Below are 42,404 nucleotides of genomic sequence, written 5' to 3'. Positions count from 1 at the left end.
GTTGCTGATCAGGTCCGTGACGGCGCTGATCGAGATCGGGGTTTCGACGCCGTCGATCCAGCCGACGCCGCGGCCCTGACCGAAGTCCGCGTTCAGGTCCTGTTCCCGCACACTGACCAGAACCGTGGCCGGGGCGCCGCCGATGGTCGGGGCCTCCCCGGGCCGGGAGGCGACGTCGAGGATCACGGCGAGCACGTCGTGGCGCCGCTGGTCGGGCGTGCGGTCGTCCCGCTCGAGCGGCGCCTGCTCCCGTTCTGCCTCTCGGTCGGCTGCTTCTTCCTCGTGGAAGGCGACCGGGGCGCTCTTCGGCGACAGGTACGCGTCGAAGAGGCGGCGCAGCTTGCCCGCGATCTCCGGCATCAACGCCCCCGAGACCGGCACGATGCCGTCGCGTTCGCGGCCGAGCCGGATCCCACGCGCCACCATGGCGTGGTCGTCGGGCCGGGACCCGTCGGGCGCGAGCACGGCCCTCCAGACCGCACCCTGCAACCGGATCTCATCCGCCGACGCCGGCACCGACGCCGGCACCGACGCCGGCACCGACGCCGGCACCGGGGTCTCGGAGCTGGTGCCGGTGGCCGAGGCGACCAGCTCGCTCTCGGCTGCCTGCACCGAGCCCAGGTCGGTGCACCGCAGCGTCGGCGTCAACGCGGTGAGGATCGCGTCGGCCGTGTCGATGCCGATCGCCCCGGCGGCCAGGCCGATGGCCGTGGCGGGGAAGGTGGGCGGCAGCGGTTCGCCACCCAGGGAGCGGCCGATGCGCAGTTGCGTGCCCAGCCGCATCCGTCGCCCCGCGGTCGGCCCGGAGACGAGCGTCAGGCGCTCGAGTAGTTCTCCGGCGGTGCGGCAGCCCCGCTTCGCCGAGAGCTGCCCGGTGCCGAGCTCGGGCCGGGACCGGTCGGCGACCTCCGCCGCGGCCGCCACCCGCAGCGCGTCGACCCGCCGGCCGAGGACCTCGACCGCCGTGGTCACCTGCAGGAGGCCGTCGTCGTCGAGACCGCGCACCGCCGAGCACCGCAGGGATTCCCCGAGCCCCGCCGCGAGAGCATGCAGCTCCGCGACCGCCCGAGCCGCCGCGGACAGGCCGTGCGCGGCATCCGCTTCGGGGTGTTCCAGGAGGTTGGTCACGGGATAATTCTACCCTGACTAGAACCTGAAGTCGAGAGTAGCTCATAAATATTGAATACTAGTTTCGTAGATATAAACGAATGAATCAGCGCCTTTCCACCGCCCGCGTGGCGACGGGGCGGCCATCTCAGGCCCTACGCACGCTCCAGTTCGTGGGCCAGCGCCTCAAGTTCGGCCCCTCCCGCCATCAGCGCGGTCATCTCTTCGATCGTGATCTCACTCTTGGCGAAATCGCCCATACTGGTGCCGCGCTGCAGCAGCAGGAAACGGTCGCCGACCGGATAGGCGTGGTGCGGATTGTGCGTGATGAAGACGACGCCGAGCCCGCGGTCCCTGGCCCGGGCGATGTACGAGAGCACCACCCCGGCCTGCTTGACCCCCAGGGCCGACGTGGGCTCGTCGAGAATGACGACCTTCGCCCCGAAATGCACGGCGCGTGCGATGGCGACGGATTGCCGTTCCCCGCCGGAAAGCGTTCCGATCGGCTGGTCCACGTCGCGCAGGTTGATGCCCATCCGGGCGAGCTCGTGATTGGTCGTGGCCCGCATGCCGGTGACATCGAGGCGCCGCAGCGGGCCTCGGCCTCGGGTGAGCTCGGAACCGAGGAAGAAGTTGCGCCACACCGGCATCAACGGCACCACGGCCAGGTCCTGGTAGACGGTGGCGATGCCGAGGGAGAGCGCCTCCCGCGGATGCGCGAATCGGCGCTCCACCCCGAAGACGCGCAGGGTGCCCTCCGAGTGCTGGTGGGCACCGGAGAGGATCTTGATGAACGTTGACTTGCCCGCGCCGTTGTCGCCCAGCACGCAGAGCACTTCCCCGGCGCCGACGGATGCCGACACGCCCGCCAACGCCCGCACCGAACCGTAGGACTTCCCGATGTTGCGCACCTCGAGGATCGGCTCCGGACGGATCGGGGCCGGCGTCATGCGCGCACCCCGGACTGGCGGCGAACGAGCAGGTTGACCAGCACGGCGAGCAGCAGCATCCCGCCGAGAAATGCCTTGAGCCAATTGTTGTCCCACTGGGCGAACACGATGCCCTGCAGGGTCATCCCGTAGATCAGGGCTCCGAGGGCCGCGCCGATCGCCGATCCGTAACCGCCGGTGAGCAGGCATCCGCCCACGACGGCACAGATGATGTAGATGAATTCCTGGCCGACCCCGGTCGTGGCCTGCACGGTCGACACGTCGAAGAGCTGAAGCATGCCGACGAGCCAGCCGGCACCGGCCGTGGTCATGAACAGCCCGAGCTTGATCTTGAACACGGGAACGCCGACCTGCCGGGAGCTCGTGACCTGGCCGCCGACGGCGAAGATCCAGTTGCCGGGCCGGGTGCGCAGCAGCACCCAGGTGGCCAGCGCGGTGAGCGCGATCCACCAGACGATCGAGATCTTGACGTCCATGCCCAGGAACGGGAACGAGGAGCCGAAGAAGACCTTGACCTGGTCGAACCCGGGCACCGCCCCCATCCCCTGAATGGCGACGCTGCCCGTGAAGAGTTTCGTCAACGCCAGGTTGCAGCCCTGCAGGATGAAGAAGGCCGCGAGGGTCACGATGAAACTCGGCAGGCCGGTCTTCATGACGACCCAGGCGTTGCCGGCGCCGATCAAGAGCGCCACCGCGAGGGCCAGCACGAGGGCGAGCCAGATGTTCAGCTCCCACTGAGTGGTGACCACGCCGACGATGAGCCCCGTGGTGCCCGTCATCGCGCCCGCCGAGAGGTCGAACTCCCCGCCGATCATGAGCAGGGCGACGGCCACGGCCATGATGCCGAACAGGGAGGCCGAGTAGAGCCAGGTGGAGATGCCCGCGGGGGTCAGGAACGCCTGCGTGGAGAGCGAGAAGAAGAGGAAGATCGCCACGGCCGCCACGAGCGCGCCGACCTCGGGCCTGCGCAGCAGGGTGAGCAGCGGATGCGCCCTCGTCGGCCGTTCATCGATCCCCGCGCCCACAGCGACGGTCATCTCGTGCCGTTCTCCGCGAACTTCGCGACCTGGGCCGCGTTGTCCTTCGTCACGAAGCCCGGGCCTGAATAGACCGGCAGCCCGCCGCCGACGACGTCGCCGTTGCGCTTCTGCAGAGTGAGGAAGGTCACGGGCAGGTAGCCCTGGGAGTAGGGCTGCTGGTCGACCGCGAACAGCATCTTGCCGCCCTGGATGAGCCGGGTCACGTCGGCGGACACGTCGAACGTGGCCAGCGTGGCTGGGCTTTTCGCCTCGTCGATGGCCTGGCTCGCGGCCACGGCGACCCCGGTCTGCAGGGTGAGGACGGCGTCGATGGACGGGTCGGCCAGGAGTTTGCTCTTGATGGTGTTCTGGGCATCCGCGAGGTTGGCGACGTCGACCTGCACGTTGCTGACGTCCGCGCCGACCGTGTCGGCGGCACCCGTGCAGCGTTCTTCGAGCCCCGAGTTGCCGGCCTCGTGGATGATGCAGATCACGTTGGTCACGTTGGCGGCGGCCAGCTGTTCGCCGGCTCCCTGGCCCGCGATGAACTCGCTCTGGCCGACGTGGGTCTGGGCGCCGAATTCGACGGACTTCTCCAGGCCCGAGTTGATGGTGATCACTGGGATGCCGGCGGCAACGGCTTTCTCGACGGCGCTCTTCACTCCGTCGGGGTTCGCCATCGAGATGATGAGCCCGTCGGGCTGGGACGCGATGGCCGCTTCGATCAGCTGGCTCTGCTTGACCGGGTCGCCGTCGCCCTGATACGTGACCGTGGCTCCGAGGTCGGTGCCTGCCTGCTCGGCGCCGCTCTTGACGACGTCCCAGAAGGAATCGCCCGCGGTGCCGTGGGTCACCACGGCGATGGTGACCGGCTCCCCTGCCGCTCCCCCGTCGGCATCCGTTTCCGTGGCGGTGCACCCCGTCAGCGCCAGCGACGCGACACCGAAAACGGCCAGCAGGCTGATCTTGAGCTTCATGTCTGAACTGTTCCCGACTGTCGTGCGGCGGCCTGAAACAGCGAGGGTTCGCCGGTGACCTGATGCATATCGAACTTACTGGACTGGGGGCCCGCTCGATTCAGATCGATTCGAACCAGTGGCATGAGTGACTCCTTCGTGACGATTTGTTCGGCGCACAGCCACGTGTGCCAGACACAAAAAAGCCCCCGGAACCGTGTGGTTCCGGGGGCTGATGGTTGCGGGGGCAGGATTTGAACCTACGACCTCTGGGTTATGAGCCCAGCGAGCTACCGAACTGCTCCACCCCGCGTTGCAAGAACAAACTTACCACAGCCTCGGGTTGTGAAACGCATGGTCAGACCTCGGAGGTGGTGGCCACGCTCTGGGTACTCCTGAAACCGCTTTCGATAGAGAGAGATTCACCCGTGACCGTTCTCACAGAAGTCCTGTCCGACACCGCCGCTTATGCCGAAGGCTTCGGCGACAAGTCCGGAAACTGATTCCGGACTTCCTGGGCGACCGCGCGCGACGCTGTGCCGGGGATGTCGACGTTCGTCGAATTGCTCTCCCCACACCCTTCCATTGACGGTGGATCTGGGGTTCTATCAGCAGTGCCTGCACCTTCCCCCAGTACCCAACGAGGTATTCCGCATGCGCCGCAACCCGACTGCTGCCCGGCTTCTCGCCGTCATGTTCACTGTGATCATCGCTGGTGCGCTCTTGCTCACCGGCTACACCGGTGCATCCGCCCCGGCCGACGCTCACTCAAAGATGAATGTCGAGACGGCTCTGGCTCCGGCCGCCCTCTCGTCCACTCCGCTGCCGCGCACAGGGTGGACCGTGACCGCGAGTGACCAGGAAACCACCGGTGAGAACGGCGCAGCCGCCAACGTGCTCGACGGCAACGCCTCGACCTACTGGCACAGTAAGTGGAGCGGAACCGCGGTGCCGCTGCCCCATTCGATCACCATCGACATGCACAAAACCGACACCGTCGCAGCCCTGAAGTACCTGCCGCGCACAAGCAGTTCGAATGGACGAATCGGCCGTTTCGAGATCCATGCCAGCCCGGATGGCACGAACTGGGGTGCCGCCGTCGCAACAGGAACCTGGGCCGACAACGCGTTGGAGAAGACGACGGGATTCACCCCTGTGGCGACACGTTTCATCCGGCTGACCGCGATCACGGAGGCAGGTAACCGCGGCCCCTGGACCAGCGCCGCCGAACTCCATCTGATCGCAGAAACAGGCACCACCCAGCCGCCCCCATCCGCGCCAGCGCCGGCGGCGCTCGCCCGGACCGGCTGGATAGTGACGGCGAGCGACCAGGAGACAACCCGCGAAAGCGGCGGCGCCGCGAACGTGCTCGACGGCAACCTCACCACGATCTGGCACTCCCAGTACTCCCCCACGTTGATCCCGTTGCCGCACAGCATTGTTCTCGACATGCGGGCGATCAACGAGGTCTCCGGCTTCACCTACACCCCGAGGTCCGGCACGTCCCGGAACGGCACCATCGGCCAATACGCCATCGCAGTGAGCTCCGACGGAACGAGCTGGAGTGCACCGGTCGCCAGCGGAACCTGGGCTGACAACAGCCAGGCGAAGACCCTCACGTTCCCGGCTGTTCAGGCGCGATACGTTCGCCTGACCGCGACGACCGAGGCCGGCAATCGCGGACAGTGGACCACGGCGGCGGAGCTGAACGTGATCGGTCGCTCCCTCTCAGCGCCGCCGCCCGCTTCGACCCCCACGGGGTCGACAGGAAGCTGGGGTGCGACGATCGGTTTCCCGCTGGTTCCCGCGGCGGCAGCCCTCTTGCCCGGCAACAAAGTGCTCACCTGGTCCTCGTACTCCAACACGACCTTCGGCGGGGCCAACGGCAAGACCCAGACCGCCATCCTCGATCTGAACACCGGCGTGGTCACCCCGCTTACTGTCGCTAATACGGGGCACGACATGTTCTGCCCCGGGGTGTCCATCCTCCCGGACGGCAGGATCCTGATCAGCGGGGGGAGCAACGCCGCCTCGTCGACGATCTACGACCCGGCGAACAACACGTGGTCAGCCGCCACACCCATGAACATTCCGCGCGCCTATCAGTCGAACGTCACGCTCTCCAATGGGCAGGTGTTCCTTCTCGGCGGTTCCTGGGCGGGCGGCCAGGGCGGTAAGAACGGTGAAATCTGGTCGACTAGCGCCGGGTGGCGCGGGCTGGCCAACGCGCCTGTCGCACCGATCTTGACGAACGACCCGCAAGGGGTGTTCCGATCCGACAACCACGCGTGGCTGTTCGCGGTGGCCGACGGGAAGGTGTTCCATGCCGGCCCGAGCCGTCGGATGAACATGTACACGACCAGCAGCACCAGCGCTGTTCAGGATCTTGGTCTCCGGGCCGACAGTGGCGACGCGATGAACGGAAATGCGGTCATGTACGACGTCGGCAAGATACTCACCCTCGGTGGCTCGCCCGCGTACCAGGACAGTGACGCGACCGCGCGGGCCTATGCAATCGACATCAACAATGGTGTCAAGGTGACGCGAACCGGCGACATGGCGGCGCGACGGGCTTTCTTGAACTCCGTCGTGCTGCCCGACGGACAGGTTCTGGCATTGGGCGGTCAGGCGTACGCGAAGCCGTTCTCGGACGCAACGGCCGCCATGGCGCCTGAGGTTTGGAACCCGGCGACAGGCAAGTTCACCGCGCTCGCGCCGATGACTGCGCCGCGCACATATCACAGCGTGGGGCTACTGCTGCCTGATGCCCGGGTCTTCGTCGGCGGTGGCGGCCTCTGCGGCACCTGCACGACCAACCACCCGGACGGGCAGATATTCACCCCGCCCTACCTGCTCAACGCCGACGGCACCGCCCGCCCTCGTCCATCGATCACCACGGCGCCTACCGCTGCAGTGCGGGGTTCCACCATCCAGGTAACGACGTCCGGGCCCACACCAGCGTTCTCCCTCATCCGCATGAGCACGGTCACCCACTCGATCAACACTGACCAGCGTCGCATCCCACTCACGCCCACCGGTGTAACCGGCAATACCGCATCCCTGACGATTTCGTCCGATCCGGGAGTCGTGGTCCCCGGGCATTATCTCCTGTTCGCCATGGACGCTAACGGGGTGCCGAGCGTCGCCCAGACGATCCGGATCGGGTAGTCGAACTATGGCCCTGATGAATGTGGAGTGAGGGTGATGGCCTCCCCGACACTTTCTCTGAAAAGTCCGGACATTTACTGGCCCCTCTGAGTTAAAGCAGAAAGACCGGTGCAGCATTTCTGCTGAACCGGCCCTTCTGTGTATGTGATGAAAATCACGGTGGCATTGCCTGAAACGCCCTTGGTTGCGGGGGCAGGATTTGAACCTACGACCTCTGGGTTATGAGCCCAGCGAGCTACCGAACTGCTCCACCCCGCGCTACAACATCAAATTTACCACAGCCTCCGGCGCGGTCCGACCACACGGGCTGCGGAACCACCGTCCCGGCCCGCGGAACGCGGATGCCGCGCCGTTCCGCGGGAGGCGTGCCCCCGGGCGAAACGGCGCAGCACCCGCGCAGCGGATGAAGCGGCGAACGACTCGCTACTGGTCGAGCAGCATCAGCATTTCGGCGATCGCATCGTTCAGCTTCTTGTCGGCTACCCCATAGGCGGTGAAGTCACCGGTCGTCAGGGCCGCCTGCTTCTCGGTGACGGCCAGCTTGGCCACGGCGAGGAGCGACTTCAGCTGAGCATCCGTCGCGGGGTCACCGGTCGAGGTCGACGGGGTGGTTTCGCCTTCGGCAGGGGCCTCGCCCTCCACGGGCGTCACGGACGGCGGCACATCGGTGTCTCCGGCGCTGGCGCCGGAGTCGCCGCCGAAGAGCACGTCAAGCGCCTTGTCCAGCGTGTCCTCGAACGCGATCTGGTCTCCGAAGGCAACGAGCACCTTCTGCAGCAGCGGGTAGCTGGTCTCACCCGTGGACTGCACGTAGACCGGCTGCACGTAAAGCAGGCCGCCACCCACAGGCACGGTGAGCAGGTTACCGTTGAGCACCTTCGACTGGCCCTGCTTGAGCAGGTTCAACTGGGTGGACACGGTCGGGTCGGCGTTGAACTTCGCCTGCACCTGGCCGGGGCCGGGCACGGTCACGTCCTTCGGCAGGTTAAGCAGGCGGAGCTTGCCGTAGCCTTCAGCCCGCTTCCCGTCGGTCGATCCGGCATCCGCGTCTACCGCGAGGTAGCCGGTCAGAACGTTTCGGCTCGTCGCGCCGCTCGCGTCCGGGATGAACGTGGTGTACAGCGAGAAGGCCGGCTTCTCCTGGCCCGGAACCTGCATGGTCAGGTAGTAGGGCGGCTGTAGGGTCGTGTTCGTCGACGGCGACACCGGGTCGTTCGGCGTCGTCCAGGCGTCGTCGACCGAGTAGAAGGAACCAGGGTCGGTGACGTGGTACTTGCCCAGAACCCGGCGCTGCACCTTGAACATGTCCGCCGGGTAGCGAACGTGGCTCATCAGGTCGCCGCTCATCTCGGACATCGGCTTGACGGTCGTCGGGAAGATCTTCTGCCAGGTCTTGAGCAACGGATCCTCGTCGTCCCAGGCGTAGAGGGTGACCTTGCCGTCGTAGGCGTCGACCGTGGCCTTGACCGAGTTTCGCATGTAGTTGATGTTGTCGAGCGCGAATGGCTGCGGGGGCGTTTCCGTGTCAGCGATCGCGTCGCTCAGGCCCACGGAGGTGGAGTACGGGTAGTCGGCCGAGGTGGTGTAGCCGTCGACGATCCACTTGACCTTGCCGTCGACGATCGACGGATAGGCGTCGGAGTCGAGGGTGAGGTACGGAGCCACCTTCTGCACCCGGGTGACCGGGTCGCGGTCGTAGAGGATCTGAGACTTCTCGTTCACGGCGTTGGCCAGGAAGATCTGCTCCGACTGGAACTTGAGCGCGTAGATCAACTTGCTGAATGCGCTGTCGAGCTTCGGCCCGCCGTCGCCGTCGAAGGTCGTATAGGTCTGCTGCGCGCCATCCGTTCCCGACGGGTAGTCGAGCTCGACCGGCTTGCTGTCCTTGGGCGCACCCACGATGGAATACGGCGCCGATGTCTCGCCGAAGTAAATCCGCGGCTCATAGTCGGGCAATGACCCGGTGGTCGGGATGCCGGACTCGAGGAACACGGGCTGGCCGTCGGCCGAGCGCTGGTTGCCGTAGGCCGCCACGACGCCGTAGCCGTGCGTGTAGACCACGGTCGAGTTAACCCAGGTGTTGCCGGCGTTCAAGCCGGCCAGGTTGAGGTCGCGCACGGTGACCACTGTGTCCTGGGACTTGCCGTCAATCGTGTACCGGTCGACGTCGAGGTTCTTCGGGAACTGGTAATACTGCTTGAACTGCTCGAGCTGGGAGAACGCGTCGCTGACCAGAGCAGGGTCGAGAATGCGGATGTTAGCGGTAGTCTCAGCGTCGGCGCGCAGGGCGCCGGGCTCAGCCGTCGTGCTCGCGTTGTACGGAATCTCTTCCACATCCGCCAGGTCGTAGGCGTCGCGGGTGAGGTCGATGTTGCGTTGAATATAGGGTTCTTCGAGCGTCTTGGCGCTCGGCACCACCTGGAAGCGCTGCACGACCCACGGGTACAGCGAGCCGAGCAGGAGGCTGCTCACGATCAACAGCGCGGTGCCGACAATGGGCAGGCGCCAGCGGCCGATGAAGGCCGTGAGGAGAAACAGGATAGAGACGACGGCGGCGATTCCGGCCAGGATGGCGCGGCCCGGAATCGTGGCGTTCACGTCGGTGTAGCCGGCGCCGGTAATGATGTCGTTGGTGTTGGTCAGCGTGGAGTACTGGTCGAGCCAGATGCTCACGGCCTGCAGCATAAGGTAGAGGGCTGCCGTGATGGCAATCTGGATGCGGGCGGCCTTGGAAACGAGGACCTCGCGCCCGCTCACCCTGATCGAGCCATACAGGTAGCTCGTAGCCGCGGCGACGAGGGCCGAGATGAGCACCACGGCCGACGCGAAGCCGAGCACGGAGTGGAGGAAGGGGAGATCGAACAGATAGAACGAGATGTCCAGTTTGAACTGGGGGTCAACTCGGCCGGTGTCCGTGCGGTTCAGCCACATCAGAACGACCTGCCAGCGGGTGGCCGCGGCAACGCCGGCGAACAGACCCAGCAGAGCCGGGATGCCGTACATGGCGAGGCGGCGCAGCGGCTCGATGACCTGCTGGTAGCGGTCGAGCTGCGAGTTGAGCTTCGCATAGACCGGCCGCAAGCGGTAAGCGATCTGGATGCTCGCCCAGACGGGGACCGCCATCGCTACGAACCCGATCAGAAACAGCACGGCACCGGCGAACCACTGCGTGGTCAGCACGGTGAGGAAACCCAGCTGGTCGAACCAGAGAACGTCGGCATAGAGCCCGGCGAAAACGAAGAAGATGATCACCAGCCCCGCGATAATCGCTGCCGTAATGGCAAGGGGAGCACGGCTGCGCTGTGGCGCGGGAGCACTACGGGCTTGTTGTGACGTCACGAATTGGCCTCTTGATCTCGAAATCGGCGGTCAACGTTCATTCTAGACAGCCGCCCCGAACGAAAGCCGCACTTTCGCTGGGCAGCGACCCGGGGTTAGCCGAGTGCGCACTGCTCCAGTGCGTCGGTGTCCGAACCGGTGCGGATGGCGTCCAGCGCGGCCAGCGCGTCGTCGAGGGTGTCAACGGAGAAGACCGTCATCCCGTCGGGCACGTGCCCGGTGACCTCGTCGCAGTTGTCGGCGGGCGCGAGAAACCAATCGGCGCCGCTCTGGTCGGCACCGATCAGCTTCTGTCGGATACCGCCGATCTGACCCACCTCGCCGGCCTGGTTTATCGTGCCGGTACCGGCGACATCCGCACCGCCCTGAATAAAGCCGGAGGTGAGCGTGTCGATGATGCCGAGGGCGAACATCATGCCCGCGCTCGGCCCGCCGACCGAGTCGAGCTCGATCGTGACGTCGAAGGGGAAGTCGTAGTCGCTCGTCACATTGATGCCCACCACGACGGCGTCGCCCGATTCAACCGGGGTGACCTGCACCGTCGCGCTGGCGCCGTCCCGGAAGATTCCGATGGAGGCGGCGTCGTCGACACCGTTTCGCGTCAGCGCGTCCCGCAGGGCCGTGATGTCGGCGACTTCTTCACCGTTCACCGAGACCACCTCGTCGCCGGCTTCGATGGCTCCCTCGGCGGGCGAGTCGCCCGGCAGGGAGACGACCGAGAGGATCGTCGGGTAGTCATAGTCGAGGCTGGTCAGAGCGGCGGCGATCGCATCCTGCTGCGAATTCACCATCTGCGCCTGGGTCTGCTCCTCGCGCTGCTTCGTGCTCACGTCGGGCGGGAACGCCGACTCGATCGGGATCACGGCCTGGTTCGGGTCGAGCCAGGCGGCGGCGACCGTCAGCCAGCTCGGCCGGTTGTCGGGGTTGCCCACCAGTGACACGGTCAGCAGGTCGAGGCTGCCCTCGGTCGGGTAAATGGGTTCGCCGGAGATGGAGATGAGCGGCACCTGCTTGCCGTCCTGTTCGGCCGTGCCGATGGTGTTGTAGACCGGTCCTGGCTTCTCGATCACATACGGTGACGGCGTCACGGCGAGGATGAGGCCGATGACCATCGCGATCCCGAGCACCACCCAGCCTGCCCCGACGGCGCGCGCGGATCGGTCGGGCGGCTGTACTGGGTGATCGGTGAAGAGGGCCACCGGTCTCCTTCCAGGGATTGTGCTGGCTGTTCGCGGCCGGCGGACACCGGTTTACCAGCGTAGGTCATTTCCCAGTCCGCGCCGGGGATCTCCGGCTAGCGTAGGAGGACGCGACTGAGAGGTGCCTGAAGTGGCCGACGACGACTCCCGACCCGACGAGGGTCACAATCCCGAAGATGAGTTTCGGGACATGCTGCGCGACATCCTGAGTGGGAAGTCGTCCATCGACCCGAGCCAGCTGGCCGGCGCGGCGGGGCTTCCCAGCGACCCGGCGAGCATATCCGCGCTGATGAATCAGTTGCAGGGTGCTCTGCGCGGCGGCGGCGACGGATCCATCAATTGGGATGCCGCCCTCAACCAGGGCCAGGAGCGCGCGGCTCAGAGTCAGCTCGACGTGACCTCGGCCGAACGCGCCGCCCTCGACCAGGCATTCCACATCGCCTCCCTCTGGCTGGACGAGGTGATCTCGGTCGCCGAGCTCACCACCCCTCCGCGCCTGATGACCCGTAGGGAATGGGTCTCCGCGACCATGCCGCTCTGGACCCAGCTCGCCGAGCCCGTCGCGACCAGCATCTCCGACTCCCTGACCCGGGTGCTCACCGATCAGGCCCCGGAAGAGCTCAAGGGCATGATGGCCGGTGCCGGCCAGGTGATGCGCAGCATCGGCGGCACCCTGTTCGCCATGCAGCTCGGCCAGGTCGTGGGTCAGCTGTCCAGCGAAGTCGTCTCCGGTGGAGACGTCGGAATCCCTCTGCTGAGCGACCAGCAGGCCGCTTTGCTCCCCCAGAACGTGGCCGCGTTCGGGGAAGGCCTCGACGTTCCCGCCGACCAGGTGCAGATCTACCTCGCGGTGCGCGAAATCGCCCACGCGCGCCTCTTCCGCCACTCCCGCTGGCTGCGCCTGCACCTGATCAGCTCGATCACCGACTTCGCCCGCGGCATCCACATCGACTCAAGCCGCCTCGAGCAGCTGGCCGACGGCTTCGACCCGGCCAACCCGGAAGAACTGCGCGCCGCCATGGTCGACGGCTCGCTGATCCCGCCGAAGAGCGAGGCCCAGCTGGCCGCGCTCTCCCGGCTCGAAACGATGCTCGCCCTGATCGAGGGCTGGGTCGATGTCGTCACCCTCGAGGCCACGAGCCGGCTGCCCCGCGCGGACGCGATCGCCGAGACGGTGAAGCGGCGCCGGGCATCCGGTGGGCCCGCCGAGTCGGCGTTCGCCACCCTGGTCGGGCTCGAGCTGCGCCCCCGGCGCCTGCGCGAGGCCGCCGCCCTGTGGCAGGCCGTGACGGATGCCGTGGGCAACGAGAAGCGCGACGAGCTGTGGGCCCACCCGGACCTTCTGCCCTCGTCAGCGGACCTCGACGACCCACAGGCCCTCGTGGCCCGCCTGACCAGCTCGGCAGCCGGGGTTGAGCCGGTCCTCGACGAGGTGGACCAGGCCCTGGAAGACCTGTTGCGCGACGACGACACCGAGCGGCCGCACGAGGCGTAGCCCGGCTGGCGCGGGCTAGATCAGGCCCTTCGTGTGCCAGATCGTCTTCGTTTCGGTAAACGCCAGGACGCGCGCCAGGGAGGGACTCGCGGCATCCGGACCGTTCTCGGGCTGCAGCACCCGGGTGAGGGTCTCGGCCGCGTCGATCTCGAGGTGGATCCAGTCGAGATCGCCGGCGCCAACCAGGTCGAGGGCGTTGACGTCGGCGTGGCTGGCCAGCCACGGCGCCATCTCGGCGGGAGACCCGGTGAGAATGTTGACTACGCCGCCGGGCACGTCACTAGTGGCGAGCACCTCGCCCAGGCTGATCGCCGAGAGCGGCATGGCCTCGTTCGCGACGACGACCACGGTGTTGCCTGAGACCAGCGCCGGGGCGACCGCGCTGACGAGACCGAGGAGGGAACCCCCGGTCTGCGGCGCGATGATGGCGACGACGCCCGTGGGCTCCGGCACCGAGAGGTTGAAGTAGGGTCCCGAAACCGGGTTGGCGTTGCCGGCCACCTGCAGGTACTTGTCGGCCCAGCCGGCGTACCAGACCCAGCGGTCGATGGCCTCGTCGACCTGGGCGGATGCTGCCGCGGTGCTCACGCCTTCCGACTGCACGATTTCGGCGACGAACTGGGCCCGGCGCCCCTCGAGCAACTCCGCGATGCGGTAAAGCACCTGGCCGCGGTTGTAGGCCGTGGCGCCGGCCCAGCCGCCGAGGGCCGAGCGGGCGGCGACGACGGCGTCCCGGGCATCCTTGCGGCTGGCCTTCGCGGCGTTGGCGAGGAATTCCCCGTCGTGGGAACGGATCTCGTAGACCCGGCCCGACTCACTGCGCGGGAACTTGCCGCCGAGGTAGAGCTTGTAGGTCTTGGGAACGGCGAGGCGGGTCACTTGGCTGCCTTCTTTCGGGAAACGGGGGTCTTCTCCGCGGCCGGCGAAGCAACGGCCGGTGCGATGGATGCCGCGGGCGCGGCCGTCACGGTGCGCGCGGCCGCGCGACCGGCGGCGGGCTTGAGGTATGCGGCAAGCCCGTGGCGGCCGCCCTCGCGCCCGTAGCCGGACTCCTTGTAGCCGCCGAATGGGCTGGCCGGGTCGAAGCGGTTGAACGTGTTCGCCCAGATCACGCCGGCACGCAACTTGTCGGCGACGGCCAGCATCCGGCTGCCCTTCTCGGTCCAGATTCCGGCGGACAGTCCGTACGGCGTGTTGTTCGCCTTGGCGATGGCCTCGGCCGGGGTGCGGAAAGTCAGCACGGAGAGCACCGGGCCGAATACCTCGTCACGGGCGATGCGGTGGCTGGTGGAGACGTTGGTGAAGATGGTCGGCCTGAACCAGAAGCCGGCCTCGGGCAGCACGCAGTCCGGGCTCCAGCGCTCGGCGCCTTCCTGCTCGCCGATGTCGGTGAGCTCCCGGATGCGCGCCAGCTGCTCGGCGCTGTTGATGGCGCCGATGTCGGTGTTCTTGTCCATCGGGTCGCCGAGGCGCAGCGTGGACAGGCGCGCCTTGAGGCGGTCGATGACATCGTCGTGGATCGACTCCTGCACGAGCAGGCGGCTGCCCGCGCAGCAGACGTGGCCCTGGTTGAAGAAGATGCCGTTGACGATGCCCTCGATCGCCTGGTCAATGGGCGCGTCGTCGAAGACGATGTTCGCGGCCTTGCCGCCGAGCTCGAGGATGACCTTCTTGTCGGTTCCGGCGACCGAGCGGGCGATGGCCCGGCCGGCGCCGGTGGAGCCGGTGAACGCGACGAGGTTGACGCCGGGGTGCCCGACGAGGGCCTTGCCGGTGTCGCGGCCGCCCGTGACGATGTTGACAACGCCGGCGGGCAGGTCGGCCTGCTGCAGGATCTCGGCGAACAGCAGCGCGGTCAGGGAGGTGGTCTCAGCCGGCTTGAGCACGACCGTGTTGCCGGCGGCGAGGGCCGGGGCGATCTTCCAAGCCAGCATCAGCAGGGGGAAGTTCCACGGGATCACCTGGGCGGCGACGCCCCGCGCGGACGGCGTGGGGCCGACCCCGGCGTGGTCGAGCTTGTCGGCCCAGCCGGCGTAGTAGAAAAACCAGGCGGCAACCAGAGGCACGTCGACGTCGCGGCTCTCCTTGATCGGCTTGCCGTTGTCGAGGGTCTCGGCGACGGCAAGCTCACGGGCCCGCTCCTGCACAAGGCGGGCGATGCGGAACAGGTACTTGCCGCGATCGCTGCCGGAGAGCTTCGACCAGGTCTTGTCGTAGGCGCGACGGGCGGCGGCCACCGCCGCGTCGACATCCGCCGCGTCGGCGTGGGCGATCATTGCGATCTGCTTCTCGGTGGCCGGGTTGATGCTCTGGAACGGCTCACCCCGACCGGCGACGAACTCCCCGTCGATGAAGAGTCCGTAGTCCCCCCGAAGGTTCAGCACGGCCTGGGACTCCGGGGCCGGAGCGTAGTCAAGAAAGCTCATGGTTATTCCAATCAAGGTTGATCGAGTTGTCGGTGATCGAGCTTGTCGAGATTCAATCGATCGTCACGTAGTCAAGGCCGGAGTAGTGTCCGGAGGTCATCTTCTGGCGCTGCATCAGCACGTCGTTCAGCAGGCTCGACGCCCCGAACCGGAACAGGCTCGGCGTGAGCCATTCCTCGCCCACGGTTTCGGCGACGGTCACGATGTATTTGGTGGCGTCTTTAGACGTACGAATGCCGCCGGCCGGCTTCACACCGACCTTCGCCCCGGTGAGGCGATGCCAGTCGCGCACGACCTCGAGCATGGAGAGGGTCACGGGCAGGGTGGCCGCGACGGGCACCTTGCCGGTGGAGGTCTTGATGAAGTCGCCGCCGGCCAGGATGGCCAGCCACGACGCGCGGCGCACGTTGTCGTAGGTAGTGAGCTCCCCGGTCTCGAGGATCACCTTGAGGTGGGCGAAACTGCCGTCGGGACGGCGGCAGCTCTGCTTGACCGCCACGATCTCGTCGTAGACCTGGCCGAACCTGCCGGACAGGAACGCACCACGGTCGATGACCATGTCGATCTCGTCGGCGCCGGCCGCGACGGCGTCGTGCACGTCGGCCAGCTTGATCGCGAGGGACGCGCGCCCACTCGGGAACGCGGTCGCGACGGCGGCGACGTTCACGCCGGCATCCGTGCCCGCGGAGTGCGCGGAGCCGAGAGCGGCGACGGCGTGCGGCACCATGTCGCCGTAGACGCAGACCGCGGCCACGCGAGGGCAGCTGAGGTCGCCGGCGTCGGGCGTGAGGGCTTTGCCGACCAGGGACTTCACCTTGCCGGGGGTATCGGCCCCCTCGAGGGTGGTGAGGTCGATCAGGCTGATGATCTTGTCGATCGCCCACTTCTTCGAGCTGGTCTTGATCGAGCGGGTGCCGAGGTCGGAGGCACGCTGCTCCAAGCCGACGGCGTCGATGCCGGGGATGCCGTGCAGGTAACGCCGCAGATTCGCATCCGTGGCTTCGCCGCCGATGAGCGCCAGGGCGCGTTCCCCGGTGTTCAGCTGGGCCATGGCCGTTTGGCTGGTAGTCATGAATTGTCCTTGCGGTCGGGGTGCGGTCATGCGTTTTCGCCGAGGATGGCGAGTGCGGTGTCTTCGTCGGTGACGAGCACTGTGCACAGGCCGCTGCCGACGACGGCGCGGGCGATGGAGTGTTTGGAGCCTCCGGTGATCACGGCGATGGCGGTCTTCGCGTGACGCAGCGCTTCGAGCTGGATGCCGACGGTCCGGCCGTTGAGTTCCGGGTCGACGATGTTGCCGTTGCTGTCGATGTACCGGCCGACGATGTCGCCGACCGCGCCCTTGCGTACGAGCTCGGCGACCTGTTCCGCGGTGAGGTAGCCGCTGTCGACGAGAGCCGAGTTTTGGTCGGCCTGGCCGGCGCTGAACAGGTAGGCGGATGCCGCGGCGCCGAGGTTCAGCACGGCGGCGACGGAGCGGTCGGCTTCGATCGCGGTCTTGGTGTCGAGGCGCTCGAGGATGGCGGGGCTCGGCAGCAGCGTCGCCGCCCCCGAGGCCTTGTGAGCGATGGTGACGGCCGTCGCGGCTGCGGTGCCGGCGCGCCGGTTGAGGCTGACTCCGCCGTTGATCTGCACGACGTTGACGCCGCTGGCCCAGCCCTGGGTCAGGTGCAGCGACACCTCGTGCAGGGTGCGGCCCCAGCTGATGCCGAACGTTCGCGGCACCGGGCGGAGGCCCGTGAGGTAGTCGGCGGCAGCTTGGGCGGTGCGGGACTGGAGTTCCTCGTCAGTGGAGACGCCGGCGGAGGAGACGACGATGGCATCCGTCAGCTGCGTGGTCTCGCGCAGCCGGCGTTCGATGGAGAGGCGACGGGCGCGCGGGTGCACGATTTCGATGCGAATGAAGCCACTGGCCTTGGCCTGAGCGAGGAGCCGGCCCACCTTCCAGCGGGTGAGGCGGAGAACGGTGCCGATTTCGTCCTGCGTCTTGTTTTCCTCATAGTAGAGCTCGGCCGCGCGAATGGATAAGAGTTCGTCGGTGTCCGTCATGGTGCTCCGTTCCGTTCGGGTCCAGCCTAAGTCGCCGGTCTCCCCCGATCAACGCCTGTTGGTCATGTTGCTCATCTGCGCATTCGAGCATCGACCCTGCAACTCTGCACGCCCTAGGCTGATGTCATGCCCACCAGCTACGCTCTCGCCGTCGACCTCGGCGGCACCAAGGTTGAAGCCGCACTCGTCGACGAGCAGGGGGTCGTGCTCGCCACCAGCCGGCACCGCGCCCCCACCGGCCCGGTGAAAACCGCCGAGGAACTCGCGGACAGTGTACGGACCGTCGTCACCCGCGCCCGAGCGAGCCTGCCGGCCGGAGACGCCCTCCTCGGCGTCGGCATCGGCACCGCCGGACCGATCACCGTGGACACGGGCACAGTCTCTCCGTTGAATCTGCCGGCCTGGCGGGATTACCCCTTACGGGACTGTGTCGCGGCCCTCGTCCCCGAGGCGCCCGTGCGCCTGCGCCTGGACGGCCTCTGCATCACGCTCGCCGAGCACTGGCTCGGCGCCGGGAGGGGCGCCGACAGCCTGATGGGCATGGTCGTGTCCACCGGCGTCGGCGGCGGCCTGATCCTGGGTGGGTCCACCGTTTCCGGGCCCACCGGCAACGCCGGGCACATCGGGCACATCGAAGTCGGCGGGTTCGACGACGCCTGCGCCTGCGGCGGCACCGGATGCCTCGAGGCCGTCGCATCCGGACCGCGCACCGTGGCCTGGGCGCGCGCCGAGGGCTGGTCGGGCCTCACCGGCGAAGACCTCTCGGGCGCGTACGCCGCGGGAGACCCGATCGCGATCAGTGCGGTCAAGCGCTGCGGCCAGGCCATCGGCCAGGCGATCGCCTCCGCGACGAACCTCGTGGACCTCGACGTGGTGGCGATCGGCGGCGGCTTCTCACACGTCACGCCGGACCTGTTCGACTACGTGCGAGCGGCCGTCGCCGAGCGCACGGTGTTCTCCTTCGCGACCCGGGTGCGCGTCGTCGCATCCGCTCTCTCCGGTGACGGCCCACTGATCGGCGCCGCGGCGCTCATCCACCGCGCCGATCTGGTCGCCTGAGGCACCCGCGCCCGCCCGCGCGCCCGCCCGCCCGCCCCTGAACCAATTCGACGGAGATTTTGCTCTCGACCGGCATTGAGACCGGTCTCACCCGTTTTTTCGCCAGAATCTCCGTCGAATTCGGCAGGCCGCGCGGGGCACTGGGCGGGCAGCGGGGCACTGAGCGGGCAGGACAGCACGGCGCCGGCGAGCGTAGCGGCCAGGGCGGCGCCGATCAGGAAGGCGAGCGGCCAGGTCCAGCCGCCGGTCAGCTGGTGCAGCAGCCCGAAAAGCAGCGGCCCGACCAAGTAGCCGACTCTCAACGGCGAGATGCCCGGTCAGGCCAGGATGCCCGCGTCAGGCCAGGATGCCGCGGACCTTTTCCACGTCGTCGTGCATCTGCACGATCAACGGTTCGATTCCGGTGAACGCGACCATGCCGCGGATACGTTCGACGAAGGACACCTCCACCACATGGTCGTACAGGTCGATGTCCTGGTCGAGCACAAAGGCCTCGACCTGCTTCTGCGCCACACCGTCGAAGGTGGGGTTGTTGCCCACCGAGATGGCCGCCGGGTAGCGGATACCGGCATCCGTCAGCCAGCCCGCGTAGACCCCGTCCGCGGGGATGAGCCCCTCGGACGCCGGTGACAGGTTGGCCGTGGGAAAGCCGAGTTCGCGTCCTCGCTTCGCGCCGTGCACGACCTCGCCGCGCACGGTCGGGTTGTGCCCGAGCAGGGTGGTGGCTGCGCCGACCTCGCCGCGGGAGAGCAGCTCGCGGATCCAGGTCGACGAGACCCGGCGCATCCGGTCTGGTTTCACGTCGTCGATCAGGCGCACGGTGAACCCGAACCGGTCCCCCAGCTCCTGCAGTAGGTGCACATCGCCGGCGCCGCGAGCGCCGAACCGGAAGTCGCGGCCGACCAGCACGGTGCGCGCGTGAAGCCCCTGCACCAGGATGCTCTCAATGAAGTCCTCGGGCGAAAGAGCGGCCAACGCCGAGGTGAACTCGAGCAGGAGGGTGGCGCGCACGCCGGTCTCGGCGAGCAAGGCAAGCTTCTGTTCGGTGCTGATCAGGGTCTGTGGGCACTCCTGGGGGGCAAGCACGGCGAGCGGATGCCGGTCGAAGGTCACCACCACGGAGGCCAGTCCGTCGCTGTCGGCGAGTGCCTGCAACTCGGCGATGACCGCGCGGTGCCCCGCGTGCACGCCATCGAACTTGCCGATGCTGACCGCGGAGGCCGGCCAGTCGGCCGGGATGTCGGCGACGCCGCGCAGCACCTTCACTCGCGCACCTTCCCGCTCCGGGACAGCCACCACATGCCCAGGACCGGCAGCACGAGCGGGATGAAGAGGTAGCCGCGGCCGTACAACGACCAGACCGAGTCGTGCGGAAACAGGGCCGGGTCGACGAGGCTGAGGGTGCCGACCACCAGCACGCCGGCGAACTCGAAGCCGATCGTGATCCAGGCCACGCGGCGCCAGCGTCCGCCGCTCCTGATCAGGGCCACCGTGGCGACGATGTAGACGACCGCGGCCAGCGCGGACAGTGAGTAGGACAACGGTGCCTCGGCGAATTTGGAGGCGATCTGCACGAAGGAGCGGCCCGTGGCGGCGAGCGCGAGGAGGCCGTAGACGGCGATCAGCACGCGCCCGATGCCGGTCACCGGGGCCGGCCGAGCGGTCTCGGCGGGCGTCCTTGCGGCGTTGCTCTGCTGTGCGGTCATGGCTTCCTAATTATCGCAGCATCCGTGGATCTGATTTCACGGGCGCCGGACTTCTCGGCCCTGAATCTCACAGGCCCTGGACGGTCCAGATCTGCCACATGCGGTAGACCATCACGGCGACGCCCAGCCCGGCGACGCCCAAGATGACCGTGCTCCAGCGGCTACGTTCGATCAGCGCCCAGGCTGCGGCGGCCACGGGCACAAGAATTGCGCTGATCAGGTAGGTGTAGAACTCGAGCAGGCTGCCGGTCGCGGTGTTGCCCGTGAGCGGGGCGACGATCGCGACGACGAGTTGCACGATCAGCAGCAGCTCCACGAGCGCGGTGGCACCCATGGTGAGGTCGCTGGGTTTGCGCCCGGCCAGGCCGAGAGCGATGCAGAGCAGGCCGGCGAGGGTGGCCATGGCCAACTGGAGCCACATGAACCACTCGATCATGCGGTGGCCTTCGGGGCTGCCGCGGTTTGCGGGGCATCGGCGACCTGATCGGGCGGGAAGTTGAGCAGGGATTTGGCGTGGTCGCCGCGGTACTCGACCAGGCCGACCAGCCGGCCGTCCGGCGCGACCGCGGCCACCGGGCCGACCGGCACCGCCGTGCCGGCTTCGGCGTCGATGCCGACTGCGCCGTCCACCGCGATGCGCTTGCCGTGTCCGAGGTCGATGGCCTGCTGCTCTGTCAGGTCGAGGCGTCCCAGGATGCGCGTGGCGGCATCCGTCGGGCCGATCAGTCCGGCAGCGACGTCGAGCTCGGCGAGCGGCTGGGCCATGTCGATGCCGAACGGGCCGATCCGGGTTCGGCGCAAGCTGGTGAGGTGGCCGCCGACATCGAGGGCGGCGCCGAGGTCGCGGGCCAGCGCCCGGATGTACGTGCCGGAGGAGCACTCCACCCGCACCTCGAGGTCGAGGAAGCCGTCGGCCGGGGTCAGGGAGAGCATCTCGAACGCGCTCACGGTGACGGGGCGGGCCGGCAAGTCCACTTCCTCGCCGGCGCGCACCCGGGCGTAGGCGCGCTTGCCGTCGATCTTGATGGCGCTGACGGAGCTGGGCTGCTGCGCGATGGCGCCGGTGAGGGCGCCGATTCCGGCCGCGACAGCTTCCGGCGTGACGGCGGCCACGGCGTCGACGGATGCCCGCGCCAGCTCTTCACCCTCGGCGTCGTCGGTCGTCGTCGACGCACCCAGTCGAATTGTCGCCAGGTATTCCTTGTCGAGGCCGACGACGTACGTCAGCAGGCGGGTGGAACTGTTGATGCCGAGGATCAGCAGGCCGGTGGCCATCGGGTCCAGCGTGCCGGCATGGCCGACCTTGCGGGTGCCGGCCAGGCGGCGGGTGCGGGCGACGGCGTCGTGGCTGGTCCAGCCTTGGGGCTTGTCGACCAGGAGGAGTCCGCTGACGGTGGCGCCGACCTTCATCGACCGCTGCCCGGGCGTCCGTTCGACTGTCGGTTCGCTGGCTGGCCCGCCGGATGCTTCGTTCATTCTTGACATGGTATCCGGCCCCGGCCCGGCGCTGACCCATCGGGCGCGACCTAGGCTGGGGGGATGAATATTGCGGTGATCGGAGCCGGTGCCCTCGGCGGCACGTTCGCGACCCTGCTCGCCCGGGCCGGTCATACGGTGACCGTGACGGCGCGCGGACCGGCGCTGGCGGCCATCCGGGCCGAGGGGATTTCACTGACCGGGGCCTTCGGAACCGTACGCCAGCATCCGCTCGTGCTCGAACGTCTGGCCCGGACCCCGCAGCTGACGCTCGTCTGCACCAAGGCCCAGAATGCGGCTGCGGCCATCGGCGAGAACGCCCGGGTGATCGATGGCTCCCCCGTGATCGTCGTGCAGAACGGCCTCGACGGGGTGATCACCGCGGGCTCTCTGCTGCCCCGCTCGGACTGCTTCGGCGCCCTGTCGATCATCGCGGCGAATTACGCGGCACCCGGCCAGGTGACGATCACAACCGCCGCGCCCACCTATCTGGGCCGGGGAACCGGCGCCGCGGATGCCGCCACGCTCGCCTGGCGAGACGTGCTCGCCGGCGCCGTGCCCACCGTCGCCCTCGACAACTTCGTCGGCGCCCAGTGGACCAAACTCGTCGTCAACATGCTCAACGCACTACCCGCGATCACCGGGATGAGCGTTCAGAATGTCATCGACCACGCCGGGCTGCGCCGCGTGATGACCGAGAGCATGCGCGAGACCGTGGGGGTGGGGATGAAGCGCGGGGTGCGTTTCGGCAGCCTGCAGGGGCTCGGCGACCGGCCGTTGAGAGCCTTCTCGCGGCTGCCGCCGGCCCTCGGCCAGGTGCTGCCGCTGAGGCTGAAGGCCCGCATGGGCGACGTGCCGAACCTGGGTTCGACGCAGCAGAGCCTGAAGCGCGGGCAGCTCACCGAGGTCGACTTTCTCAACGGCGCGGTGGTGCGGGAAGCCGCCCTGGCCGGCGTGCGGGCGCCCGTGAACGAGCTGCTGACCACTCTCGTGCACGAGGTCGAGGCACGCGGGGTGCCGCTGGCCCCGTACGACGTGCTCGAGCGGTTCGCGGCGCTCCGCCACTGACCGTCGCGACCCGTGACCCGAGACCCCGATCAGCAGCTGTCGAGGAACACACGGCGCGGGTCGGCCGGGTTGCTCACGTCGACGATGGCCGTGGCCCGGCTGCGCGGACGCACCTCGCCGCGATACAGCCGGTCGGCGACCTCGTGTTCGGTGACCGTGCCGGTATCCTCGGCACCGCCTGGTCCGAAGCGCACCGCGTCCGCCTCCGTCTCCACCAGAACGCTGTACGACCACACGTCGCGCAACTCCTTGCGGTTCAGGTACTCGCCGTCGAGAATCAGCGTGGCGTCGGACGGCCCGGTCAGCCAGGTGGGCTGGATCCAGGCATCCCGGTCGGCGTCGAACGCCCGGGTGACGAAACCGGTGCTGCTACCCAGCCGGAACGGGTCGAGCAACACGCGCCGCAGCAGCGAGAAGTCGTACAGGTGGCGCAGCAGCCGCTCGGGAGATTCCGGGCCGAAGCGCTCCTGCTCCGCGCGCGACCGCCGGAAATCGCGCAGGGAGGCTGAGAACACCGGATGCTCCCGCTCATCGAACACGGCGGCCAGGTCGTCGGCGAAAGCGGCGCGCTCCGCGGCATCCGTGCCGTCGATGGCGACGACCGTGCGACCGAGACCGTAGACGCCAAGGATTTCGGTCGCGAGTTCCCGCAGGAACTCGATCCGGGGAGTGGAGGCAAGCTTCATCTTTCGAGCCTAGATTAGAACGGTGAATGCCACGCTCACGCTCACGCTTGCTCCTGCAGCCGGCTCCCCTGCCCTCAGCCTCGCCATCAACGCCTGGTTCCGGGACAATGCTCGCGACCTGCCCTGGCGCCGGCACGGCTTCGGCGCCTGGGGCGTGCTGGTGAGCGAGTTCATGCTGCAGCAGACCCCGGTGAACCGGGTGATTCCCCGGCTCGCGGAGTGGCTCGAGCGCTGGCCGACCCCGGGTGACCTCGCGGCGGTCCCGCCCGGCGAGGCGCTGCGGGCCTGGGCAAACCTGGGCTACCCTCGCCGCGCTCTGTGGCTCCACGCGGCCGCGGTGGAGATCACCGAGCGGCACGATGGGGTGGTCCCCGCCGACGTCGAGGCCTTGCTGGCCCTCAGCGGGATCGGCGACTACACGGCCAGGGCGGTCGCCGCGTTCGCCTACGGCCTGCGGCATCCGGTCGTCGACACCAACACCCGGCGCGTCATCGCGCGCGCCGTGGCCGGCCAGGCCGAACCGGCCCCACCCAACCGCACCCGCGACCTTGACGCCATGAGCGCGCTGCTCCCACTTCCCGTGAGCGACGCCGCCGTATTCAACGCCGGCATGATGGAGCTGGGCGCCGTGGTCTGCACCGCCAGGATCCCCCGGTGCGATGACTGCCCCATCCGCGCCGCCTGCGCCTGGCGCCTGGCGGACTACCCGCCCTATTCCGGCCCGCGCAAAGCCGTGCAGAAGAAGTTCGAGGGCAGCGACCGAAAGGTGCGCGGCTTGATCATGGCCGAGCTTCGCGCCACCCGGCACCCGGTGACGGATGCCGAGATCACCGACCTGTGGGCCGACTCACCCCAGCGTGACCGGGCTTTGGCGGGCTTGCTGTCCGACGGCCTCGCCATTGCCACCGCGCCCGGCGAGTACACCCTGCCGCAGGAATAAGCCCCTTCGCGCGCGAAAAAAGCCGAACCGGCCCGCACACCGCTGACGGATGATGCGGGCCGGCACGGCCGACCGGTCACTGACCGGCAGGTGTTGCTTCCTTACTTCTGCAAATGCGACCCGGCGGGAACTTCGGCGGAAACTTCGGCGTGTTGGCCGCCCCCGGGCTGCGCCTCGTCGTCTTCCTCGTCGTCTTCCTCGTCGTCTTCCTCGTCGTCTTCCTCGTCGTCGCCTTCGTCTTCGCCTTCGTCTTCGTCTTCGGCGTATTCGCGCGGCTTGACGTAGGGGTCCTCGTCGCCGGCATACTTCGCCGTGCGAGCCTGCTCCTCAACCTGCGTGTCGCGCTCGCGCGCCTCACGCAGCAGGTCGTCGATCAGGGCCGCATTCTCCGGGATGGCGTCCGCGATGAATTCGAGCGACGGCGTCAGCCGGGCGGTGATGTTCTTACCGACCTCGCTCCTCAGCATGCCGGTGGCCGCCTTGAGCGCTGTCGCGCTGTCGGCTCGTTCCTCCGCCGAACCGTAGACCGTGTAGAACACCGAGGCGTGCTGCAGGTCACCGGTCACCTTCACGTCGGTGATGGTCACGAAACCGAGCCTGGGATCGCGGAGTCCGCGTTCGATGCGCTTGGCCACGATGACCTTGATGCGGTCGGCCATTTTCCTGGCGCGTGCCGGATCTGCCATGGTCTAACTCCTATTGTCGAAAAATTACCGAAGGTGCGGGCCCCGCCGCGTCCGAGTTCAGGAACCCCGGCGAAACCCACACCCATCATCCGTACGTCCTTAGACCCGCGGCTTTTCCTTCATTTCGATCGTCTCGATTTCGTCACCGATCTGGATGTCGTTGAACTTGCCCAGGCCGATACCACACTCGAAGTCCGTACGGACCTCGGTGACATCGTCCTTGAACCGGCGCAGTGACTCGATGCCCAGGTTGTCTCCCACGACGACACCGTTGCGGATTACCCGCGCCTTGGCGTTTCTCGTGATGACGCCCGACCGTACGATGACGCCGGCGACGTTTCCGAACTTGGAGGAGCTGAACACCTCGCGGATCTCGGCAACACCACTCTGCACCTCTTCGAACTCGGGCTTGAGCATTCCCTTGAGGGAGTTCTCGATGTCCTCGAGTGCGTTGTAGATGACCGAGTAAAAGCGCACATCCACGCCTTCACGGGCTGCGCGTTCGCGTGCCTTCGTGTCGGGGCGCACGTTGAAGCCGATGATGATGGCGTTGTCGACGGTGGCGAGGTTGACGTCGCTTTCCGTGACCGCACCGACTCCGCGGTGGATGATGCGCAGCTGGACCGAATCGTCGACCTCGATCTTGAGCAGCGACTCTTCCAGGGCTTCAACAGCACCGGAAACGTCACCCTTGATGATGAGGTTGAGTGATTCGACCTTGCCCTCTTCGAGTGCACGGGTGAAGTCTTCGAGGCTGATCCGCTTGCGGGCCTTGGCCAGCAGGGCGTTGCGCTCGGCGGCTTCGCGCTTCTCGGCGATCTGACGAGCCGTGCGGTCTTCCTGAATCACCAGGAAGGTGTCGCCTGCACGCGGCACGCTGGAGAGGCCCTGAACCTGGACGGCACGGGACGGGGTTGCGGCGAGCACGGGCACGCCGTTCTCGTCTGCCATCGCACGAACGCGGCCGTAGGCCGTGCCCGCCACGATGGAGTCCCCGACGTTCAGAGTTCCCGACTGGATGAGCACGGTCGCGACGGCGCCACGACCCTTGTCGAGGCGAGCCTCGATGGCCACGCCGCGAGCGTCCTTGTCCGGGTTGGCCCGCATGTCGAGACCGGCGTCAGCGGTGAGGAGCACGGCGTTCAGGACTTCCTGGATGCCGGTGCCCTGCTTCGCCGACACGTCGACGAACATGACGTCTCCACCGTATTCTTCGGCGACGAGACCGAACTCGGTGAGCTGCTGGCGCACCTTCTGCGGGTTGGCGCCGGGCTTGTCGATCTTGTTGACTGCAACCACGATCGGCACGTTGGCGGCCTGGGCGTGGTTGAGCGCCTCAATCGTCTGCGGCATGATGCCGTCGTCCGCCGCGACCACGAGGATCGCAATGTCCGTCACCTGGGCACCACGGGCACGCATGGCGGTGAACGCCTCATGGCCCGGTGTGTCGATGAAGGTGATGGCGCGTTCAATGCTTTCGTGTTCGGTGATGACCTGGTAGGCACCGATGTGCTGCGTGATTCCGCCGGCTTCGCCCGCGGCCACCTTCGCGTTGCGAATGGCGTCCAGGAGCGCGGTCTTGCCGTGGTCGACGTGACCCATGACGGTGACGACGGGGGGACGGGCGACAAGCTCGTCATCCGTCTCGTCTTCCAGCTCCTGGTCGATGTCGATGTCGAAGGCGAGCAGCAGCTCGCGGTCTTCGTCGTCCGGAGAGACCATCTGGATCTTGTAACCGAGCTCGGAGCCGAGAACGTCGAACGTGGCCTCGTCGAGCGACTCGGTTGCCGTGGCCATCTCACCGAGGTGGAACAGAACCGTGACCAGGTTTCCGGGGCTCGCGTCGATCTTGTCGGCGAAGTCCGTGATGGACGCACCGCGGCGCAGACGCACCACGGTTCCGCCATCGCCGCGGGGTACGCTCACGCCACCCAGCGACGGAGCCTCGCGCAGCTCAAACTCTGCTCTCTTCGTCCGCTTGGACTTGCGGGCCTTGTTCTTGCCGCCACCGCGACCGAACGCGCCAGCGGTTCCGCCGCCGGGGCCGCGACCGCGACCTCCGGCGCCGCCACCACCGGCAGGACGGGGCGGGCCGAAGCCGGGGGCTCCGGCCGGGGCGCCACCAGGACGCTGGAAGCCGGGGCGTGCGCCGCCGGCACCACCCGGAGCGCCACCGGGACGCTGGAACGCACCCGGACGCTGACCGAAACCAGTCGGGCGCGGGGCCTGCCCGGGTCCACCCGGACGAGGTGCACCGGGGCGCGGGGCCGCGGGGCGCGGAATGTTACTGGGCGAAGACGTGGACGGCGGGCGCTGGCCCATGCCCTGCGCGCTCGCAAACGGGTTGTTGCCGGGACGCGGACTCGGGGTCTTGCCCATGCCTTGGTTGCTGGCGAACGGATTGTTGCCCGGACGAGCCGCCGGCGGCTTCGGCACGGACGCACCGGGCTTGGCTGCGCCCGAAGCGCCACCCGCGGTCTTGGCGACCGGGGCATCCGTCGCGGTCACGGTCTCGGTGACGATCGCGGCAGCCGCAGCCTTCGCGGCAGCCGCAGCCTTCTCGGCAGCCTGAGCCTGACGCTCGGCGACTGTGAGCGGGGCAGTCGGCATCGGCGGGGCGTCCGCGGCGGGAGCAACCGCTGCGGGGACCTCGACGACGGGACGTACGCCCGGCTTGACGGCCAACTTGGCCGGGGACGGACGTGCGCCGCCCGGCTTCGCGGGGGTTGTCGCGGCGACGGGGGTGGCGCCGGCTGGGGCTGTAGCAGTGGCGGCGGGAGCCGCGGTGCTGGAGCCATCGGCCGCCAGGGCGGCGCGCAGACGGCGCGCTACCGGGGGTTCAACGCTACTGGACGGGCCCTTGACGAACTCGCCCATCTCTTTCAATTTAGCAAGGGCAACCTTGCTGTCGACGCCGAGCTCGCTAGCGATCTCGTGTACGCGTGGTTTCGCAGCCACAATTCTCCTGTTCCGGGTCTGCACCCGGAAAGGGGCAGACCGTTAGTAACGGACGGGTCTCATTTCGAGCCGCTCATTAGTTATCCATAAGCCTGTTCAGCCTGTTCTCTAGTTGATTCGCGTCCATTGAACTGGTCACGCGAAGGGCACGCCCGAAAGCGTGTCGCCGCAGTGCGTCCTGGAAGCACGCGGTAGTGGGATGCAGCCACGCACCTCGCCCAGGCAGAGTGGCGGTTTCATCCACCACGAGTTCCGATTCTCGGGCTACAACCCTCAGAAGTGAGGATCGCGGAGCGCGCAAACGGCATCCAATGCACGTTCTAACGGGATTCATCGTACCCCCTATTCCGTGTCCTCCAGAATGCTGTCCGGCTGAATGTCGATTTTCGCACCCGTGAGCTTGGCCGCGAGGCGCGCATTCTGACCTTCCTTGCCGATCGCCAGCGACAGCTGGTAGTCGGGAACGAGGGCTCGAACGGCCTTGATCGATTCGTCGATCACGTAGGAACTGGTGACCTTGGCCGGCGACAGTGCGCTGGCGACGAAGGTGGCCAGGTCTGGCGAGTAGTCGACGATGTCGATCTTCTCGTTGTTGAGCTCCACGGTGACGGCGCGCACGCGCTGGCCGAGTTCGCCGATGCAGGCGCCCTTGGCATTGACGCCGGGCTCCGTGGCGCGAACGGCCATTTTGGTGCGGTGACCAGCCTCACGGGCAAGCGAGACGATTTCGACGACGCCGCTGGCGATCTCCGGCACCTCGAGGGCGAAGAGGCGACGCACCAGCGAAGGGTGCGTGCGGGACACCGTGATCTGCGGGCCTTTGAGGCCCTTGCCGACGGCAGTGACATAGACGCGAATGCGCTGTCCGTGCACGTAGCTCTCGCTCGGCACCTGCTCTTCGGGCGGCAGGATCGCCTCGATCGTGCCCAAGTCGACGTGGATCATGCGCGGGTTCGGACCCTGCTGGATGATCCCGGCGACGATCTCACCCTCGCGGCCCTTGAATTCACCGAGCACAGCGTCATCGGCCAGGTCGCGCAGACGCTGGTTGATGACCTGCTTGGCCGCGAAGGCCGCGATGCGACCGAAGTCGGTGGGGTTGCCGACGGCTTCGCCGACGACGTTGCCCTCTTCGTCGTGTTCGGGCACAAAAATGTCGACGTGGCCGGTCTTGCGGTCGAGGACGACGCGCGCTTCCGGCTCTTCCTCGACGACCTGCTTCGTGGAGACTTCACCCTGGTGGGTGTGCTTCACGTAGGCCGTCAGAATTGCTTGCTCAATGATCCGCACGAGTTCCTCGAAGGGAATCTCTTTCTCGCGCTCCAACTGCCGCAACACGCTGAGGTCGATGTCCATGGCCGGCCTCCTCTATTCAGATCTTGCCGCCGCGAAACTGCGCAGCGGGCTCGTCCTAGATTAGCCGAATCCCAGGACGCCCGTCACCCGACCCAGGCCCGTCCCGCGCCGAAACTGCCTTCCCCTCGGCCCGAGCGCGGCGCTACGCTGGGCGGATGGCCGCCGATTCCGTATCCGACAACGCTCACCACGCTGCACGCACCGTCGAGGGCAGCCGCACCTTCCAACTTCTGGCCCGCGCCGGTTATGCGGTGAACGGCCTGCTTCACGTCATGATCGGCGCCATCGCAATCAGCGTGGCAACGGGCGCCGGTGGCGAGTCGGCAGACCAGTCTGGCGCGCTCGGGCAGCTGGCCCAAACCCCCGGCGGCGTGTTCGTGCTCTGGACGGTGGTTCTCGGCCTGGCCTCGCTCGGCCTCTGGTATCTGGTACAGGTGTTCCTTGAACCCGCCCAAGATCCGAAACGCAAGTGGGCCCACCGCGCCGTCCTGATCGGCAAGGGTGTCGTCTTCCTGTTCATCGCGTGGACGGCGTTCACGTTCGCCCGCGGAGCCTCGGCAAGCTCGTCGGAAACAGCCAGCGACTCGACCGCGAGACTGCTGTCGATTCCCGGGGGCGTCGTGCTGCTCTTCGTCGCCGGCCTGGCCGTGGTCGTGATCGGCGGCGTCTTCATTCACCGCGGCGCCAGCCATGGCTTCACCGACAGCATCACGGTGCCCGGCGGCCCGGCCGGCACGGTGGTCGTCATCCTCGGAACCGTGGGCTACATAGCGGAGGGCATCGCGCTGGCCGCCGTGGGCATCCTCTTCACCGTGGCGGCTTTCACGCTCGACCCGGAGAAGGCCACCGGCATGGACGGTGCGCTGAAGTCACTCGTGGCGCTGCCGTTCGGGGTGGCGATCCTGGTGCTGGTCGGCGCCGGGGTGATCGCTTATGGCGTGTACTGCTTCGCCCAGGCGCGGCTCGCCCGCCTCTGAACCTTCAGCCGGGCCGGGCGCTCAGGCGAAGCTGGCGGCCAGTTCGGCAATGGCCACCTGGGTGCGCTCACCGGTGCGACGGTCCCAGAGTTCCACGATGCCGTCGGCGGCGCCACGGCCCACGATGACGATGACGGGGATGCCGATCAGTTCCGCGTCGCCGAACTTGACGCCCGGCGACACCTTGCGGCGGTCGTCGTAGAGCACGTCGCGCTGGGTGCCCTCCAGCATGGCGACAACGGTTTCGGCAGTCTCGAAGACCACATCGTCCCGGCCGGTGGCGATCACGTGCACGTCGAACGGCGCGACCGTCTCGGGCCAGATCAGGCCCTTCGGGTCGTTGTTGAGTTCGGCGATGGTGGCGAGGATGCGGGTGACGCCGATGCCGTAGGAACCCATCGTGACCGTGACGAGCTTGCCGTTCTCGTCGAGAACCTTCAGGCCGAGCGCCTCAGCGTACTTTCGGCCGAGTTGGAAAACGTGGCCGATCTCCATGCCGCGGGCCAGCTCCACCGGGCCGGAGCCGTCGGGCGCGGGATCGCCGACGCGAACCTCGGCGGCCTCGATGGTGCCGCCCAGCGCGAAATCCCGGCCGGCGACGAGACCGAAGACGTGGCGGCCGGGCTCGTTCGCGCCCGTGATCCACTCGGTGCCCTCCACCACGCGCGGGTCAACCAGAAAACGGATGCCGGTGGTCGACTTCTCACCGAACACCGCTCCGTTCGCGCTCCAGGGTCCGATATAGCCCTTGACCAGCCCGGGGAACTTGGCAAAGTCCGTTTCGTTCGCGGCCTCGACCTCGGCGGGGGTGACGGCCACCTCGAAGCGCTTGAGGTCCACCTCGCGGTCGCCGGGGAGGCCGATCACGAGGAGTTCACGGGTGCCGTCGGGTTGGATGAGCGCGAGGACGACGTTCTTGAGGGTGTCCGCGGCGGTCCAGGCGCGGCCGTCGGGACGCGGATGATCGCTGTTGGCCCGATCCACCAGGGTCTGGATGGTGGGGGTGCCCGGGGTGTCGAAGACCTCGGCGGCGGGGAAGCCAGCCCAGTCGATCGATGGCGGGACGACCGTGCGGAACGCCTCGATGTTGGCCGCGTAGCCGCCGGCCGAGCGTACGAAGGTGTCTTCGCCGACCGGGGTCGGGTGCAGGAACTCTTCGCTCTTGGAGCCGCCCATTGCGCCGGCATCCGCCTGAACGATGACGTACTCGAGGCCGAGCCGGGTGAAGATGCGCTCGTAGGCGTCGCGCTGAGCCTGGTAGCTCGTGTCGAGGCCGGCATCCGTGTAGTCGAAGGAGTAGGCATCCTTCATCGTGAATTCGCGGCCGCGCAGCAGCCCGCCGCGGGACCGGGCCTCGTCGCGGTACTTGTCCTGGATCTGGAAGATCGACAGGGGCAGGTCCTTGTAGGAACTGTAGAGGTCCTTCACGAGGAGTGTGAAGACCTCTTCGTGGGTGGGGGCGAGGAGCAAGTCGCTGCCCTTGCGGTCCGTGAGCCGGAAGAGGCCGTCGCCGTATTCGTCCCAGCGGCCCGTGATCTCGTAGGGTTCCCGCGGCAGCAGGGCCGGGAAGTGCACCTCGAAGGCGCCGGCCGCGGCCATCTCCTCGCGCACGATCGTCTCGATCTTGGCCTTGACGCGCAGACCGATCGGCAGCCACGCGAAGATTCCGGGGGCCTGGCGGCGGATGTAACCGGCGCGCACCAGCAGGCGGTGGCTGGTGACCTCGGCGTCCGAGGGGTCTTCGCGGAGGGTACGGAGGAAGTAGTTGGACATACGAATAGGCACTCACCCACTTTACGGCGCGCGGACAGACGTCGCGGCGCACCCGGTGGACGCCGGCACCTGTTCCGCGGTCCGCCGGATTCCACAACCTGCGCCGCGAACCGTCTTGACCGAGGTGCCGCTAGCGGCGGTCGCGCCAGCGGCGGTCGCGCTCGCCGAGACCTGGCGACCCGACGTGCAGACGCTCCCGCCCCGGGCATCCGTTGCGGCCGGTCGCTAACCTCGGAGATTTTCGCAACACGCCGCACAATACGGCGCCAAAACCGGTGTGTCTCAAAAATCTCCGCGTTTACGTGACAACGGATGCCCATGACGAGTGTGCGCGGCTGGCCCAGCGACGCACCGCGACGCCGAATGACCGCACGTTCCGGCCGACGAGTCCTTCCCATCAGAGCCCCGGCAGCTTCCCTCTCCCGAACGAATTCGACGGAGGTTCTGCCGGAATCGGCCCTAGAGCCCGCGAAAAGTCCCCATTACGTGAANAGCCCCGCCGCGAGAGCATGCAGCTCCGCGACCGCCCGAGCCGCCGCGGACAGGCCGTGCGCGGCATCCGCTTCGGGGTGTTTCAGGAGGTTGGTCACAAATCCGAGTTTACCTCATTGTGAACAAATAAACCATGCTAGCCTAGAAAAAGCTAAAGATTTATCGTAGTTATATACGCCTTCTAATGGAGCCCCGCCCGGAGCCCCGCCCGGAGCCCAGCCCGGACCCGTATCGATGAGGGATCGTTTGGAGGACCACCTCAACGCTGACTTCGGGCAGGTGGGCTACCGATGATCCAGCGCAGCGGTGCCGGATACCGAGAACGACGGAGACCTCAGCCGGTCAGGGCCTTGTGGATCCGCTGGAGGGACACGGGCTCCGCGGCCTTCAGTTCCTGGGCGAAGAGGCTGATCCGAAGTTCCTCGATCAGCCAGCGCGCACGCACCAGGTTGGCGGCCGCGTTTGCCTGCAGGGGGATCGTGCCGCCGGCATCCTCGAACCGGCCCGTGGCTGCCTGGCTCTCGTTCATCCAGACCCGGTCGCGGCTCGGATTGTCGCTGAGCTTCACGATGCGCGCGGTGATGCCGCCGAGGTATCGCGGCAAGTGCCGCAGCTGCACGAGTCCCGTGGCGCTCACGAAACCGGGGTAGACGAGCCCGGCCAGCTGCGCGCGGGCATCCGTCAGGGCCGGGAGCAGGGCCATGCTGGTGGACGCCTTGAGCGCCTTGTCGGCGGCGCGCGCGGCGGCGAGGATGCGGGCGACGAGGCCCACCGTATCGAACATGGAATCCATCACGACGCCGGACACCCGGTCGCGGATGGTGTCGAACTCGGCGTGCATGAACACCTGGCCGCCGGGCTTCACCCGGAACAGCACGTCGTCGACGCTCGCCGCGAGGCAGTCGTCGAACAGCGCCTGGGTGGTGCGATACGGGCTGGTGGCCAGGCTGAGCTTCTCTGCCCCGGTGAGGTGCTGCTGCACGTAGGCCACCGGGGAGGGCGTGGCGAGCAGCAGCAGGCGACGCACGCCATCGGGCAGGGTGCGGGCCTGCTCGGCCTCCGTGCTCATCATGCGGATCGCCACCGACGCACCCTCGTCGACGAGGGTCGGGTAGCCGCGGATGGTGTTGTCACCCTGCCTGGTGTCGAGGAACCGGGGCAGCTCCGGGAAATCCCAGGTGGTGAGTCCGGTGCGCTCGATCGCATTGGTGGGGGTGGCAGCGGATGCCGCGGCCACGCTCTCGCGGGCCTGGGTGCCGAGCCGGCGCTGCAGTTCCAGCAGGTCCTTGCCGGAGGCGCTCGGGCGACCGCGTTCGTCCACGACACGGAACGTCATGTGAAGGTGGGCCGGAACCCGGACCAGCTCGAAGTCGTTCGCCTTCACGGACACGTAGGTGAGCTTCTGGATCAGGGCGGCGAGCGTCTCGGTGAAGGGGACATCGTCGCGGTCGAACATGGACCCGCGGGTGGCTTCGCCCAGGCCCGACACCCCGACCGAGACCTCGCCCGGCGCCGGCGGCAACTCGTTCAGCAGTCGCTTGGCCCAGTCTCCCGCCGGCACCACGTTGCGACGGATGCTCTTGGGCAGCGACTTGATCAGTGCGGTCACCAGGTCGGCGCGGAGGCCCGGTACCTGCCAGTCGAAGCCGGTGGGAGAGAGCCTCGCGAGCAGGGCCAGCGGGATCTGCACGGTCACGCCGTCGTCGTCCGCGCCGGGCTCGAACCGGTAGCTGAGCGCGAACTTCTGGTCGCCCTGGCGCCAGATCGGCGGGAACACGGCCTCGTCGATCTCCGGCGCGTCCTCGGGCACCAGTGCCTCGGCGGTCATCGTGAGCAGATCGGGCGTCTTGGTGCGCGCCTGGCGCCACCAGGTTTCGAACGTGCGCGATGAGCATACGTCGGCGGGAATGCGTTTCTGGTAGAACTCGAACACGACCTCGTCGTCGAACAGGATGTCCCGGCGCCGCGTGCGCTCCTCGAGTTCGGCGAGTTCCTTGCGCAGGCTCGTGTTCGCCCGGTCGAAGGCCGTGACGCGCTGGTCGATTCGGTCAAGGTCCCATTCACCCTCGACGAGCGCGTGCCGGATGAATAGGTCGCGAGCGTACGCCGGGTCGACCCGGGAAAACTGGATCCGGCGGCGCGGCACGATCGGCACCCCGTACAGGGTGACCCGCTCGTAGGCGACGACCGCGCCCTGCTTCTTCTCCCAGTGCGGCTCGGAGTAGCTGCGCTTGCAGAGGTCGCCGGCGAGCGGCTCGGCCCACGCGGGGTCGACGACCGCGTTCATCCGGGCGAACAGGCGGCTGGTCTCGACCAGTTCCGCGCTCATCACGGCGTTCGGCTGCTTCTTCGCGAGCGCCGAGCCCGGGAAGATCACGAAACGCTGCTGGCGCGCGCCGATGTAGTCCTTCTTGGCGGTGTCCTTGAGACCGATGTGGGAAAGCAGACCGGCGAGGAGCGAGCGGTGGATCCCATCGGGATTCACGCTGGGATCCCCGATGTGGAGACCGAGCGGCTTGGCCATCTGGCGCAACTGCTTGTACACGTCCTGCCATTCGCGCACGCGCAGATAGTTGAGGAACTCGTTCTTGCAGAGGCGTCGGAAGGCGCTGGAACCGAGCTCCTTCTGCTGCGTCTCGAGGTAGTTCCAGAGGTTCAGCAGGCTCAGGAAGTCGCTCGTCGGGTCGGTGAACCGGGCGTGCTGCTGGTCGGCCTGCGCGCGGCGCTCGAGGGGCCGTTCGCGCGGGTCCTGGATGGTGAGCCCGGAGACGATCACCATCACCTCGCGGCTCACCGCCTGCGTCTTCGACTCGATCACCATTCGCCCGAACCGAGGATCGATGGGCAGCTGCGCCAGCTGCCGGCCGATGCGGGTCAGTGTGGAGATGCCGGGCTTGGAGATGCCGGATTTGTGGCCGGCGGTGAGCGCAGCCACCGCGCCGAGCTCGGCGAGCAGGTCGAGGCCGTCCTTGATGCCGCGCGAGTCGGGCGGGGTGAGGAACGGGAATGCGGCGATGTCGCCGAGGCCCAGCGAGATCATCTGCAGGATGACCGCGGCGAGGTTCGTGCGCAGCACCTCCGGCTCGGTGTACTCGGGCCGGCGCGCGAAGTCCTCCTCCGAATAGAGGCGGATGGCGATACCGTCGCTGGTGCGGCCGCTTCGGCCCGAGCGCTGGTTCGCGGAGGCCTGCGAGATGGCCTCGATCGGCAGCCGCTGCACCTTCGAGCGCACGCTGTACCGGCTGATCCGGGCGGTCCCGGCGTCGATGACGTAGCGGATGCCCGGCACGGTCAGGCTGGTCTCCGCCACGTTCGTCGCCAGCACGATGCGGCGTCGCACGCCGGCGACCTTCGACGGCTGGAACACCTTGTGCTGGTCGGCGGAGGAGAGCCGCCCGTACAGCGGCAGGATCTCGGTGGGGCTGGTGCGCCCCGAGGAGGCGTACTTGCCCTGCAGGGCGTCCGCGGCGTCCCGAATCTCGGTCTCACCGCTGAGGAAGACCAGAACGTCGCCGCTGGACTCCCGTTCGAGCTCATCGAGCGCGGCGGAGATTCCCTCGATGTAGTCCCTGTCCACCGTGGGCGCGGCATCCGTCGTGTCGTCGTCGTCGCCGTCCATCACCTCGACGACCAGCGGCCGGTAGCGGATCTCCACCGGGTAGGTGCGCCCGGAGACCTCGATGATCGGGGCCGGCGTGCCGTCGGGCGTGGCGAAATGCTCGGCGAAGCTCTGCGGGTCGATCGTCGCGGAGGTGATGATGAGCTTGAGGTCGGGGCGCTGCGGCAGCAGCTGACGCAGGTAGCCGAGCAGGAAGTCGATGTTGAGGCTGCGCTCGTGCGCCTCGTCGATGATGATCGTGTCGTACTTCCGCAGCAGACGGTCGCGGTGCATCTCGTTGAGCAGGATGCCGTCGGTCATCAGCTTGATGCGGGTGTCCGGGCCGACCTGGTCGGTGAACCGCACCTGGTAGCCGACCGTCTGGCCGACTTCCTGTCCGAGTTCCTCGGCGATGCGTTCAGCGATCGTGCGCGCGGCGAGACGGCGGGGTTGCGTGTGGCCGATGTTCTCCCGGCCCAGCTCGAGGCAGATCTTCGGCAGCTGCGTGGTCTTGCCGGAACCCGTCGCGCCGGCGACGATGACCACCTGGTTGTCACGGATGGCGCGCGCGATGTCCTCCCGGCGCTGGCTGACCGGAAGCTCGGGCGGGAAGGTGACTTCGACGGGGATCATGAGCTTTCCATCGTATGACCTCGCGGTGAACGACGGATGCTGCCCGGGTTCGCCTGGTGATCGGCCCGACGGCTGTGGTTGTATCGGCGCGTTTTTAACCGCACGATGTTAGCATCAAAGAATGATCAACGACGAAGGGTCGGGGGACCGGCACGCCGCCCTGGCCTCCGACGCGCGCCGCCAGGTGCTCGACCTCCTGATGGGATCGGCTACCCCGCTCGACGCCGCCGCGGTCGCGGCGCGCATCGGGCTGCACGTGACGACCGCCCGGTTCCATCTCGATCAGCTCGAGAACGCCGACCTGATCCGGCGCGCCGTCGGGCGCGCGGGAACGCGTGGCCGCCCGCGAATTCTCTTCACCGCTGGACCCGCCGCCCGGGAAGGCGGCGCCCAGCACGATCTGAGCCGGGTGCTGGCCACCGCGCTCGCCGAGGACGCCGACAGCGGGCGGGCCCGGGCGATCCGCGCCGGTGAGACCTGGGCCGAGAGCTACGCCGACGAGCTGCGGGGGAGCGCCGCGGAGGGCATCGCGCCGCTGCTGAGTATCCTCGACCGGCTCGGCTTCGATCCGGAGCTGGTTTCGGCGGTGGAGCCGGCTTCGGCTGCGGAAGCCGAGTCCGCGGCGGGCGACGGGGCCTCCGACGGCGTCGCCGTCGTTGCCGCCCCGCTGATCACCCTGCTGGCCTGCCCGTTCCGCGCCGATGCGCGGGACGCCCCCGACGTCATCTGCTCGGTGCACCTGGGCCTCGTGCGCGGGGTCGCCCGCGAGCTGGGCCACGACCCGGACCAGGTCGGGCTGCGCCCGTTCGTGGGCCCCGAGCTGTGCCATTTGCACCTCGGAAGCGAATGGGTCGAGCCGAGCCCGACGGCCGGGTGAGCGCGCAGCCCGAGGACGTGAACTGACGCGCTCCGCCTCGCGCGGTCTCGCTTCGCCCTGCCGCCACCGGGAATAACGGCCCGGGAGGAGGGTTAGGTTGGGGAGGGCGGGAACCGCCCGGCGAGGAAGATGACGGATGAACCCGATCGAGTGGCTTTTCGACGCACAGCTGCAGATCGGAACCCAGACCATTCTCTGGCGCGAGATCATCGGCAACGCCTTCGGCATCCTGAGCGCCGTCGGCGGGATGCGCCGTAAGGTGTGGGCCTGGCCGATCGGAATCGCGGGCAACGTGCTGCTGTTCACGGTGTTTCTCGGCGCCGTGTTCGGCACGCCCAACCCGGTCAATCTGCTCGGCCAGGCCGGGCGGCAGATCATGTTCATCGTCGTCTCGATCTTCGGCTGGGTCCAGTGGTCCACTTATCGCCGGGGGAGCGCGCAGGCTGCCGTGGCCCCGCACTGGGCCGGTGCTCGCGCGCGCATCCTGCTCGGATTCGGGCTCGTCGCGGGCACTCTGGTGCTCACGCCGGTCTTCCGTGCGCTCGGCTCGTTCGAGCCCGTCTGGGCCGATGCCTGGATCTTCACCGGCTCGTTGCTGGCCACGTACGGCATGGCGAAGGGCTGGACCGAGTTCTGGCTGATCTGGGTGGCGGTCGACATCGTCGGGGTGCCGTTGCTGCTCAGCGCCGGCTACTACGCCTCGGCCATCCTCTACATCTTCTACGGCGCGTTCACCCTCGCCGGCTTCTTCGTCTGGATGCGCGTGCAGCGCCGCGCCCGCAGGGCCCTCGCGGTCGACCTGGTGGCCGCAAGGCTCTGACCGGCCCTGACCTGCTCCGCTCAGGTTCGTTGAAGAAATACGCAGGGAGCGTCGGGCCGGGGACAGCGGCACAATGGAGGCATGTCCAACCACCTCGCCGACGCAATCAGCCCCTATCTGCGCTCGCACGCCGACAATCCCGTTGCCTGGTACGGCTGGGGTTCGGAGGCCTTCGTGGAGGCTCGGCTGCGCGATCTGCCCGTGCTCGTCTCGATCGGCTACTCGACCTGCCACTGGTGCCACGTCATGGCCCGGGAGAGCTTTAGCGACCCGGAGCTCGCCGATTACCTGAACCGGCACTTCGTGAGCATCAAGGTCGACCGGGAGGAGCATCCCGAGGTCGACGCCAGCTACCTCGCCGCGGCCAGCGCCTTCGTGGGCGGGCTCGGCTGGCCGCTCAACGTGTTCGTCACCCCCGACGGGCAGGCCTTCTACGCCGGCACCTACTTTCCGCCGTTGCCGTTGCCGGGGCATCCGTCGTTCCGGCAGGTGCTTGAAGCGGTGACGGATGCCTGGACGAACCGCCGCGCCGAGGTCACCGCAAGCGCGTCCCTCGTCGCCGAGGCGCTCGCGGCCGCCGCCGTGCAGCGGGGTGCCGGCGGAGCGCTGCCCGGCCCCGCCGCGCTCGACCGGGTCCAGGCCGAACTCGTGGGCCTGGAAGACCCCCGCTTCGGCGGATTCGGCGGCGCGCCCAAGTTTCCCGTAGCGCCGGTGCTGGGGTTTCTGCTCGGCCGGCCGGGTGCCGTGGGACAGGTTCCGGAAGCGCAGGCCCTCGCCCTGCGCACCCTGAAGCACATGGGTGCCTCGCCCCTGCGAGACCCGGTGGAGGGCGGTTTCTTCCGCTACGCCGTGAACCGGGACTGGAGCGACCCGCACTACGAGCGGATGCTCTACGACAACGCGCAGCTGCTCGACCTCTACACCCAGGCCTGGCAGCTCACCGGCGAGAAATGGGCGCAGACGGTCGCGGAGGGTGTCGCCGGGTTCCTCACGACCGTGCTGCGCCTGCCCGGCGGCGGGTTCGCCAGCGCCCAGGACTCCGAGAGCACCGTTGCCGGTCGCCGCGTCGAGGGCGTCTACTACACCCTGGACGAGGACGCCCGGCGGCAGGAGGAGCCGCCCGCGCTCGATGAAAAGGTGCTCACCGGCTGGAACGGCCTTGCCATCAGAGCCCTGGCCCGCGCCGGGTTCGCCCTCGCCGATCCCGACCTCACGACGGCGGCCGCGAGGGCCGCCGACCACCTGCTCACGCGTCACCTGCGCCGGGACGGCAGCCTCGTGCGGGCCTCCATCGCGGGGCGCACGTCTGCCGCTCAGGCCACCCTGGAGGACTTCGGGATGTGTGCACAGGGTCTCCTCGAGCTTGCTCTGGCCACGGGCGAGGTGCGCTATGCCACGGCCGCGCGCCGGCTCATCGATGGCACGCTGGGGGGAACGGATGCCAAAACGGTACCGTCCGCCGCCGACATCCCTGGCTCCGGCACTCCCGGTACCAGTGCACCCACCGACGCCGCCGGCACTGCCGGCACTGTCGCCGGCGGGATGCCGTTTCGCGCTCCCGACGGGCCCGACCCGGTGCTTGCCGCGCAGGGACTCGCCCTGGACGTCGACCCGTCGGAGGGGGCCTACCCGTCCGGGATCACGGCGACCGCAGAGGCGGCGAACCTGCTCTACCTGCTGACCGCCGACGACCGCTACCGCGCGGCCGCCGTTGCCGCGATGGCGGCCCTCGCCGAGCGCGCACTCGAACGCCCGCTCGCCTTCGGGGCGGCCCTGCGACTGTCCGGCATTCTGACCGGCCCCGTGGAACAACTCGTGGTGGTCGGGGCGGACGTGGTCGGGCCGGGGGCAGGGCCGGACGCGGCCGCCCCCGAGCAACCCGCCGCACTGCTCGACGCGGTGCGCCGACGCGGGAGCGGGCTCGTCGCATCCGTCACCGAGGTTCAGGCGCAGGCCTTCGCCGACGCCGGCTTCGAACTGTTCCGCGGCCGGGTCGCACACCAGGGTCTGCCGACGGCCTACCTCTGCCGTGACTTCGTCTGCCGCCTGCCCGTCACCGATCCCGCCGACCTGCCGATGGCCTGACCCGGACGGAGGCTGGTCGGCCCGGTGGCCGCGCCGGGAACAGAATGGACAGATGGGCATACAGATCAAGCGGGTCTACGACGAACTTTCCGCGAGCGACGGGACCCGGGTGCTGGTCGACCGGCTGTGGCCGCGCGGAGTCTCGAAGGAGGAAGCCCGGCTCGACGCCTGGCTCAAGCAGATCGCGCCCAGCCCGGAGCTGCGCCGGTGGTGGAACCACGACCAGGCCCTTCTGGATGAGTTCGCGGTGCGCTACCGGGCCGAACTCGACACCGCACCCGAGACGACGGCGGCCGTGCAGGAACTCCGCACGCTCATCGCCCGCGACGAGGAGACGCAGACGACAACCACGCTGCTCTACGGCGCTCGGGACCCGATGGTGAACCACGCCAGGATCCTGGCCGAGTATGTGATTGACAGGGCCTGACCCGGTCGCCTGACCCGATACCTGAGCGGAAATCGCGCCGGCCGTCCGGCCTCCGCAGTAACTTCAAGCCGGTAACCTCAAGCCAGCCGACCTCATCGGTCGGCGCCGACGACCGAACGGACTCCGGCGATGCTTCCCGAAATCAACATCTGGGCCGTACTCCTGGCCACCGCGTCCAGCATGGTCCTCGGCGCGATCGGGTACTCGCGCCAGGCGTTCGGTACCTCCTGGATGACAGCCGTCGGCCACGACGAGGAAAGCCTGCGCACGGGCTCGACCGCGATCACCGGGCGGTCCCGTCACCGCGGCGAGCGGGGGACGCAGAAGACGTAGAATAAGAGCGGCGCCACCGCGTTCCGCCGGCTGCTCCGCTCCGGTTTCTGGACCGGTCGTTGCTGTCCGGCATCAACGGACGCACTCTCCCCGGCACTGCGTGTGGTTGCCTCGTGAATGAGTGTTCCCAATTCTTCTCGAGGAGGACCATGGCCACGTTCGATCGCCCGGAAACCGAGCGTCGCTCCTCGAACGAACCGGCAGACAACCTGCCCGTGCTGACGCTGAGCCAGGAACCCGAGCTCGTGCTGCTCTCACCCGACCCGCGCACCCGCCGTTTCGACCGTGATGACGTGGTCGTGCGCAAGGGCGAGATCAACCTGATCAACGGCCACTTCACCCCACACGAGTCGATGGTCAAGGACCTCCTCGCGGTCCGCGACGCGCTCGAACGGGCCGGCATCGACTTCCTGCTCGTGCGCGGCGACGGGGACCGCCCGGTGATCGCGGTCGACCGCAAACGCCGCAAGAACCTCACCCGCATCCTTGCGGAGGCTTTCGCGAACGAGCCCTTCTACGCCAAGCCCCTCGACGGGAATCTGACCCCGGCCCTGCTCCTGGCGGACGGCGCCCTGACGACGCTGCGCAAGTCATCCGTCTTCCGGGTCTACCGCCCGCGCATCGAGCCGATCGGCCGCCTGCGCTACGGCGCCGAGACAGCCTTCCAGTTCGAGCTCTGGCACTTCGGCGATGATGAGATCGTCGCGCCCGTCGAGAACTCGCTGATGCGGGCACGTCTGCCGCGT

33 protein-coding genes and 2 tRNA genes (1 of these 35 only partly in view) are annotated in these 42,404 nt (G+C 68.1%); 12 read left to right on the top strand and 23 right to left on the bottom strand.

Annotated features, from left to right (window positions below; translation table 11 throughout):
- The 5 genes from CXY82_RS14545 to CXY82_RS14525 form a co-directional block, all read right to left on the bottom strand.
- Window positions 1-1,128, bottom strand: a 1,128-nt coding sequence (locus tag CXY82_RS14545) for a DUF222 domain-containing protein (RefSeq protein ID WP_146069145.1), incomplete at its 3' end; no start/stop codon positions are given.
- A 134-nt stretch (window positions 1,129-1,262) separates the two neighbouring features.
- Window positions 1,263-2,057 (bottom strand): ATP-binding cassette domain-containing protein, encoded by a 795-nt coding sequence (locus CXY82_RS14540; protein WP_104171545.1) that lies wholly within the window; start codon window positions 2,055-2,057, stop codon window positions 1,263-1,265.
- Window positions 2,054-3,094: an ABC transporter permease gene (locus tag CXY82_RS14535; RefSeq protein ID WP_104171544.1), complete on the bottom strand. Its 1,041-nt coding sequence runs from the start codon at window positions 3,092-3,094 to the stop codon at window positions 2,054-2,056. Before CXY82_RS14535 ends, CXY82_RS14540 begins: the two co-directional genes overlap by 4 nt.
- Window positions 3,091-4,053, bottom strand: coding sequence for a sugar ABC transporter substrate-binding protein (locus CXY82_RS14530; RefSeq protein ID WP_104171543.1), 963 nt, complete (start codon window positions 4,051-4,053; stop codon window positions 3,091-3,093). Before CXY82_RS14530 ends, CXY82_RS14535 begins: the two co-directional genes overlap by 4 nt.
- Window positions 4,054-4,268: 215 nt before the next feature.
- A tRNA-Met gene (locus CXY82_RS14525) sits at window positions 4,269-4,345 on the bottom strand.
- A 278-nt stretch (window positions 4,346-4,623) separates the two neighbouring features.
- Between CXY82_RS14525 and CXY82_RS14520 the strand changes: the two genes are divergently transcribed.
- A complete protein-coding gene (locus CXY82_RS14520) occupies window positions 4,624-7,200 on the top strand; it encodes a discoidin domain-containing protein (RefSeq protein ID WP_233199361.1) in 2,577 nt (858 codons plus the stop codon).
- A 181-nt stretch (window positions 7,201-7,381) separates the two neighbouring features.
- Here the strand turns inward: CXY82_RS14520 and CXY82_RS14515 are convergent.
- The 3 genes from CXY82_RS14515 to CXY82_RS14505 form a co-directional block, all read right to left on the bottom strand.
- Window positions 7,382-7,458 (bottom strand) — tRNA-Met (locus CXY82_RS14515).
- A gap of 165 nt (window positions 7,459-7,623) precedes the next feature.
- A complete protein-coding gene (locus CXY82_RS14510) occupies window positions 7,624-10,539 on the bottom strand; it encodes a UPF0182 family protein (protein WP_199180980.1) in 2,916 nt (971 codons plus the stop codon).
- Window positions 10,540-10,634: 95 nt separating this feature from the next.
- Entirely contained in the window at window positions 10,635-11,738 is a 1,104-nt protein-coding gene (locus CXY82_RS14505; RefSeq protein ID WP_104171542.1) for a PDZ domain-containing protein, read from the bottom strand.
- Window positions 11,739-11,868: 130 nt separating this feature from the next.
- Here CXY82_RS14505 and CXY82_RS14500 point away from each other — a divergent pair, with 130 nt between their 5' ends.
- Window positions 11,869-13,233: a zinc-dependent metalloprotease gene (locus CXY82_RS14500; RefSeq protein ID WP_370443711.1), complete on the top strand. Its 1,365-nt coding sequence runs from the start codon at window positions 11,869-11,871 to the stop codon at window positions 13,231-13,233.
- A 15-nt stretch (window positions 13,234-13,248) separates the two neighbouring features.
- On the opposite strand, the gene CXY82_RS14495 is transcribed toward CXY82_RS14500, so the two are convergent.
- From CXY82_RS14495 to CXY82_RS14480, 4 genes are read right to left on the bottom strand one after another with little or no spacing between them, the layout of a single operon-like run.
- Window positions 13,249-14,112: an aldehyde dehydrogenase family protein gene (locus CXY82_RS14495; RefSeq protein WP_104171541.1), complete on the bottom strand. Its 864-nt coding sequence runs from the start codon at window positions 14,110-14,112 to the stop codon at window positions 13,249-13,251.
- Complete coding sequence (locus CXY82_RS14490; protein ID WP_104100252.1) at window positions 14,109-15,659, bottom strand: aldehyde dehydrogenase family protein; 1,551 nt, start codon at window positions 15,657-15,659, stop codon at window positions 14,109-14,111. Before CXY82_RS14490 ends, CXY82_RS14495 begins: the two co-directional genes overlap by 4 nt.
- A gap of 52 nt (window positions 15,660-15,711) precedes the next feature.
- Window positions 15,712-16,731: a deoxyribose-phosphate aldolase gene (gene deoC, locus CXY82_RS14485; RefSeq protein ID WP_104171540.1), complete on the bottom strand. Its 1,020-nt coding sequence runs from the start codon at window positions 16,729-16,731 to the stop codon at window positions 15,712-15,714.
- A gap of 26 nt (window positions 16,732-16,757) precedes the next feature.
- Window positions 16,758-17,708 (bottom strand): sugar-binding transcriptional regulator, encoded by a 951-nt coding sequence (locus CXY82_RS14480; protein WP_104171539.1) that lies wholly within the window; start codon window positions 17,706-17,708, stop codon window positions 16,758-16,760.
- Between the two features lie 126 nt (window positions 17,709-17,834).
- Here CXY82_RS14480 and CXY82_RS14475 point away from each other — a divergent pair, with 126 nt between their 5' ends.
- Entirely contained in the window at window positions 17,835-18,767 is a 933-nt protein-coding gene (locus CXY82_RS14475) for an ROK family protein (RefSeq protein WP_104171538.1), read from the top strand.
- A 336-nt stretch (window positions 18,768-19,103) separates the two neighbouring features.
- Here the strand turns inward: CXY82_RS14475 and CXY82_RS14470 are convergent, their stop codons facing one another.
- The 4 genes from CXY82_RS14470 to truB all read right to left on the bottom strand — a co-directional run bounded on the left by CXY82_RS14470 (window position 19,104) and on the right by truB (window position 21,883).
- A complete protein-coding gene (locus tag CXY82_RS14470; protein WP_104171537.1) occupies window positions 19,104-20,033 on the bottom strand; it encodes a bifunctional riboflavin kinase/FAD synthetase in 930 nt (309 codons plus the stop codon).
- Window positions 20,030-20,473 carry a hypothetical protein gene (locus CXY82_RS14465; protein WP_104171536.1) on the bottom strand — a complete coding sequence of 148 codons (444 nt, stop codon included), beginning with the start codon at window positions 20,471-20,473 and terminating at the stop codon, window positions 20,030-20,032. Before CXY82_RS14465 ends, CXY82_RS14470 begins: the two co-directional genes overlap by 4 nt.
- Window positions 20,474-20,540: 67 nt before the next feature.
- Window positions 20,541-20,909, bottom strand: coding sequence for a hypothetical protein (locus tag CXY82_RS14460; RefSeq protein WP_104171535.1), 369 nt, complete (start codon window positions 20,907-20,909; stop codon window positions 20,541-20,543).
- Window positions 20,906-21,883: a tRNA pseudouridine(55) synthase TruB gene (truB, locus tag CXY82_RS14455; RefSeq protein ID WP_104171553.1), complete on the bottom strand. Its 978-nt coding sequence runs from the start codon at window positions 21,881-21,883 to the stop codon at window positions 20,906-20,908. Before truB ends, CXY82_RS14460 begins: the two co-directional genes overlap by 4 nt.
- Before the next feature lie 129 nt (window positions 21,884-22,012).
- Here truB and CXY82_RS14450 point away from each other — a divergent pair, with 129 nt between their 5' ends.
- On the top strand, window positions 22,013-23,017 hold the full coding sequence (locus CXY82_RS14450) for a ketopantoate reductase family protein (protein WP_104171534.1): 1,005 nt from the start codon (window positions 22,013-22,015) through the stop codon (window positions 23,015-23,017).
- Window positions 23,018-23,046: 29 nt separating this feature from the next.
- On the opposite strand, the gene CXY82_RS14445 is transcribed toward CXY82_RS14450, so the two are convergent.
- Window positions 23,047-23,703, bottom strand: a complete 657-nt coding sequence (locus tag CXY82_RS14445; protein ID WP_104171533.1) for a hypothetical protein — start codon at window positions 23,701-23,703, stop codon at window positions 23,047-23,049.
- Window positions 23,704-23,788: 85 nt separating this feature from the next.
- Here CXY82_RS14445 and CXY82_RS14440 point away from each other — a divergent pair, with 85 nt between their 5' ends.
- Window positions 23,789-24,643 carry an A/G-specific adenine glycosylase gene (locus tag CXY82_RS14440; protein WP_199180983.1) on the top strand — a complete coding sequence of 285 codons (855 nt, stop codon included), beginning with the start codon at window positions 23,789-23,791 and terminating at the stop codon, window positions 24,641-24,643.
- A 101-nt stretch (window positions 24,644-24,744) separates the two neighbouring features.
- On the opposite strand, the gene rbfA is transcribed toward CXY82_RS14440, so the two are convergent.
- The 4 genes from rbfA to nusA all read right to left on the bottom strand — a co-directional run bounded on the left by rbfA (window position 24,745) and on the right by nusA (window position 29,643).
- Complete coding sequence (gene rbfA / locus CXY82_RS14435) at window positions 24,745-25,329, bottom strand: 30S ribosome-binding factor RbfA (RefSeq protein ID WP_104171532.1); 585 nt, start codon at window positions 25,327-25,329, stop codon at window positions 24,745-24,747.
- Between the two features lie 99 nt (window positions 25,330-25,428).
- Window positions 25,429-28,287, bottom strand: coding sequence for a translation initiation factor IF-2 (infB, locus tag CXY82_RS14430; protein ID WP_104171531.1), 2,859 nt, complete (start codon window positions 28,285-28,287; stop codon window positions 25,429-25,431).
- Between the two features lie 76 nt (window positions 28,288-28,363).
- Window positions 28,364-28,621 (bottom strand): YlxR family protein, encoded by a 258-nt coding sequence (locus CXY82_RS14425; protein ID WP_104171530.1) that lies wholly within the window; start codon window positions 28,619-28,621, stop codon window positions 28,364-28,366.
- 8 nt (window positions 28,622-28,629) lie between these two features.
- On the bottom strand, window positions 28,630-29,643 hold the full coding sequence (nusA, locus tag CXY82_RS14420; RefSeq protein ID WP_104171529.1) for a transcription termination factor NusA: 1,014 nt from the start codon (window positions 29,641-29,643) through the stop codon (window positions 28,630-28,632).
- Between the two features lie 155 nt (window positions 29,644-29,798).
- Between nusA and CXY82_RS14415 the strand changes: the two genes are divergently transcribed.
- Window positions 29,799-30,620 (top strand): DUF1206 domain-containing protein, encoded by an 822-nt coding sequence (locus CXY82_RS14415; RefSeq protein ID WP_104171528.1) that lies wholly within the window; start codon window positions 29,799-29,801, stop codon window positions 30,618-30,620.
- A gap of 21 nt (window positions 30,621-30,641) precedes the next feature.
- On the opposite strand, the gene CXY82_RS14410 is transcribed toward CXY82_RS14415, so the two are convergent.
- Complete coding sequence (locus CXY82_RS14410; protein WP_104171527.1) at window positions 30,642-32,393, bottom strand: proline--tRNA ligase; 1,752 nt, start codon at window positions 32,391-32,393, stop codon at window positions 30,642-30,644.
- An 826-nt stretch (window positions 32,394-33,219) separates the two neighbouring features.
- Window positions 33,220-37,116, bottom strand: a complete 3,897-nt coding sequence (gene hrpA, locus CXY82_RS14405; RefSeq protein WP_104171526.1) for an ATP-dependent RNA helicase HrpA — start codon at window positions 37,114-37,116, stop codon at window positions 33,220-33,222.
- A gap of 121 nt (window positions 37,117-37,237) precedes the next feature.
- On the opposite strand from hrpA, the gene CXY82_RS14400 reads away from it, so the two are divergent.
- The 6 genes from CXY82_RS14400 to CXY82_RS14375 form a co-directional block, all read left to right on the top strand.
- Window positions 37,238-37,993, top strand: coding sequence for a metalloregulator ArsR/SmtB family transcription factor (locus CXY82_RS14400; RefSeq protein ID WP_104171525.1), 756 nt, complete (start codon window positions 37,238-37,240; stop codon window positions 37,991-37,993).
- 136 nt (window positions 37,994-38,129) lie between these two features.
- Entirely contained in the window at window positions 38,130-38,813 is a 684-nt protein-coding gene (gene pnuC / locus CXY82_RS14395; RefSeq protein ID WP_104171524.1) for a nicotinamide riboside transporter PnuC, read from the top strand.
- A gap of 81 nt (window positions 38,814-38,894) precedes the next feature.
- Window positions 38,895-40,898 carry a thioredoxin domain-containing protein gene (locus tag CXY82_RS14390; RefSeq protein WP_104171523.1) on the top strand — a complete coding sequence of 668 codons (2,004 nt, stop codon included), beginning with the start codon at window positions 38,895-38,897 and terminating at the stop codon, window positions 40,896-40,898.
- 52 nt (window positions 40,899-40,950) lie between these two features.
- Window positions 40,951-41,325 (top strand): DUF488 domain-containing protein, encoded by a 375-nt coding sequence (locus CXY82_RS14385; protein WP_104171522.1) that lies wholly within the window; start codon window positions 40,951-40,953, stop codon window positions 41,323-41,325.
- Between the two features lie 129 nt (window positions 41,326-41,454).
- Complete coding sequence (locus CXY82_RS18145) at window positions 41,455-41,658, top strand: DUF1761 domain-containing protein (RefSeq protein ID WP_146069144.1); 204 nt, start codon at window positions 41,455-41,457, stop codon at window positions 41,656-41,658.
- A 149-nt stretch (window positions 41,659-41,807) separates the two neighbouring features.
- Window positions 41,808-42,404, top strand: partial view of a stealth family protein gene (locus tag CXY82_RS14375; RefSeq protein WP_104171521.1) — the 5' portion only. 1,134 nt of this gene lie beyond the right edge of the window; only the first 597 of its 1,731 coding nucleotides appear in the window; it begins with the start codon at window positions 41,808-41,810; its stop codon lies beyond the right edge, outside the window.

The sequence above is a fragment of the Cryobacterium sp. M23 genome (assembly GCF_002929655.1).
In the GTDB taxonomy this organism is placed as follows: Bacteria; Actinomycetota; Actinomycetes; order Actinomycetales; family Microbacteriaceae; genus Cryobacterium; species Cryobacterium sandaracinum.
The sequence above is the reverse complement of the archived record's forward strand: the minus strand, read 5'-3'. Positions and strand labels throughout refer to the sequence as shown.

Coding starts and splice junctions, on each gene's coding strand:
- CXY82_RS14540 (WP_104171545.1), bottom strand. CDS start 2,057: ATGACGCCGGCCCCGATCCGTCCGGAGCCGATCCTCGAGGTGCGCAAC.
- CXY82_RS14535 (WP_104171544.1), bottom strand. CDS start 3,094: ATGACCGTCGCTGTGGGCGCGGGGATCGATGAACGGCCGACGAGGGCG.
- CXY82_RS14530 (WP_104171543.1), bottom strand. CDS start 4,053: ATGAAGCTCAAGATCAGCCTGCTGGCCGTTTTCGGTGTCGCGTCGCTG.
- CXY82_RS14490 (WP_104100252.1), bottom strand. CDS start 15,659: ATGAGCTTTCTTGACTACGCTCCGGCCCCGGAGTCCCAGGCCGTGCTG.
- deoC (WP_104171540.1), bottom strand. CDS start 16,731: ATGACTACCAGCCAAACGGCCATGGCCCAGCTGAACACCGGGGAACGC.
- CXY82_RS14480 (WP_104171539.1), bottom strand. CDS start 17,708: ATGACGGACACCGACGAACTCTTATCCATTCGCGCGGCCGAGCTCTAC.
- CXY82_RS14475 (WP_104171538.1), top strand. CDS start 17,835: ATGCCCACCAGCTACGCTCTCGCCGTCGACCTCGGCGGCACCAAGGTT.
- CXY82_RS14465 (WP_104171536.1), bottom strand. CDS start 20,473: ATGACCGCACAGCAGAGCAACGCCGCAAGGACGCCCGCCGAGACCGCT.
- CXY82_RS14460 (WP_104171535.1), bottom strand. CDS start 20,909: ATGATCGAGTGGTTCATGTGGCTCCAGTTGGCCATGGCCACCCTCGCC.
- truB (WP_104171553.1), bottom strand. CDS start 21,883: ATGAAGGTCGGCGCCACCGTCAGCGGACTCCTCCTGGTCGACAAGCCC.
- CXY82_RS14450 (WP_104171534.1), top strand. CDS start 22,013: ATGAATATTGCGGTGATCGGAGCCGGTGCCCTCGGCGGCACGTTCGCG.
- CXY82_RS14445 (WP_104171533.1), bottom strand. CDS start 23,703: ATGAAGCTTGCCTCCACTCCCCGGATCGAGTTCCTGCGGGAACTCGCG.
- rbfA (WP_104171532.1), bottom strand. CDS start 25,329: ATGGCAGATCCGGCACGCGCCAGGAAAATGGCCGACCGCATCAAGGTC.
- CXY82_RS14425 (WP_104171530.1), bottom strand. CDS start 28,621: ATGAATCCCGTTAGAACGTGCATTGGATGCCGTTTGCGCGCTCCGCGA.
- nusA (WP_104171529.1), bottom strand. CDS start 29,643: ATGGACATCGACCTCAGCGTGTTGCGGCAGTTGGAGCGCGAGAAAGAG.
- CXY82_RS14415 (WP_104171528.1), top strand. CDS start 29,799: ATGGCCGCCGATTCCGTATCCGACAACGCTCACCACGCTGCACGCACC.
- CXY82_RS14410 (WP_104171527.1), bottom strand. CDS start 32,393: ATGTCCAACTACTTCCTCCGTACCCTCCGCGAAGACCCCTCGGACGCC.
- hrpA (WP_104171526.1), bottom strand. CDS start 37,116: ATGATCCCCGTCGAAGTCACCTTCCCGCCCGAGCTTCCGGTCAGCCAG.
- CXY82_RS14400 (WP_104171525.1), top strand. CDS start 37,238: ATGATCAACGACGAAGGGTCGGGGGACCGGCACGCCGCCCTGGCCTCC.
- pnuC (WP_104171524.1), top strand. CDS start 38,130: ATGAACCCGATCGAGTGGCTTTTCGACGCACAGCTGCAGATCGGAACC.
- CXY82_RS14390 (WP_104171523.1), top strand. CDS start 38,895: ATGTCCAACCACCTCGCCGACGCAATCAGCCCCTATCTGCGCTCGCAC.
- CXY82_RS14385 (WP_104171522.1), top strand. CDS start 40,951: ATGGGCATACAGATCAAGCGGGTCTACGACGAACTTTCCGCGAGCGAC.
- CXY82_RS18145 (WP_146069144.1), top strand. CDS start 41,455: ATGCTTCCCGAAATCAACATCTGGGCCGTACTCCTGGCCACCGCGTCC.